The 57671-nt window shown below is 69.2% G+C and carries 28 protein-coding genes and 7 pseudogenes (1 of these 35 running past the window's edge); 24 read left to right on the forward strand and 11 right to left on the reverse strand.

Features of this window, described 5'->3' with window-relative positions:
• The 7 genes and pseudogenes from BN1555_RS35540 to BN1555_RS35565 form a co-directional block, all read left to right on the forward strand.
• A pseudogene (locus BN1555_RS35540) lies at window positions 1-15840 on the forward strand (type I polyketide synthase); the annotation flags it as partial.
• 379 nt (window positions 15841-16219) lie between these two features.
• Complete coding sequence (locus BN1555_RS35545; protein WP_093804096.1) at window positions 16220-16975, forward strand: thioesterase II family protein; 756 nt, start codon at window positions 16220-16222, stop codon at window positions 16973-16975.
• A 525-nt stretch (window positions 16976-17500) separates the two neighbouring features.
• Entirely contained in the window at window positions 17501-19900 is a 2400-nt protein-coding gene (locus BN1555_RS35550; RefSeq protein ID WP_255306521.1) for an ATP-binding protein, read from the forward strand.
• On the forward strand, window positions 19819-20403 hold the full coding sequence (locus tag BN1555_RS41085) for a helix-turn-helix transcriptional regulator (RefSeq protein WP_255306522.1): 585 nt from the start codon (window positions 19819-19821) through the stop codon (window positions 20401-20403). The genes BN1555_RS35550 and BN1555_RS41085 overlap by 82 nt, the downstream gene beginning before the upstream one ends.
• A gap of 585 nt (window positions 20404-20988) precedes the next feature.
• Entirely contained in the window at window positions 20989-23772 is a 2784-nt protein-coding gene (locus BN1555_RS35555; protein WP_093804097.1) for a helix-turn-helix transcriptional regulator, read from the forward strand.
• Window positions 23773-24159: 387 nt separating this feature from the next.
• A complete protein-coding gene (locus BN1555_RS35560; RefSeq protein ID WP_093804098.1) occupies window positions 24160-24843 on the forward strand; it encodes a PAS domain-containing protein in 684 nt (227 codons plus the stop codon).
• A gap of 880 nt (window positions 24844-25723) precedes the next feature.
• The gene (locus tag BN1555_RS35565) at window positions 25724-26515 is read left to right on the forward strand and encodes a transposase family protein (protein ID WP_093804099.1); all 792 of its coding nucleotides are present in this window, start codon (window positions 25724-25726) and stop codon (window positions 26513-26515) included.
• A 25-nt stretch (window positions 26516-26540) separates the two neighbouring features.
• On the opposite strand, the gene BN1555_RS35570 is transcribed toward BN1555_RS35565, so the two are convergent.
• A complete protein-coding gene (locus BN1555_RS35570; protein WP_093804100.1) occupies window positions 26541-26936 on the reverse strand; it encodes a VOC family protein in 396 nt (131 codons plus the stop codon).
• A 180-nt stretch (window positions 26937-27116) separates the two neighbouring features.
• Here BN1555_RS35570 and BN1555_RS35575 point away from each other — a divergent pair.
• From BN1555_RS35575 to BN1555_RS35605, 5 genes and pseudogenes are all read left to right on the forward strand, one after another.
• Window positions 27117-27941: pseudogene (locus tag BN1555_RS35575) on the forward strand (transposase family protein).
• Between the two features lie 609 nt (window positions 27942-28550).
• Window positions 28551-28711: pseudogene (locus BN1555_RS41090) on the forward strand (IS256 family transposase); the annotation flags it as partial.
• 605 nt (window positions 28712-29316) lie between these two features.
• Entirely contained in the window at window positions 29317-30015 is a 699-nt protein-coding gene (locus tag BN1555_RS35590) for a tectonin domain-containing protein (protein WP_093804102.1), read from the forward strand.
• A gap of 337 nt (window positions 30016-30352) precedes the next feature.
• Window positions 30353-31038 (forward strand): annotated as a pseudogene (locus tag BN1555_RS35600) (DUF1524 domain-containing protein).
• 116 nt (window positions 31039-31154) lie between these two features.
• Window positions 31155-31748, forward strand: a pseudogene (locus BN1555_RS35605) (isochorismatase family protein).
• Between the two features lie 642 nt (window positions 31749-32390).
• Here the strand turns inward: BN1555_RS35605 and BN1555_RS35610 are convergent.
• Together BN1555_RS35610 and BN1555_RS35615 are read right to left on the reverse strand one after the other, a co-directional pair.
• Window positions 32391-32786, reverse strand: a complete 396-nt coding sequence (locus BN1555_RS35610; RefSeq protein ID WP_093804104.1) for a PIN domain-containing protein — start codon at window positions 32784-32786, stop codon at window positions 32391-32393.
• Window positions 32783-33067: a hypothetical protein gene (locus BN1555_RS35615; RefSeq protein ID WP_093804105.1), complete on the reverse strand. Its 285-nt coding sequence runs from the start codon at window positions 33065-33067 to the stop codon at window positions 32783-32785. Before BN1555_RS35615 ends, BN1555_RS35610 begins: the two co-directional genes overlap by 4 nt.
• Window positions 33068-33797: 730 nt before the next feature.
• On the opposite strand from BN1555_RS35615, the gene BN1555_RS39435 reads away from it, so the two are divergent.
• The 5 genes from BN1555_RS39435 to BN1555_RS35635 all read left to right on the forward strand — a co-directional run bounded on the left by BN1555_RS39435 (window position 33798) and on the right by BN1555_RS35635 (window position 38940).
• Entirely contained in the window at window positions 33798-33950 is a 153-nt protein-coding gene (locus BN1555_RS39435) for a hypothetical protein (protein ID WP_176710352.1), read from the forward strand.
• A gap of 94 nt (window positions 33951-34044) precedes the next feature.
• A complete protein-coding gene (locus BN1555_RS35620) occupies window positions 34045-35271 on the forward strand; it encodes a hypothetical protein (RefSeq protein WP_093804106.1) in 1227 nt (408 codons plus the stop codon).
• Window positions 35272-35344: 73 nt separating this feature from the next.
• The gene (locus tag BN1555_RS35625) at window positions 35345-35923 is read left to right on the forward strand and encodes a glycine-rich domain-containing protein (protein WP_093804107.1); all 579 of its coding nucleotides are present in this window, start codon (window positions 35345-35347) and stop codon (window positions 35921-35923) included.
• Window positions 35920-37170, forward strand: a complete 1251-nt coding sequence (locus tag BN1555_RS35630) for an MFS transporter (protein WP_255306523.1) — start codon at window positions 35920-35922, stop codon at window positions 37168-37170. The genes BN1555_RS35625 and BN1555_RS35630 overlap by 4 nt, the downstream gene beginning before the upstream one ends.
• Window positions 37171-37305: 135 nt before the next feature.
• Entirely contained in the window at window positions 37306-38940 is a 1635-nt protein-coding gene (locus BN1555_RS35635) for a flavin-containing monooxygenase (protein WP_093804108.1), read from the forward strand.
• Window positions 38941-39496: 556 nt separating this feature from the next.
• Here BN1555_RS35635 and BN1555_RS35640 read toward each other — a convergent pair.
• The 6 genes and pseudogenes from BN1555_RS35640 to BN1555_RS35665 form a co-directional block, all read right to left on the reverse strand.
• A complete protein-coding gene (locus BN1555_RS35640) occupies window positions 39497-41059 on the reverse strand; it encodes a SulP family inorganic anion transporter (RefSeq protein WP_093804194.1) in 1563 nt (520 codons plus the stop codon).
• A gap of 17 nt (window positions 41060-41076) precedes the next feature.
• The gene (locus tag BN1555_RS35645) at window positions 41077-41658 is read right to left on the reverse strand and encodes a carbonic anhydrase (RefSeq protein WP_093804109.1); all 582 of its coding nucleotides are present in this window, start codon (window positions 41656-41658) and stop codon (window positions 41077-41079) included.
• 1277 nt (window positions 41659-42935) lie between these two features.
• Window positions 42936-43322 (reverse strand): transposase, encoded by a 387-nt coding sequence (locus tag BN1555_RS41835; protein WP_369689047.1) that lies wholly within the window; start codon window positions 43320-43322, stop codon window positions 42936-42938.
• Window positions 43323-43457: 135 nt separating this feature from the next.
• Window positions 43458-48202 (reverse strand): annotated as a pseudogene (locus BN1555_RS35655) (DNA repair ATPase).
• A gap of 81 nt (window positions 48203-48283) precedes the next feature.
• Entirely contained in the window at window positions 48284-50365 is a 2082-nt protein-coding gene (locus BN1555_RS35660) for a flotillin family protein (RefSeq protein ID WP_093804111.1), read from the reverse strand.
• A gap of 49 nt (window positions 50366-50414) precedes the next feature.
• Window positions 50415-51020 (reverse strand): DUF1449 family protein, encoded by a 606-nt coding sequence (locus tag BN1555_RS35665; RefSeq protein WP_093804112.1) that lies wholly within the window; start codon window positions 51018-51020, stop codon window positions 50415-50417.
• 236 nt (window positions 51021-51256) lie between these two features.
• Between BN1555_RS35665 and BN1555_RS35670 the strand changes: the two genes are divergently transcribed.
• Complete coding sequence (locus tag BN1555_RS35670) at window positions 51257-52318, forward strand: PucR family transcriptional regulator (RefSeq protein WP_093804113.1); 1062 nt, start codon at window positions 51257-51259, stop codon at window positions 52316-52318.
• Window positions 52319-52355: 37 nt separating this feature from the next.
• Here the strand turns inward: BN1555_RS35670 and BN1555_RS41095 are convergent, their stop codons facing one another.
• On the reverse strand, window positions 52356-52826 hold the full coding sequence (locus BN1555_RS41095; protein ID WP_255306528.1) for a hypothetical protein: 471 nt from the start codon (window positions 52824-52826) through the stop codon (window positions 52356-52358).
• Window positions 52827-52844: 18 nt separating this feature from the next.
• The gene (locus tag BN1555_RS41100) at window positions 52845-53231 is read right to left on the reverse strand and encodes a hypothetical protein (RefSeq protein ID WP_255306529.1); all 387 of its coding nucleotides are present in this window, start codon (window positions 53229-53231) and stop codon (window positions 52845-52847) included.
• 292 nt (window positions 53232-53523) lie between these two features.
• Between BN1555_RS41100 and BN1555_RS35680 the strand changes: the two genes are divergently transcribed.
• From BN1555_RS35680 to BN1555_RS35705, 6 genes and pseudogenes are all read left to right on the forward strand, one after another.
• Window positions 53524-53901, forward strand: a complete 378-nt coding sequence (locus tag BN1555_RS35680; RefSeq protein WP_255306530.1) for a winged helix-turn-helix domain-containing protein — start codon at window positions 53524-53526, stop codon at window positions 53899-53901.
• Window positions 53898-54476 carry a transposase gene (locus tag BN1555_RS35685; RefSeq protein ID WP_093804115.1) on the forward strand — a complete coding sequence of 193 codons (579 nt, stop codon included), beginning with the start codon at window positions 53898-53900 and terminating at the stop codon, window positions 54474-54476. Before BN1555_RS35680 ends, BN1555_RS35685 begins: the two co-directional genes overlap by 4 nt.
• 572 nt (window positions 54477-55048) lie before the next feature.
• Window positions 55049-55198, forward strand: a pseudogene (locus tag BN1555_RS41105) (stage II sporulation protein E); the annotation flags it as partial.
• A gap of 284 nt (window positions 55199-55482) precedes the next feature.
• Entirely contained in the window at window positions 55483-55785 is a 303-nt protein-coding gene (locus tag BN1555_RS35695) for a hypothetical protein (protein ID WP_093804116.1), read from the forward strand.
• A gap of 138 nt (window positions 55786-55923) precedes the next feature.
• The gene (locus BN1555_RS35700) at window positions 55924-57435 is read left to right on the forward strand and encodes a mannitol dehydrogenase family protein (protein ID WP_093804117.1); all 1512 of its coding nucleotides are present in this window, start codon (window positions 55924-55926) and stop codon (window positions 57433-57435) included.
• Window positions 57392-57671: the beginning of an HAD family hydrolase gene (locus tag BN1555_RS35705; RefSeq protein WP_093804118.1), read on the forward strand. Its footprint extends 470 nt past the window's final position; only the first 280 of its 750 coding nucleotides appear in the window; the start codon lies at window positions 57392-57394; its stop codon lies beyond the right edge, outside the window. Before BN1555_RS35700 ends, BN1555_RS35705 begins: the two co-directional genes overlap by 44 nt.

Below are 57671 nucleotides of genomic sequence, written 5' to 3' on the forward strand. Positions count from 1 at the left end.
CGGCGATGAGTTCGATCCCGCGTTCTTCGGGATGAGCCCGCGCGAGGCGCTGGCGACCGGACTCGCAGCAGCGGCTGCTGCTCGAAGCGTCGTGGGAGGCGATCGAGCGGGCCGGGATCGACCCGGTGACGCTCAAGGCAGTGCGACCGGCGTATTCGCGGCGTGATGTACAGCGACTACACCTTCTGCTGGGGGCCCGGAGGAGTTCGAGGGCTTTCAGGGAGGCGGAAGTACGAGTCTGGCGTCGGGCCGGGTGTCGTACACCTTGGGCCTGGAGGGTCCGGCGGTGACGGTGGACACGGCGTGTTCGTCGTCGCTGGTGGCGATGCACTGGGCGATGCAGGCCCTGCGCAGTGGTGAGTGCTCGCTGGCGCTGGCCGGCGGCGTGACCGTGATGTCGACGCCGGCGGTGTTCGTGGACTTCTCCCGGCAGCGCGGCCTCGCTCCTGATGGCCGGTGCAAGGCGTTCTCCGAGTCGGCCGACGGTGTCGGCTGGTCCGAGGGCGTGGGCATGCTGGTGCTGGAGCGGCGGTCGGACGCGTTGCGCAACGGTCACGAGATCCTGGCTGTGGTGCGGGGCTCCGCGGTCAACCAGGACGGTGCGTCCAACGGTCTGACGGCGCCCAACGGCCCGTCGCAGCAGCGGGTGATCCGCCAGGCGCTGGCCAGTGGCGGCCTGTCGATGGATGACGTTGATGTCGTGGAGGCGCACGGCACCGGTACCACGCTCGGTGACCCGATCGAGGCGCAGGCGCTGCTGGCGACGTATGGGCGCGACCGCGATCCGGAGCGTCCGCTGCTGCTGGGTTCGGTGAAGTCGAACATCGGCCACACGCAGGCGGCCGCGGGTGTGGCGGGTGTCATCAAGATGGTCATGGCGATGCGCCACGGTGTGCTGCCGCAGACGCTGCACGTCGACGCCCCGTCCTCGCACGTGGACTGGTCGGCGGGCGCGGTCGAGCTGCTGACCGAGTCGACGCCGTGGCCCGAGACCGGCCGCTTGCGCCGAGCCGGCGTCTCGTCGTTCGGGATCAGCGGTACGAACGCGCACGTGATCCTGGAGCAGCCGGCGAACGTCATCCAGGGAACGGTGGTGACGGGGTCCGAGGCTCCTGCGGTGGAGCTGGGTGTGGTGCCGTGGGTGCTGTCCGGCAGGACGCCGGAGGCGCTGCGCGGCCAGGCCGCCAAGCTGCTGGCCTCGATGGAGGGCCGGCCGGAGCTGCGGCCGGTGGATGTCGGGTACTCGCTGGCGACGGGCCGGTCGCTGTTCGAGCACCGCGCGGTGGTACCGACCGGCGAGCGTGCCGAGACGATGCGCGCGCTGGCAGCACTGGCGGTCGGCGAGCCTGATGCGTCGGTGGTGTCGGGTGTGGTGGTCGGTGGCCGTTCGGTGGTGTTGTTCTCGGGTCAGGGTTCGCAGCGGTTGGGGATGGGCCGGGAGTTGTACGGCCGGTTCCCGGTGTTCGCGGAGGCGCTGGATTCGGTACTCGCTTTGCTGGACGGTGAGTTGGGCCGTTCGTTGCGTGAGGTGATGTGGGGCGGGGACGTCGACCTGCTGAACGAGACGGGCTTCACCCAGCCGGCGTTGTTCGCCATCGAGGTGGCGTTGTTCCGTCTGGTGGAGTCGTGGGGTGTGTCCCCGGACTTCGTGGCGGGTCATTCGATCGGTGAGATCGCCGCGGCGCATGTGGCGGGGGTGTTCTCGCTGGAGGACGCGGTCCGTCTGGTGGTGGCGCGGGCGCGGTTGATGCAGGCGCTGCCGTCCGGTGGAGCGATGGTCGCGGTGCAGGCGACGGAGGTCGAGGTTCTGCCGCTGCTGGTCGACGGTGTGTCGATCGCGGCGGTCAACGGGCCGTCGTCGGTGGTGGTTTCCGGTGACGAGCAGGCGGTCCTGGAGGTCGCGGTGCGGCTGGCGGAGCTGGGCCGTAAGACGACGCGTCTGCGGGTGTCGCACGCTTTCCATTCGCCGTTGATGGATCCGATGCTGGAGGAGTTCCGGGCGGTCGCGGAGGGCCTGTCGTACGAGGCTCCGCGTATCGCGGTGGTCTCCAACCTGACCGGTGGTGTGGCGTCGGCCGAGGAGCTGTGCTCGGCCGGGTACTGGGTGCGTCACGTCCGCGAGGCCGTGCGCTTCTCCGACGGTGTGCAGACCCTCGCCGACCGGGGCGTGACCACGTTCCTGGAGCTGGGCCCGACGGCGTCCTCGCCGCCATGGCCCAGGAGACGGCACCGGAGAGCGCGACGCTCATACCGATACTCCGTAAGAATCGGCCTGAGGAGTTGTCGGTTGTCGCGGCTGTGTCCCAGTTGCATGTGTGTGGTGCGGTGGTGGACTGGGGGCGGTTCTTCGCGGGGACGGGGGCGTCGCGGGTGGATGTTCCGACGTACGCCTTCGAGCGTCAGGTGTTCTGGCCTCGGAGTCTGCGGGGCGGTGCTGATGATGCGGTGGCGGTCGGGCTGGTGTCGGCCGGTCATCCTCTGCTGAATGGTGTGGTGGAGCTGGCTGAGGACGACGGTGTGCTGTTCACCAGTCGTCTGGGGGTGCAGTCGCATCCGTGGCTGGCCGATCATGCGGTGATGGGCCGGGTCCTGGTGCCGGGCACGGCTTTGCTGGAGCTGGCGATCCGGGCCGGTGACGAGGTCGGCTGCGATCACGTCGAGGAGCTGACGCTGGCTGCGCCGCTCGCTCTTCCGGAACACGGCGCGGTCCAGGTCCAGGTCGCAGTCGGTACTCCCGACGAGTCGGGTCGGCGTTCCGTGGGGATTCACTCTCGTCCGGAGAGCACGGAGTCGCCTTGGACGCAGCACGCCTCGGGCGTGCTGGCGGCCGGTAGCCGGGGCACGGTCGAAGGCTTCGATGCGGCGGTGTGGCCGCCGGCGGGTGCGGAGCCGGTGGATCTGGACGGTTTCTACGAGGCCCGAGAGGCCGGAGGCTTTGTCTATGGTCCGGTGTTCCGGGGTCTGCGGGCCGTGTGGGTCCGGGATGGCGAGGTTTTCGCCGAGGTGGGTCTGCCGGAGGGTGAGCGGGGGGATGCGGCCGCGTTCGGTCTGCATCCTGCTCTGTTGGATTCGGTGTTGCACGCGGGGTGGTTCCTGGGCTCGTCGGTTGAGGCGGGTGGTGTGCCGTTCTCGTGGAGTGGGGTGTCGCTGCTGGCGTCGGGTGCTTCCGCGGTTCGGGTGAGGCTGGCGCGTGGGGTTGATGGTGCGTTGTCGATCGTGGTGGCGGATCTGTCGGGTGTGCTGGTCGCGTCGGTGGAGTCGTTGGCGATGCGTGCGCTGTCGGCGGAGGGTGTGAGTGGTGATGCCGGGCTGACGAGGGATGCGTTGTTCGGGCTGGACTGGGTGACCATGCCGGCGTCTGGGTCTGCGCCTGCGTCTGGGGCGCGTGTGGAGGAGCCGCGGAGGTTCGCGGTGGCGGGCGAGGACGTGTTCGGCCTGGCCGAGGCCCTTCGGGAGGCGGGTGCTGAGAGCGAACTCGTCTCAAGTCCGAGCGCGCTGGCGGCTGACGCGGTATCGGTGCCGGGTGTGGTTTTGATCCCGGTGGCTGGGGGTTCGGCTGTTGATGTGGTTGGTGGTGTGCATGCGCTGGCGCATCGGGTTCTGGAGCGGATTCAGGAGCGGTTGTCGGACGAGAGGTTCGCGGAGTCCCGTTTTGTCTTTGTGACGCGGGGTGCGGTGGGTGGTCAGGATTTGGCGGCCGCGGCGGCGCGGGGTCTGGTGCGGTCGGCGCAGTCGGAGAATCCGGGTTGCTTCGGTCTGGTGGATCTGGATCCGGCGGGGCCGGTTGACCTGCCTTTGTCGGTGTTGGGTGCGGATGAGCCGCAGTTGATGGTGCGGGACGGGAGCGTTCTGGCCGGGCGGTTGGTGCGCCGGTCGTCTGCGGATGAGGGCATGGGGCCGGAGTGGGGTGGCGGTGAGGGCAGTGTTCTGATCACGGGTGGTACGGGTGGTCTGGGCGCGGTGGTGGCCCGCCACCTGGTGGCGGAGCACGGTGTGCGCCGTCTGCTGCTGGTGAGCCGCCGGGGCCTGGGTGCGAACGGGGCCGAAGCGCTGGTGGGCGAGCTGGAGCTGCAAGGCGTGGAAGTGCGGGTCGCCGCGTGTGATGTCTCGGACCGGAGTGCGCTCTCGGACCTGCTTGCCGAGCACAGGGTGTCCGCTGTGGTGCATGCGGCTGGTGTGCTGGATGACGCTGTGGTGGGTTCGTTGACGCCGGAGCGGTTGGACGGGGTGTTGCGTCCGAAGGTGGATGCGGCGTGGTATCTGCATGAGTTGACGCGTGATTTGGATCTGTCGGCGTTTGTGGTGTTCTCGTCGGTGGCGGCGATGTTCGGCAGTGCGGGGCAGGGTAATTACGCGGCGGGTAATGCCTTCCTGGATGCGCTGATGGAGCGTCGTCGGGTTGAGGGGTTGCCGGGTGTGTCGCTGGCGTGGGGTCCGTGGGAGCAGTCCGGTGGGATGACGGGTGCTTTGGCGGAGGCTGATGCGCAGCGGATGGCGCGTGCGGGTGTGCCGGCGTTGTCGGTGGAGCTGGGGGTTGCGCTGTTCGATGCGGCGTTGGCTGCGGGTGATGCTGTGGTGGCGCCGGTGCGGCTGGATCTTGCGGTGTTGCGTGCGCTGGGTGATGTGCCGGTGTTGTTGCGGTCGTTGGTCCGGGTGCGGTCGCGTCGTGCGGCTGCCGCGGTGGGCGGTGCGGCTGCGGGGCTGGTGGAGCGGTTGTCGGTGCTGACGGTCGTTGAGCGTCAGGAGGTGTTGCTGGATCTGGTACGTGGGCAGGTCGCTCTGGTGCTGGGGCATGCCGATGCCAACGCGGTCGACCCCGGGCGTGCCTTCCGCGAGCTGGGCTTCGACTCGCTCACCGCGGTCGAACTCCGCAACCGGCTCAACACAGCGACCGGACTACGGCTGTCGGCCACGCTCGTCTTCGACTACCCCACGGTGGAGACACTGGTCTCCCACCTGCTCGAGGAATTGCTCGGTGCGGATGCGGCCGTGGCACTCCCCATCGCGGCGCCTGCGCAGTCGGTGGCGGACGACCCGATCGTGGTCGTGGGGATGAGCTGCAGGTACCCGGGCGGTGTGACCACGCCCGAGGATCTGTGGCGACTGGCAACCGAAGGCAGCGATGTCATCTCGGCCTTCCCGGCCAACCGTGGCTGGGATGTGGACGGCCTCTTCGACCCGGACCCCGATCACAAGGGAACGTCCTACACCCGCTCCGGAGGCTTCCTGCACGACGCGGGTGAGTTCGATCCCGCGTTCTTCGGGATGAGCCCGCGTGAGGCGCTGGCGACCGACTCGCAGCAGCGGTTGCTGCTGGAGACGTCGTGGGAGGCGATCGAGCGGGCCGGGATCGACCCGGTGACGCTCAAGGGCAGTGCGACCGGCGTATTCGCCGGTGTGATGTACAACGACTACAGCGCGGTTCTGGCAGGCCCTGAGTTCGAGGGCTTCCAGGGCAGTGGCAGCTCGCCCAGCCTGGCGTCGGGCCGGGTGTCGTACACCCTGGGCCTGGAGGGTCCGGCGGTGACGGTGGACACGGCGTGTTCGTCGTCGCTGGTGGCGATGCACTGGGCGATGCAGGCCCTGCGCAGTGGTGAGTGCTCGCTGGCGCTGGCCGGCGGCGTGACCGTGATGTCGACGCCGGCGGTGTTCGTGGACTTCTCCCGGCAGCGCGGCCTCGCTCCTGATGGCCGGTGCAAGGCGTTCTCCGAGTCGGCCGACGGTGTCGGCTGGTCCGAGGGCGTGGGCATGCTGGTGCTGGAGCGGCGGTCGGACGCGTTGCGCAACGGTCACGAGATCCTGGCTGTGGTGCGGGGCAGTGCGGTCAACCAGGACGGTGCGTCCAATGGTCTGACGGCGCCCAACGGCCCGTCGCAGCAGCGGGTGATCCGCCAGGCGCTGGCCAGTGGCGGGCTGTCGATGGATGACGTTGATGTCGTGGAGGCGCACGGCACCGGTACCACGCTGGGTGATCCGATCGAGGCGCAGGCGCTGTTGGCGACGTATGGGCGCGATCGCGATCCGGAGCGTCCGTTGCTGCTGGGTTCGGTGAAGTCGAACATCGGCCACACGCAGGCGGCCGCGGGTGTGGCGGGTGTCATCAAGATGGTCATGGCGATGCGCCACGGTGTGCTGCCGCAGACGCTGCACGTCGACGCCCCGTCCTCGCACGTGGACTGGTCGGCGGGCGCGGTCGAGCTGCTGACCGAGTCGACGCCGTGGCCCGAGACCGGCCGCTTGCGCCGAGCCGGCGTCTCGTCGTTCGGGATCAGCGGTACGAACGCGCACGTGATCCTGGAGCAGCCGGCGAACGTCATCCAGGGAACTGTCCTTGACAGTACGGATGCCTCCACGGCCGAGCTCGATGCAACCCCGTTGATGCTGTCCGGCAGGACGCCGGAGGCGCTGCGCGGCCAGGCCGCCAAGCTGCTGGCCTCGATGGAGGGTCGGCCGGAGCTGCGGCCGGTGGATGTCGGGTACTCGCTGGCGACGGGCCGGTCGAAGTTCGAGCACCGCGCGGTGGTGCTGCCGGACGGCTCCGGTGATGCGGTACGAGCCCTCGCAGCCTTGGCGTCCGGTGTTCCGGATGCGTCGGTGGTGTCGGGTGTGGTGGTCGGTGGCCGTTCGGTGGTGTTGTTCTCGGGTCAGGGTTCGCAGCGGTTGGGGATGGGCCGGGAGTTGTACGGCCGGTTCCCGGTGTTCGCGGAGGCGCTGGATTCGGTGCTCGCTGTACTGGATCCGCTGCTGGGGCGCCCGTTGCGTGAGGTGATGTGGGGCGGGGACGCGGAGCTGCTGAACGAGACGGGTTTCACTCAGCCGGCGTTGTTCGCCATCGAGGTGGCGTTGTTCCGTCTGGTGGAGTCGTGGGGTGTGTCCCCGGACTTCGTGGCGGGTCATTCGATCGGTGAGATCGCGGCGGCGCATGTGGCGGGGGTGTTCTCGCTGGAGGACGCGGTCCGTCTGGTGGTGGCGCGGGCGCGGTTGATGCAGGCGCTGCCGTCCGGTGGAGCGATGGTCGCGGTGCAGGCGACGGAGGACGAGGTCCTGCCGCTGCTGGTCGACGGTGTGTCGATCGCGGCGGTCAACGGGCCGTCGTCGGTGGTGGTTTCCGGTGACGAGCAGGCGGTCCTGGAGGTTGCTGCCCAACTCGTGGAGCTGGGCCGTAAGACGACGCGTCTGCGCGTGTCGCACGCCTTCCATTCACCGTTGATGGATCCGATGCTGGAGGAGTTCCGCACGGTCGCGGAGGGCCTGTCGTACGCCGAGCCGGTCATTCCGGTGGTGTCGAACCTGACCGGTGGTGTGGCGTCGGCCGAGGAGCTGTGCTCGGCCGGGTACTGGGTGCGCCACGTCCGCGAGACCGTGCGCTTCGCCGACGGCATCCGCACCCTCGCGGAACAGGGCGTGACGACGTTCCTGGAGCTGGGCCCGGACGGGGTGCTCTCCGCCATGGCGCAGGAGTCCGTGTCCGAGGGAGCCGTGACCGTACCAGCACTGCGCAAGGACCGGGCTGAAGGTTCGACGGTGCTCGCCGCCCTGGCTCAACTGCATGTGCGGGGTGTTCCGACAGAGTGGACGACGTTGTTCACCGGAGCACGACGGGTCGATGTACCTACCTACGCCTTCCAACGCCAATGGTTCTGGCCGGCCGGACCGCTCGGCGGCTCTGGGGACGTACGCGCCGCCGGACTGGAATCCGCCGAACACCCGCTCCTGGGTGCCACGGTCGAACTCGCCGGGATCGAAAGCGCGTTGGTAACTGGCCGACTGTCCGTTCAGTCGCATCCGTGGCTGGCCGACCATGCGGTGATGGGCCAGGTGCTCCTTCCGGGGACGGCTCTGCTGGAGCTGGCGATCCGGGCCGGTGACGAGGTCGGCTGCGATCACGTCGAGGAACTGACGCTCGCTGCGCCGCTCGTCCTTCCCGAACACGGCGCCATTCAGGTGCAGGTGGCGGTCGGCACCCCCGACGAGTCGGGCCGGCGTTCCGTGGAGATCCACTCTCGCCCCGAGGACGCGGAGTCGTCGTGGACGCAGCATGCCTCGGGTGTGCTGACGGCCGGTGGCCGGGCGTCCGTTGATGACTTCGATGCGACGGTGTGGCCGCCTGCGGGCGCGGAGGCGCTGGAGGTCGAGGGCTGCTACGAGCGGTTCGCGGAGCTGGGCTTTGCTTATGGTCCGGTGTTCCAGGGTCTGCGGGCCGTCTGGCGGCGCGACGGCGAGGTCTTCGCCGAGGTGGGTCTGCCGGAGAGTGCGCAGGGGGATGCGGCCGCGTTCGGTCTGCACCCGGCCCTGCTGGACTCGGCACTGCACGCTTCTCTGCTCGCCGGTGAGGCAAGCGGCGAAAGCGGTGGTGGTCTGCCGTTCTCGTGGGAGGGCGTGTCGCTCGTCGCGTCGGGTGCTGCCGCGCTGCGGGTGCGGATCGCTCCGGTCGACGGCCGGGACGCGGTGTCGATCTCTGTGGCCGACCTGTCCGGGGCACCGGTTGCCTCGGTCGACTCCCTGCTCGTACGCGCGGTGTCGAACGAAGAGCTGAACGGCTCTGCCGATGAGAGCGCGGACTCGCTGTTCGGCCTGCGGTGGATGCCCGTGACGGCAGCGTCCGATGCGGACGCTCCGGGCTCGGTCGTCGTCCTCGGTCCGGATGAGTTCGGACTCGCCGACACCCTGGCCGAGTCCGGTACGGATGTGCAGATGTACGCCGACCAGGCGTCGCTGGCAGCGGGCGAATCCCCCGTCCCGGGCACTGTTCTGGTAAGCATCGCCGGTGAGGACAAGGGCGAGGTCGACGTCGTGGAGTCGGTCCACGCGCTCACTGCCGAGGTGCTGGCCCTGGTGCAGGGCTGGTTGGCCGAGGAGCGGTTCGCCGGCTCGCGGCTGGTGTTCGTCACCCGGGGTGCCGTGGCCGTGGACGGTGGCACGGTCGCCGACCTGGCGGCGGCCTCCGTATGGGGTCTGGTGCGGTCCGCGCACTCGGAGAACCCGGGCAGTTTCGGACTGCTGGACCTCGCCGCCGGCGCGCCGTCCTCGTCCGCGCTGCGAAAGGCGCTCGGTTCCGATGAACCGCAGTTGATCGTCAGCGACGACGTCGTCCGCGCTGGACGACTGACCCGCGTCTCCCTCTCCGAATTCGCGGACAGGAGCGAGAACGCGAGTGAGACGGCTCTGACCGGGGACGGCACGGGCACGGTCCTGATTACCGGTGGTACGGGTGGTCTGGGCGCTGTACTGGCCAGGCATCTGGTCACGGAACGCGGCGTGCGCCGTCTGTTGCTGCTCAGCCGCCGGGGCCTTGGTGCCGACGGTGCGCGAGCACTCGTCGAGGAGTTGGAGTCACTCGGTGCCGATGTCACGGCTGCGGCCTGTGACGTCGCGGACCGGGGTGCGCTGGCCGAGGTACTGGCCGGTGTGTCTGTGGAGCATCCGTTGTCTGCTGTGGTGCATGCGGCTGGTGTGCTGGATGACGGAGTGGTGGGTTCGTTGACGCCGGAGCGGCTGGATGGGGTGTTGCGTCCGAAGGTGGACGCGGTGTGGCATCTGCATGAGTTGACGCGTGATCTGGATCTGTCGGCTTTTGTGGTGTTCTCGTCGGTGGCTGGTGTGTTCGGTGGTGCGGGGCAGGGGAATTACGCGGCGGCGAATACGTTCCTGGATGCGTTGATGGCGCGGCGGCGGGCCGAGGGGCTGGCTGGTGTGTCGTTGGCGTGGGGTCCGTGGGATCAGGCGGGCGGGATGACGGGGAGTGTGTCCGAGGCGGACATGCAGCGGCTGGCCCGTTCGGGAATGCCGCCGCTCTCCGTCGAGCAGGGCCTCGCCCTGTTCGACACGGCACTCGCCACGGGCGAGACTGTGGCGGTGCCGGTGCGGCTGGACCTCGCCACCCTGCGTTCGCGCGGCGAAGTGCCCCCGCTCTTGCGGGCATTGATTCGCACCCGTTCTCACTCCCGACGGAGTGCGGTCGCGGGACCGGTCACCGTCAGTGGGCTGCTGACCCAGCTGACCGGACTGACCGCGGCTGCCCGCCGCGAAGCGCTGCTGGATCTCGTACGCAAGCAGGTCGCCCTGGTGCTCGGTCATGTCGGCGTGGCAGCCGTGAACCCCACGGCTCAGTTCAGGGAGCTCGGCTTCGACTCGCTGATGGCTGTGGAACTGCGGAACCAGCTGAGTGCGGTGACGGGCCTGCGGCTGACCGCCACGCTGATCTTCGACTACCCGACCGCGACAGTGCTGGCCGACCACCTGAGGGACGAGCTGTTCGGTACCGACGTCCGGACAGCGATCCCGGCTCGGATGCTTCCGCCCGTGGCCGACGACCCGATCGTGGTCGTGGGCATGAGCTGCCGGTATCCCGGTGAGGTCGCCTCGCCGGAGGATCTGTGGCGACTGGTCACGGAGGGGACGGACGCCGTGACCGGCTTCCCGACCAACCGCGGCTGGGACGTCGACGGGCTCTTCAACCCCGACCCGGCTCATGCGGGCACGTCGTACACCCGATCGGGCGGTTTCCTCCAGAGCGCGGGCGAGTTCGACCCGGAGTTCTTCGGGATGTCGCCGCGTGAGGCGATGGCGACGGACTCGCAGCAGCGGTTGCTGCTCGAAGCGTCGTGGGAGGCGATCGAGCGGGCGGGCATCGACCCGGTGTCGCTGCGCGAGAGCCAGACCGGTGTATACGCCGGTGTAATGTACAACGACTACGGCACCACCCTGAACGGCAAGCAGTTCGAGGGACACCAGGGCCAGGGCAGTGCCGGAAGTGTCGCCTCGGGCCGGGTGTCGTACACCCTGGGCCTGGAGGGGCCGGCGGTGACGGTGGACACGGCGTGTTCGTCGTCGCTGGTGGCCATGCACCTGGCCGCGCAGGCCCTGCGCAGTGGTGAGTGCTCGCTGGCCCTGGCCGGCGGTGTGACGGTCATGTCGACCCCCGGCACGTTCGTGGAGTTCTCCCGGCAGCGCGGTCTGTCGCCTGATGGCCGGTGCAAGGCGTTCTCCGAGTCGGCCGACGGTGTCGGCTGGTCCGAGGGCGTGGGCATGCTGGTGCTGGAGCGGCGGTCGGACGCGTTGCGCAACGGACACGAGATTCTCGCCGTGATCCGGGGCTCCGCGGTCAACCAGGACGGCGCCTCCAACGGTCTGACGGCGCCCAACGGCCCGTCGCAGCAGCGGGTGATCCGCCAGGCGCTGGCCAGTGGCGGCCTGTCGATGGATGACGTTGATGTCGTGGAGGCGCACGGCACCGGTACCACGCTCGGTGACCCGATCGAGGCGCAGGCGCTGCTGGCGACGTATGGGCGCGACCGCGATCCGGAGCGTCCGCTGCTGCTGGGTTCGGTGAAGTCGAACATCGGCCACACGCAGGCGGCCGCGGGTGTGGCGGGTGTCATCAAGATGGTCATGGCGATGCGCCACGGTGTGCTGCCGCAGACGCTGCACGTCGACGCCCCGTCCTCGCATGTGGACTGGTCGGCGGGCGCGGTGGAGCTGCTGACCGAGTCGACGCCGTGGCCGGAGGCCGGTCGTGTCCGGCGTGCGGGTGTGTCGTCGTTCGGGATCAGCGGTACGAACGCGCACGTCATCCTGGAGCAGCCCCAGCCCGAGCCGGTCGCCGAGATCGTGCACGAACCGGCCGCTCTGGCAACCGCGTCATCAGCCGTGGTGCCGTGGATCCTCTCGGGCAGGACGTCGGAGGCGCTGGCGGCCCAGGCGGCGCGGCTGCTGTCGGTGGTGGACGGGGAGACGGCGCCCCGCCCGGTGGATGTCGGGTATTCGCTGGTGACGAGCCGGTCGCTGTTCGACCACCGTGCGGTGGTCCTGGCGGGTGACTCCGCCGGCACTGTGCGCGCACTGACGGCCTTGGCGTCCGGTGTTCCGGATGCGTCGGTGGTGTCGGGTGTGGTGGCCGGTGGCCGTTCGGCGGTGTTGTTCTCGGGTCAGGGTTCGCAGCGGTTGGGGATGGGCCGGGAGTTGTACGGCCGGTTCCCGGTGTTCGCGGAGGCGCTGGATTCGGTGCTCGCTTTGCTGGACGGTGAGTTGGGCCGTTCGTTGCGTGAGGTGATGTGGGGCGGGGACGTCGACCTGCTGAACGAGACGGGTTTCACTCAGCCGGCGTTGTTCGCCATCGAGGTGGCGTTGTTCCGTCTGGTGGAGTCGTGGGGTGTGTCCCCGGACTTCGTGGCGGGTCATTCGATCGGTGAGATCGCCGCCGCGCATGTGGCGGGGGTGTTCTCGCTGGAGGATGCGGTCCGTCTGGTGGTGGCGCGGGCGCGGTTGATGCAGGCGTTGCCGTCCGGTGGAGCGATGGTCGCGGTGCAGGCGACGGAGGTCGAGGTTCTGCCGCTGCTGGTCGACGGTGTGTCGATCGCGGCGGTCAACGGGCCGTCGTCGGTGGTGGTTTCCGGTGACGAGCAGGCGGTCTTGAAGGTTGCTGCCCAACTCGTGGAGCTGGGCCGTAAGACGACGCGTCTGCGCGTGTCGCACGCGTTCCATTCGCCGTTGATGGATCCGATGCTGGAGGAGTTCCGGGCGGTCGCGGAGGGCCTGTCGTACGAGGCTCCGCGTATCGCGGTGGTCTCCAACCTGACCGGTGGTGTGGCGTCGGCCGAGGAGCTGTGCTCGGCCGGGTACTGGGTGCGTCACGTCCGCGAGGCCGTGCGCTTCGCCGACGGTGTGCAGACCCTCGCCGACCGGGGCGTGACCACGTTCCTGGAGCTGGGCCCCGACGGCGTCCTCTCCGCCATGGCCCAGGAATTCGCACCGGAGAGCGCGGCGTTCATCCCGATGCTCCGCAAGGAGCGGGACGAGGAGCTGACCGCGCTCACCGCGCTGGCTCGCGTTCACGTGCGCGGTACGATGCCCGACTGGGCCGGGATGTTCGCCGGAAGCGGTGCGCGTCGCGTCGAGTTGCCGACGTACGCCTTCCAGCACCAGTGGTTCTGGCCGACCGGTTCGCAGTCCAGTGAGGCCAAGAACGTACGGGCCGCGGGGCTCGGTTCGGCCGAGCATCCGCTGCTGGGCGCGGCCGTCGAACTCGCCGCGGGCCAGGGCGTGCTGTTCACCGGCAGGTTGTCGGTGCAGACGCATCCGTGGCTGGCCGACCATGCGGTGATGGGCCAGGTGCTCCTTCCGGGGACGGCTCTGCTGGAGCTGGCGATCCGGGCCGGTGACGAGGTCGGCTGCGATCACGTCGAGGAACTGACGCTCGCTGCGCCGCTCGTCCTTCCCGAACACGGCGCCATTCAGGTGCAGGTGGCGGTCGGCACCCCCGACGAGTCGGGCCGGCGTTCGGTCGGTGTCTACTCCCGTCCGGAAGACGCGGGAGGCGCGCCTTGGACGCAGCACGCCACGGGCGAACTGACCACCCGTTCCGAGGCAGCGGAGACCGGCTTCGATGCGACGGTGTGGCCGCCTGCGGGCGCGGAGGCGCTGGAGGTCGAGGGCTGCTACGAGCGGTTCGCGGAGCTGGGCTTTGCTTATGGTCCGGTGTTCCAGGGTCTGCGGGCCGTCTGGCGGCGCGACGGCGAGGTCTTCGCCGAGGTGGGTCTGCCGGAGAGTGCGCAGGGGGATGCGGCCGCGTTCGGTCTGCACCCGGCCCTGCTGGACTCGGCACTGCACGCTTCTCTGCTCGCCGGTGAGGCAAGCGGCGAAAGCGGTGGTGGTCTGCCGTTCTCGTGGGAGGGCGTGTCGCTGCACGCCACCGGCGCCTCAACTCTGCGGGTGCGGCTCGCGCCGCTCGGCAAGGACGCGGTCTCTGTGGCCGCGGTCGACACCTCCGGTGCACCGGTCGCCTCAGTCGACTCGCTCCTCGTACGGACGGTGTCCAGCGAGCAGCTGAACGGTCCTGCCGGAGTCGGCAGGGATTCCCTGTTCGGCGTGGAGTGGACGCCGGTCGCGGCCGGGTCCTGGCCGGCTGATCAGCAGCTGGCCCTCCTGGGTGCGGATCCCTTCGGAATCGCCGACGCCCTGGCCAAGTCCGTCGCAGGAGTGGAGACGTACGCCGATCCGCAGTCGCTGGCGGCGGGGGAGTCCCCGGTGCCGGGCACTGTTCTGGTGAGCGTCGCCGGTACGTCCGGCAGCGGGATCCCGGAGTCGGCGCACGCGCTGACCGCCGAGGTGCTGGCCCTGGTGCAGGACTGGTTGGCCGAGGAGCGGTTCGCCGGCTCGCGGCTGGTGTTCGTCACCCGGGGCGCCGTGGCCGTGGACGGTGGCACGGTCGCCGACCTGGCGGCGGCCTCCGTATGGGGTCTGGTGCGGTCCGCGCACTCGGAGAACCCGGGCAGTTTCGGACTGCTGGACCTTGACCCGGCGGATGACGCCGGCGCCTCGGTGTCGGTGCTCGGGGCTCTCGGCTCCGACGAACCGCAGCTGGTCCTCAGGGAAGCCGAGGTCAGGGTCGCCAGGCTGGGCCGAGTGCCGCTCCCGGAGCCTGTCGCTCCGGTCGGCGAGGAGGCCGGAGCGACTGGAGAGTCCGGAGAGCCTGCCAAGGCAGAAGGGGCGGAACGGGCCGAAGGGACAGTGGAGGGCTGGGAGCGGGACGGCACGGTCCTGATTACCGGTGGTACGGGTGGTCTGGGCGCTGTACTGGCCAGGCATCTGGTCACGGAACGCGGCGTGCGCCGTCTGTTGCTGCTCAGCCGCCGGGGCCTTGGTGCCGACGGTGCGCGAGCACTCGTCGGGAAGTTGGAGTCACTCGGTGCCGATGTCACGGCTGCGGCCTGTGACGTCGCGGACCGGGGTGCGCTGGCCGAGGTACTGGCCGGTGTGTCTGTGGAGCATCCGTTGTCTGCTGTGGTGCATGCGGCTGGTGTGCTGGATGACGGAGTGGTGGGTTCGTTGACGCCGGAGCGGCTGGATGGGGTGTTGCGTCCGAAGGTGGACGCGGTGTGGCATCTGCATGAGTTGACGCGTGATCTGGATCTGTCGGCTTTTGTGGTGTTCTCGTCGGTGGCTGGTGTGTTCGGTGGTGCGGGGCAGGGGAATTACGCGGCGGCGAATACGTTCCTGGATGCGTTGATGGCGCGGCGGCGGGCCGAGGGGCTGGCTGGTGTGTCGTTGGCGTGGGGTCCGTGGGATCAGGCGGGCGGGATGACGGGGAGTGTGTCCGAGGCGGACATGCAGCGGCTGGCCCGTTCGGGAATGCCGCCGCTCTCCGTCGAGCAGGGCCTCGCCCTGTTCGACACGGCACTCGCCGGACCGCGGGCGCTGGTGCTGCCCGTACGGCTGGACCTGGCCGCCCTCAGAGCGCAGGGTGAGGTACCGGCTCTGCTTCGCGGTCTGATCCGTACGCCCTCCCGGCGCACGGCGACCGCCGCTCCGCAGTCGGCCGAGTCGCTCGGGCAGCGGCTGGCAGGAATGCCGGAGGAGGAACGCCGTGACGTTCTTCTGGCGCTGGTCCGTGATCAGGCCGCCGCAGTCCTCGGACACACCGACGGGTCGGCGGTAGGGACCACGCGGCGGTTCCAGGAACTGGGCTTCGACTCCCTGACGGCGGTGGAATTCAGGAACCGTCTGAACGCGGCCACCGGGCTGCGCCTGCCGGCCACCCTGCTGTTCGACTACCCCACCCCCACCGCTGTCGTGGATCATCTGCGGTCCCGACTGGTGACGGAGGAGGTCGGCGGCGCCGGATCGGTGCTTGCCGTCCTGGACCGTCTGGAGAAGGCGATCACGGAGATGACGGTCGACGCGCAGGAGTTCAAGCACGTCGCCGGACGCATCGAGGTGTTGCGGACGAAGTGGGCCGACCTGCGGCAGGAGCCTGCGAAGGACTCCGGCGAGCTCGACCTGGAGGCAGCGTCGGACGACGACGTGTTCGCCCTCCTCGACGACGAGCTCGGACTGTCCTGAACGACGGGGGGGCACCGGAAGGGGGAGGACACCTCTCCCGGAGCCCCCCGCCGGGCGGGATCTCGCAGGCGATTCGTGCACTGACGAGTGGGTTCCTCACCGATGTCCGCGCAGAGACTAGGGAATTTCCCACTGTCCTGCCTAGTGGAATGGAGGACGTCGGCCATCGGGCCGGCAGTAGCGGTCGGTGAGACGGGCGACGTCAGTCCTCCGTCCACTCTGTTCGGCAGGAGTACCGCATGGGACGTTCGGTCGCGTCGGCGAGGGCAAGGCGCTCGCGGTGGCCCACGTTCCGGCATGCTCACGTGACATCGGCCCGGCCATTCGGACCGCTGTGCGGTTCAGTGCGCCCGGCCCACTCCTAGGAGGATGCAAGTCGATGACGATGTCCACCGAGGAGAGCCTCTGGGCACGGTGCTTCCATCCAGCACCGGACAGCTCGGAACAGCTCTTCTGTTTCCCCCACGCGGGTGGCTCGGCGTCTTTCTACTTCCCGGTCTCCGCGCAGCTGGCCTCCGTGGCCGAGGTGTTCGCGGTCCAGTACCCCGGCCGTCAGGACCGGCGCAAAGAGACCAGCCCCGGCGATCTGGGAGTCCTGGCGGATCAGGTCTACGAGGCGTTGCGCAAGCAGCTCCGGGCCCGGCCCACCACGTTCTTCGGGCACAGCATGGGCGCGACGATCGCATTCGAGGTCGCGCGGCGATTCGAGGCCGACGGCGGTGAACTCTCCCATCTGTTCGCCTCGGGACGGCGTGCGCCGTCCCGCCACCGCGACGAGAACGTGCACACGCTCAGCGACGACGGCATCGTCGCGGAGCTGAAGCTGCTGTCCGGCACGAACACCGCGCTGCTCGGTGACGAGGAGATTTTGCGGATGATCCTCCCCGCGATCCGCAGCGACTACCAGGCCATCGAGACCTACCGCTGCAATCCGGACAGTACGGTGCGCGTTCCGATCTCGGCGCTGACCGGCGACAACGATCCCAAAACCACGCTGGATGAGGCGCAGGACTGGAGCCGCCACACCACGGGCGCCTTCGACCTGCAGGTCTTCCCCGGCGGGCACTTCTACCTGAGTGCGCAGGCTCCGGCGGTGATCGCGCTGTTGCGCAAGCACCTGTCCGCCGGGACGTGAGTGGCGCGTGAGCGGCCGGTCCTCGGACTGACCGGGGCGTGGTGTGACGGGTGTCGCCGGTGACCGGTTCCCCCTGGGTGACCGTCACCGCGAGACAGACGTGACGTCCGTCGTGCCCGTGACCAGGTGCGGGACCATGCCCACGCCCGTTGTGCCCATCGAGCTCCGTGCGGACTCCCTCTCGCCCGGCCACCCCGTTGCGCCTGGTCGTCCCGTGGCTCTCTCGCCGGGTCGGCCGGGTGCCGTGTCCGCGGCCCGGGAAGCGCCGCGCGCACCGGTGGCGGCACTCCGGCGCGCCCGAAGACGGCGCCTTCACGGCGCGACGACGATCGGCGGACAGCGGGCTTGATCAAGTTTGCGCCAGGTGACCGCCGCATTCCGGGCACGCTCGTGCGCTTTATGGTGCGGGTTTTTGTGATCATGTAATCTCACGCCCGTTAATCGTTTCAACTGCTTTTGCGGGATGGCGGAATGCGTCGACGAGTCACCGGACCGTTGCGTTCCCCGAAATGCGAGGAGACCTCGATGCCGGATCAGGCCGATCTCTCCGGTTTGTCCAGCACCCTGGTCGGCCGCAGTCATGAGCTGCGGGTGCTGGCCCGGCAGGCCGAGGCCGCGCGCTCCGGGCGCGCGGGGCTGGTCATCCTGTCCGGTCCCGCGGGCATCGGGAAAACCAGCCTGCTCCAGGCGTTCCTCAAGAGCGAAGCCTGCCGTGACATGACCGTGCTGCAAGGCTCCTGCGGCGAAGTCGTAGGGGAGGCCGGATACGGCGGCGTGCGTGAGCTGTTCGGTTCGCTGGGACTGAACGGTGCGGAAGCTGGACACTCCCCTCTGCTGCGCGGACCCGCCCGTCGCGCTCTGCCCGCGCTCATGTCCGGACAGTTCGACCGGGAGAACCCGAGCGCTTCCGCCGCCTACCCGGTGCTGCACGGGCTGTACTGGCTCGCGGCCAACCTGATGGTGGACCGCCCGCTCGTACTCGTGCTCGACGACGTGCACTGGTGCGACGAACGTTCCCTGGGCTGGGTGGACTTCCTGCTGCGGCGCGCGGAGGAACTTCCGCTGCTGGTGGTGCTCGCCCACCGCAGTGACGCCGAACCGGTCGCCCCCTCCGCGCTGGCCGACATCGCGGCACAGCGCCGTCCCACCGTGATGAGGCTGGCGCCGCTCAGCCGGTCCGCCGTCGGGGAGATGGCCCGGCAGCTCTTCCGGACGCCGGTCGATCCGGTTTTCGTCGAGCGCGCCGCCGCCGTCTCGGGCGGCAACCCCCTCACGCTCAGCCGGCTCCTGGGCGAGCTGCGCGCCGAGGGCGTGCAGCCGGACAGGGAAGGCGTGCGCAGGGTCGCCGAGGTGGGCGGCTCCGTGATCGCGTCCTCCGTGATCGCGTTGCTGGACAGCCAGCCCCTGTGGGTGCGTGAGGTGGCCAGGGCGATCGCGGTCCTGGGCGAGGAGACCCCCGAACTGGTCGGCATGCTCGCCGAGGTGCCCCCCGCGCTCGTCGCGGAAGGCATCGTCGCGCTGCGGCGCGCCGAGGTGCTGGCCGCGGACCGCGCGGACCTGGTGCACGACGTGGTCCGCTCGGCCGTGCTCGAACCCGTCGGCGCCGAGGCGCTGGCCGCGCTGCGCACCAGAGCCGCCCTGCTCTTGAGCGACGTGGGCCGGCCCGCCGAGGAAGTGGCGGGCCGGCTGATGCTGCTTCCCGCCGTGACGAAGCCCTGGATGCCGGCGGTGCTGCGTGAGGCTGCCACCCAGGCCGAGGGGCGCGGCGCTCCCGAGTCCGCGGTGCGCTATCTGCGCCGGGCGCTGGAGGCGGAACCGGACAGTGTGCCGCTGCGCATCCAGATGGCGGCGTCGCTCGCGGAGACCAATCCGGCGGACGCCATCCTGGTGCTGGAAGAGGCGCTGGGACTGGCCGCCGACGTACGGACCAGGGCCATGGCCGCCGTGCGGTACGGCATGGTCTGCCTGGCCGTCCAGCGGTCGCCCGAAGGTGTACGGGTCCTCGAGGCGGTCCTGGCGGAGCTGGAGGCCGAACTGGGGCCCCGGTCGGACCTGTCCGACCGTGAGCTGCACACACTCGTCGAGTCGACTCTGCTGATCGTCGGGTCGGACGAGAAGTCGACGGTCGCGGCGACTCTGGACCGGGCCGCGCTGCTGACCGCGCCCCCCGGAGACACGCCTGCCCAGCGCCAGATGCTCGCGATGATGACGGTGCTGTCCGCGATGGACGGCCGCTCGGCGGAGCAGACGGTCGAACAGGCCCGTTGCGCGCTCACTTCGCCCGGGGGCGAGCTGGAGACCTGGTCGTCGCTGGCCTCCTCCTTCGCCCTCAGCCTCGCCGACGAGGTCACCGGGGCGCTGTGCGCGCTGGACCGCACGCTGAAGCGCAGCCAGGACAACGCCGCCGTCTGGACCTTCGTACTCACCCTGTCCACCCGCGCTCTGGTGCTGCACGGCGCGGGCGCGTTCCCGGACGCGCTGGCCGACGCGCAGACCGCGGTCGAGATCATCGGGGCGGAGCCGTGGGGGAGCGGCAGCGCGCTGCCGCAGATCACCTTTGCGTCCCTGCTGGTCGAGCGCGGTGAGGCCGAACAGGCCGAGGCGGTGTTCCGCGGCATCAAACGCGCCGGTCTGGAGCAGTACGTCCTTCAGTACCACCTGAGTCTCATGGCGCAGGCCCGTGCCCGATGGGCGCTCGGTGACTGGGAGGCGTCCCTCGGCCTGTATCTCGAGTGCGGCCGGTCCCTCGAGGAATCCCGGTTCAGCAATCCGGTCTTCGTACCCTGGTGGTCCGAGGCGGCCTGCCTGCTTGCGGTGATGAACCGGGGGACGAAGCCAGGGACATGGTCGCGCACGGCACCGAGCTGGCCCAGCGCTGGGGTACCCCCCGCGCGCTCGGCCTCGCCGCGCTCGCCCGCGGGGTGATCGCTCCCGGTGGTACGGGCATCGAGACCCTCACCGAAGCGGTCGCCGCCCTGGCGGACTCGCCTGCCAGGGTGGAGCACGCCAAGGCCGAGTTCATACTCGGCCGCGCCCTGCTGAAGACGGGCGACCAGCGCGGCGCCCGAGAGCATCTGCGCACCGCCACCGACCTCGCACAGCGCTGCGGGGCACTGGCGCTCGGCGGGTCCGCCCGCAGGTTACTGGTCACCGCGGGCGGCAGGATGCGGAAGATGAGCGCCTCGCCCCTCGACATGCTGACCGGTATGGAACGCAGGGTGGCGGGCCTCGCCGCGGCCGGGGCCAGCAATCGTGCGATCGCGGAGGCCCTGTTCGTCACGGTACGTACCATCGAAACTCATCTGACTGGCGTATACCGCAAGCTGGGGGTCAGCGGGCGGACCGAACTCGGTTCCGTTCTGCGCACACCGGACATCCCCGACGGGCAGCGCCCCGGCCGGACATCCGAATCACGTTGGCGACGCTGAAACGAACAGGCGGGGCGGTACGTGTGACTGGCCGGACAAACGAGTATCCGACGGTGCGATCCCTGGAGCCCGCATACGGACCGGACAACCGCCGGGACGGCGTGAACGCGCCCGACCGGCGGCGTGTGCGGCCATGCCGTGCGCGGGACGCCCTGCTTCTCATGACCGTCCGGTACGCCCGCCCCGCCGGGCCGCGTCCGCTCTGCGCCCAGCCTCGCGAGGCCGCGAGTGGACGGGCCGGCCGCCTGGTCGGTCGACTCATGACATCGTTGCCTAAGCGGACGAGAGAGGTCTGTGAAGGCTGCCCGCACACCGCGCGGACGTCCCGGTTCCGGCCACTGACGCCGACCTGCCCACGGCCGGCGGACGCCACCGCGCCTCCGCGGGGAAGCACGCTCCCGGCCGCCGGACAGCACACCGCGGTCCGCACGGGGCGAGGACCCGGGAACCGCGAGGTCGCCGATCCGCTCTTCGAGGGCGGCCGCACCCTGCGGCCGCCACGGGGCGCTGCCCGCCGAAAGCTCCGTACCGCCGGGCGCCGGGAACTGCGCCTCGCGGTGGGGAAGATGAGAGATCGGCCGAGAGATGCTTCTTGAGCGGGAGAGGGAACTGGGCCGACTGGCGGCCGCGTTGAGTGCCGCCCGAGAGGGCGACTCCTCCGTGATCCTGTTGTCGGGACCACTCGGCATCGGCAGAACCGCACTGTTGCGTGAACTGCCCCGTGCCGTCTGCACCGCGGACGTGCGCGTACTGCGGGCGAATGCCGCGCCGATGGAGCGGGACTTCGTCTTCGGCGTGGTGCGACAGCTGCTCGACAGCCTGCTGTCCGGCGCGACGGAGACCGAACGCAACCGGTGGGCGCAGCGGTCCGACCGCGCGGGCCGGCTGATGTTCGGCGCCGTCGACCCGCCGACGGTTCACCCGCCGTCCGAGGCCGTGTTCGAGGAATGTCTGCACGGCCTGCGCTCCCTGCTGGCCGACGCCAGCGAGAACGCCCCGCTGCTGATCCTCGTCGACGACCTCCAGTGGGTGGACCTCCCCTCCTTGCGCTGGCTCGCCGACGTGGCCGGACGGCTGCGGGGACTTCGGGTGGTGCTCGTCTGTACGCTGCGGGACGGCGACGGGGAAACCGGTCACGTCCTGGTACCGCGGATCGCCTCCGCCGCCACGGAGACACTGCGCCTCGCGCCGCTGTCGCCCGACGCGACGCAGGCCATGATCCGCGAACGGTGCGACGCCGCCGGACACGAGGAGTACGTACGCGCCTGTCATGAAGTGAGCCGCGGCAACCCGCTGTTCCTGACATCACTTCTGCTGGACATGGAGGCACGGGGCCACCCCCCGACCGCCGAACACGCCGACCGCGTGCGGACGTTGCGGCCCGCGGGGCTCCGGGAGCGGCTGGCGAGCCATCTGCGGACCCGGCCACGGGCGGTACGCGACGTGGCGGTGGCGATCGCGGCCTTCGGTGGCCACGGAGATCCCGCGCTCATCAGGAAGCTCGCCGGACTGGACGCGCCCGGGTTCGGCGCTGCGCTGCGCGCGCTGCGCGAGGCGGGGCTGCTCGCCGACGCATTCCAGCCCCGCTTCATCCACCGCGTCGTGCAGGACGCCGTGGAATCCACCCTGTCAGTGGCCGAACGCGAGCGCAGGCACGCCGCCGCCGCGGACCTGCTGTACACCAACGGCCGCCCCGCGGAGCAGGTCGCCGACCACCTGATGGCCGTCACCGGCACCGTCCGCCCCTGGGCGGCGACGGTGCTGCGGGCCGCGGCGGAACACGCGATACGGCAGGGTGAGCCGGAGCGCGCCGCCTGCTATCTGCGCCGCGTGCTGCTCAGCCACCATGACCAGGGCGAGGCCCGGGCCGGGCTGCTGGTCGAACTGGCCATCGCGGAGAGCCGCTTCGACCACGAGGCATGCCGACGCCACATCGTGCAGGCCGTACCGCTGCTGACGACGCCGGAAGACCGGGCCGCCGCCGTCCTGCGGATACCGCCGCCCCTGCTCGGTGCGGTGCACTCCTCCTGCCCCGAACTGCTGCTCAGTGCCTCGGAAGGGCTGGGCCCGGCCGCCGAACGGGACGGCCCCGCGCGTGAGCTGGGACTGCGCCTGGAGGCCAGGCTGCGGCACTACGGGCACGAGAACCCGGGCGAGCTGGCCTCGGCCATAGAGCGGCTGCGCGGTCTGGGGGACGAGCCCGCGCTGGATTCCGCGGCCGAACGTGAACTGCTGGCCGTGCTGCTCTTCTCCGGAACGCTCACCGGCCGTCTGCCCGCGGCCGACGCGGCCCGCGCGGCCGGCCGGATCCTGGAGCGCGAGCCGGTCGTACCGGGCCGCGCGCACACGGTGCTTCCCCTGGTGGTGGCCACCTTGTTCGCCGCCGAGGCGGTGGACGTCGTGTCCTCCTGGCTGTCGTCCGAACACCAGAACCGGCGGCAGAACACGGCCGGCGCCGACGCGGTGCTCCTCTTCGCGGAGCGGGCGTTCGTCCTGGTCTCCCAGAGCAAACCCACCCTTGCCCGTGAGTACGTCGAGCGTGCCCTGGCGATGGCCGACGCGGACTGGCGCGAGGTGTCCACGATGATCCTGTCCTCCGTGGTGCTCGAACTGCGGGACCCGGCGCTCAGCGAGCAGGTGCTGGCCAGGGCAGGGCGGCGCAGGCTGGCAGGTCTGGCCCTGACCGCCTCGTTGCGGATCCTGCAGGCGTCGGTGGACGCCCAGCGGGGACTTCGGGCGCAGGCCCTGGAGAGCCTGCTGACGTGCGGCCGGCAACTGGGCGCATCGGGGTGGCAGAACTCGGCGCTCTTCCCGTGGCGTCCGCAGGCCATCGGTCTCTACCAGCGCCTCGGTGACTCCTCTTCCGCCCTGCGGCTCGCCGATGAGGAGCTCGTCTGGGCCAGGGCGTGGGGAGCGCCCGCGGCGCTGGGGCGCGCTCTGCGGCTGAAGGGCTGGCTCCAGGGCGCACAAGGCGTCCCCCTGCTGCGTGAAGCGGTCACCGTACTGCGCGATTCGTCCTTCGAGCTGGAACTCGCCAGGACCCTGGTGCTGCTGGGCCGGCAACTGGGCAGTGGCGCCGAGGCGGAGGCCGTACTGCGCGAGGCCGGCACCCTCGCGGCGGCCTGCGGCGCGCCATGGCTGGTCGAGCGGGCCGAGCACGGCCTGGGCGCGCCCGCGGAGCCGAGGACGGCGATCCTCACCCGCAGCGAGCGCAAGGTGATCACGCTGGTGAGCCGCGGGTTTACCAACCAGGAAATTGCGGATGAATTCGGAGTGAGTTCACGGGCCGTTGAGAAACATCTGACGAATTCCTATCGGAAGCTCGGCATCTCGGGCCGCCACGAGCTGGCGGACGCCCTTCCCGCGTAGGCTTCGACCCTTAACTGTTAACGGCGTGCTACAGAACGTCGCGGTAACTGTTTCGATCGATCACGCCCGCTGCATCGCTGTTAACCTCAAGGGAACCTCAAGTCGGACGGAATTGAGTGGAAGCCGTCAATCCGCCCCGGTCGGCGCCTCGGAACTTGCGGTGTCGGCGCGTTCACGGAGGACCGAACCATCCATGGTTCGGACCACAGCTTTAGCCGTGTGAACAAGGGTCTTGTTGACGTGTAACCATGCCACTACCTACTCTCCATTTAGTAATGGATAACCGTCGATGAGGGTGCATGAGGCTCGACCGGCGGCCTTATCCCACTCGCGCGAAAATGCTCAATATTCTCAATGAATCGGGGGACCTGAAAGGATGGCGGCCTCATGGCGATTGCTGTACCCACAGATTCGGCACAGAGCATCATAAGTGAACTCGAATCCGGCCAGAACGGATACGCGCACGCCCAGCGGTTCGACCAGTCGGGGCTGTGCATGGCCTCGCTCGACCCGACGTTAACCGTCCAGCAGGCGAACGAGGAGTTCTTCCGGTGGTTCGGCGACTCCTCGGCCGACGTCTGCGGCCGGAACTTCCGGGACCTGGTGCACCCCAGCGTCCAGCAGCCGCTGATGCGTCAGTTCTCCCGACTGGTAGAGGGCAAGCGCCAGCGGTTCGCCTCGCACGTGGTGGCCGTGGGACAGGAGGACTCCGCCTTCGCCGGAACGCTCACTGCCGCGGCCGTGAGCGGGGACACCCCCGATGTGGCAGCGATTCTGGTGCTCATGCGCTCCTCGGACGACTCGCAGGACGCAGGCGTAGTGACCCATCGCAAGAAGATCCTCTCCGAGATCGACGCGCGCATCCTCGAAGGCATAGCCGCAGGTCAATCCACCATCCCGCTGGCTTCCAGGCTCTACCTGAGCCGACAGGGCGTCGAGTACCACGTGACCGGTCTGCTCCGGAAGCTGCGGGTGCCGAACCGGGCAGCCCTGGTCTCCCGCGCCTACTCCATGGGCGTCCTCAACGTCGGTACCTGGCCGCCGAAGGTCGTCGAGGACTTCGTCAAGTAGCACCGCGGGCAGAGCCGGCCGCCAACGGCCCCGCTCGCCGCGGATCGCCACCGCAGGAACCCGCCGGACCGTGGGGAAGGACACCACGCCCCGGCGAGTTTCTGCGTTCTGTCCGCCACACCGACCTCTTCCCCGGGTGCGGCCTTTCGTCGGTATCCCTTGCGGGAACAGTTGGACGTTCAACGGCATCGCTTCCTTGTGGGACCGTTTACGCGTCTGCAGGCGCCTGCTTGCTGTGGAATTCGAAAGAACGCGCTCGGCGCATAAGGATGCGGTGAGGGGCAGGGGAAGGCAGCCATCCGTGTGCCTGTTGTTCCGTGTCGCTGGACTGCGGTAAAAGATTTCGCTTCGTCTGTTCACGCGCGCGTGTGATGGAGTGGGGGGTGAGGGCTCCCCGGTAACCTCGGCAATTGTGCCGGATGGCCAATTCTGGATGGCTGATGTCCGTATGGAATGGCCATCGAGTGGGTTTGGGCTTCCCCGCTTGTGGTTTTTCTGCCTGGTTCGACCGGTGCTTGCCGGAGGGGCGACGGAGGGTCCCGGCAGGTGATATTTCGCCCTGGATGGTGGTTGAACAGGGCGATGCAGAGAGATGTCCCGGCCTCTCGCGACGCGGGCCGCACTTTCTGTCGCGTCGCCCGGGGAACACGCGCGGATTTTTTCGCCGGAGCGCGGCTGAGTGCGCGCAGAGGTCCAGGTCGCCCTGTGCCTGTTCCACGATCTCCTCGACTCGACCGCGTTCTTCTGGGCCGCAGTCATGGCGGACAAGTAGTGAGCCCTTCCGATCGTGACCGGATCGGGTGATGGGTGCGGCCGTAACGGCGCGAAGCTCCCTGTCGTCGCGCGGAGTGCCAACTACCGTACATAACAGGGAGTTTCGATGGTCACTTATCGTGCCACGCCGAACGTGCCCTCCGACCTGGCTTCCTGGCTGGAGAACCTGATCACCGCCCGAAGGGATGAAGCCGAGGGCTCCTGGCGGATACTCACCCCCTGGGACCAGACGGTCCCGGCGCTGGTCCGGATGACCAAGGGCGACACCTTTGAGCAGCCCGGAAAGCACTTCGGCACCTCCACCGACACCGCCTGGCGCTACGTCGACGAAGCGGTTGAGGCCCTGGCCGCGCTCACCCCGACCCTGGAGCAGGTCCTCGCCGCCTCCGGCGAGCGGCGCCGTCCGCTGCTGGACGGCACCCTGATCCCGGCCTGGCGCCGCACCACTGTGGCCACCGGGCAGAACCCGGACCCGCTCTACAGCGGCAAGCACCGCGACCACGGCGTGAACGTCCAGGCCCTGGCGGCACCCGAGGGCGAGCTGGTCCTCCTGGGCGGGGCCCGGCCCGGCTCCACCCACGACCTGACCGCCGCCCGCGCCGACGGCATCGTCGAAGCGGTCACCGCAGCCGACGTGGAGACCACCGCCGATTCCGGCTACCAGGGAGCCGGCGGCACCGTCCGCACTCCGATCAAGCACCCCAGGGGAAAGGGACACAACGGCTGGGAACGGCAGGCCGACTCCGCGCTCGCCAAGCCGCGGGCGGCAGCCGAGCACCCCCTCGCCCAGCTCAAGCGGTGGCGCGTCCTCGACCGTCTCCGCATCAGCCCGAACAAAGCCACGGGAATCACGCACGCAGTGAGGTCTTCTCGGCAACGTGACGGTTGCGGTGTGTGACGGGGCGCGGGTGCCCGCTCGCGGCCTAGTTCTGCGGTGCCAGGGTGCGTAGGACGCAGAACTCGTTGCCCTCGGGGTCTGCCATGACCATCCAGTTTCGGTCTGAGCCCTGGCCTACATCCGTCTTGGTGGCGCCGAGGCCCAGCAATCTGGTCACCTCGTCCTCGGTGCTGCCGTCGATCGGGCTGACGTCGAGGTGAAGCCGGTTCTTCACGTTCTTGCCCCCGGGCACCTGGATGAACAGCAGGGTGGGCGGCATCTGTCGGGCCCGAACACCCTCGACGGTCGGTACCCAGGAGCCGATCTCGACCTTGCCCTCACTCCGGTCGATCACCTTGAAGTCCAGGACCTCACACCAGAAGGCCGCGAGCCTCTCCGGCTCGTGGCAGTCAACGGCCAACTCGGTGAACCTACTTGTCACGGCTCTCCCAGATAGTGCGGACGGGGCTCAGAGTATTGGCTATGCCGCCCGTCCGACGCATCCGAGATCTTCCTGACTAGAGACATCAAACAGGATTGACCCAGCATCAGATGCACGAGAAGCCCCTGGTAGGAACAGGACTGCGAAGAACAGGTTCCGGGTACCGAAAAGCTTTACGCGTTGACCAGTATCACCTACACCGGCGTGCTCGATGCCAGCCGGGCCACTGCCGAGGCCTTCACGAAGCTGCTGCTCGAACACCGCGAGCGTCTCAGGACCCGCAAGGGCACCCGCGCCCTGGGGCCGTTCAAACAAAGCGCGTTGATCCTGCGCCGGTTCCTGGACGGTAACCGGCTGACTCAACTCACCCGCGACAACCGGGTCTCCGTCCCGACGGCCTACCGCTACCTCCACGAAGGGCTGACCGTGCTCGCCGACCACGCCCCGGACCTGTCCACCGCACCGGAGCGCGCAGCCGCGGCCGGCTTTACACACCTCAACCTCGACGGCACCGTCATCCGTACCGATCGCGTCACCGCTCCCGGCCCGAACAAGGCCGACCTGTGGTTGGTCGGGCAAGCACAAGCACCACGGCGGCAACGTCCAGGTCATTTCCGCACCCGACGGTTGGCCGCTCTGGGTCTCGCCGGTCCGGCCGGCCGCGAGCACGACACCACCTGCGCCCGCACCCACGGCCTGATCGCCGCCCTGAACCGGCTCGCCGACACCCTCAACATCCCCACCCTGACCGACCTCGGCTACCAGAACGCCGGGGCCGGCCTCCGCTACCCGGTCAAAAGACCCAAGGGCGGCGAACTCACCGACGACGCCAAGGCGCTCAACTCCGTCAACCGAGGCGTCCACGGCGTGGCCGAACGTGCCAACGCCCTGCTCAAGGTGACCTTCAAGGCTCTGCGCAGGGTCAGCCTTGATCCCAAGGCGATCACCCGGATCACCCGTGCCGCCCTCGTCCTGCTCCAGATGGAACACGGCCGCACCACCTGAACGAAGATCACGAACCGTCACGAGACGTTACCGAGAAGGGCCCAGTCTTCGTTGTCAACCGCCAACAATCTTCACTCGCCCGACGGTAGATCGGAAATGCTCAGTAATCCTGCTTCAGGCTCACCAACTGGGCGCCGGACGCGTTCGTGTCCTCGCACAGCTCCGGGAACAGCTCCCCAGGGCCACGGAGAACCAGCCTTAGCAATACACGGCCGTAGCCGAGAGAGCAAAGATCAGGGCGAGAACCGCACAGATCCTGGACCACGAACGGGGCGGGTTCCTCAGCATGGGAACGATCGCCAGGATGCACGTCGGCACAGCCGCCACACTGATAAGCAGGAGCAGGCTCATCAAAGGTGTCGGCATTGCGTCCCCTCCTCCTGATACGGTTTCGCGGACATGCCAAGCCGCGTGGTTCTTCCCGTCTCCCGCGCCATGTGTTTCCCCATGGCTGGGCAAGTCACCTGGTGCCGTGGGGCTGACACGAAGATGATCGGGACTGTAAATCGTTCGGTGTAACTCCCGATCATGGAGGATGCACCGATGACCAGCGTCAACGTGACCGAGGCCGAGACCGTCGAGCCATCTGAGGCGGTGCCGTCGAAATCTATGGACGACCGGCTGATCGACGAACTCGTGGCCGGGCTCAGGCCGAGGACCTGCAGCTGACTGGCGAGGGCGGACTGCTCCAGCAGCTGACCAGACGGCTCCTGGAGTCCGCTCTCGAGGGCGAGATCACCGACCACTTCGGCCATGACAGACACGATCCCGCCGGGAAGAACAGCGGCAATGCCCATTCGGCATCCGGCAGTTCATGGCGACGAATCACGACACCATGCTCCACCAACGAACGATTACTTGAAGACGGACCCCAGCCCGAATGGGGTATCGCCGCGGTGAGCCCCGGGCGCGGCAGGATCACGACAGGACATTGATCTTGCCTGGGGTGATTGGGCCGCTGGTTTCTTACGGGCGTGAGATACACGGCAGAACCGTGTCGACAGCGAGCGCCAGGAGCAGGTGCTCGAGCAGAACGGCGGTGGTTGGCTCTCGCGCTTGCGCACCCGAGTCGGGCAAGTCTCCCGCCGGCGGCGCGGGCCTGCCCAAGGCGATCTTGGACAGGCCCGCGTTGATGACGCTGACTGTGGGTTGCATACTGCGGTCCGTACGTCGATCCCCCTCAGGGGGTACGGCCGTTCCGGCCAACGGTGTCGCTGCCTGACGGCCCATCGGCCGTGCCGGGCGGAGGAGGTGGTGAGCTAAACATCGCTTTTCAGATCATCTGGGTCGATGATCCGAATATTCAGCCGTTTAGTCTCTCTTGTCACCCGCCAAACACTCTCTTGCAACGTCCGGCAAGAGGAACGGGTTCGACATGGCTGAGTGGAAGCAGATCTCCGGGTCACTGAAAGCGATCGACGCCGGGTCCAGGACCAGCGTGTGGGGTGTCAATTCCAACGACGCGATCTACAGCTACACCAACAACGACACCAAGGCGTGGGTGTCTGTTCCCGGGGGCCTGAGCGACATCGGTGTCGGGATCGACGGCACGGTATGGGGAGTCAACTCCGGCGGGAACATCTACCGGTACACCGGGGACCAGAGTTCCACACACTGGGTGCAGATCAGTGGTTCGCTGTCCCGGATCTCCGCAGGCTCCCGGACCAACGTGTGGGGCGTGAACTCCGGCGGCGGGATCTACCGCTACACCAACAACGACACCAGCCCCTGGGTGAACATCCCCGGCTCCCTCAGCGACATCAGCGCCGCGGCAGACGGCACCGTGTGGGGCGTCAACCGCAACGGCGACATCTACCGCTACACCGGAGACCAGAGCTCCACGAACTGGCTCAAGATCAGCGGCTCGCTGACTCGGATCGCTGTCGGCTCCCGGACCAACGTGTGGGGCGTGAACTCCGGCGGCGGGATCTACCGCTACACCAACAACGACACCAGCCCCTGGGTGAGCATCCCCGGCTCCCTCAGCGACATCGGTGCCGCGGCCGACGGTACCGTCTGGGGCGTCAACTCCGGCGGCAACATCTACCGCTACACCGGGGACCAGCCCAGCTGACCCGGCATCCTCCTCCACGCAAGCGGCGGGGCCCCGGCAACAGTGATGCTGCCGGAGCCCCGCCTCCCTGCCCCGTCCAGCAGGTGCACAAGCAGCCCGCCACCGCGCGTCGGCATGACGGCCTGGGCGGTGCGCATCACCATTCTGATCGGCATGGCCCGGAGTGGGTTCCTCAAGGGGTAGGTACTGGTGACCTTCAGGGCTGGTCCGCCAACGGCCTTCTGGTAGTTCGACGCCTTGCCTTGCGAATCGTTCCTGCGGTGGATGTCCGCGTCCATGCGGGTGAGCCACGGCTGTTGGGCGCCTGCGGTGGCAAGCGGGCCGGCAGAACGCGGGGGTGATCAAGAACCTGCTACGCGGCTTCGGTGCACTCTCCCTCACCCTCGTCCCGCTCCTGGGATCCACACCCGCCCAGGCCGCCCAGGCCGCTCACAGGCTGCGGATTGCCGAGGTGACCACGCTCGCCGACGCCGTCGCCCTGGTGCAGCTCAACGAAGAGGACCGCACCGGCTACACCCGCTCGTCCTTCCGGCACTGGAACTCCGGCGACCTCGCCGACGGGTGCAACACCCGCAACGAGGTTCTGCCGGCCGAAGCGACCGCGGCCCCACCGTGGGATCCGGGCGCAAGCTGACCGGCGGCAGGTGGCTGTCCTACTACGACAACCAGGAGGTCACCGACCCCGGCGCCCTGGACATCGACCACATGGTTCCCCTGGCCGAAGCCTGGGACTCCGGTGCCTACGCCTGGACGGCCGTCGGGCGAGAGGCATACGCGAACGGCCAGGGCGCGGCCGCCTCGCTGGTCGCGGTGACCGCCCGCACGAACCGGCAGAAAGCCGACCGGGATCCGGCCCAGTGGATGCGGCCGGCCCCAGATGCCCACTGCCGGTACGTGGGCGAGTGGGTGGACACCAGGCTCCGCTGGTAGCTCACCGCCGACACCACGGAAATGGACGCGATGAAGGTCCTTGCCGAAGGCCCCTGCGAAGACACCGTGGTCCAGTACACCCCGGTCGCGTAACAGCGCCCGCCGGCTGTTGGGCGCCGCCGCGGTCGCACCGCGCTTCCCGCCCGGGCCACCAAGTTCCCCGGCAGTTCTCGACCGCTGTTCCAACATCACTGAGAAGGACGTTCCCCATGAGCCGAGGCTGGATCGTCGTAGACGGGCGGAACGACTTCTGTGAAGGAGGCAGCGTTCCCGTGGCGGGCGGCGCACAGATCGCGATGAAAATCGCCGAACTGGTGGAGCGGACCGCGGGCCGCGACTACCAGTACGTCGTCGCCACCCGTGGCCATCACATCGACCCGGGAAGCCACTTCTCCGAGAGCCCGGACTTCAAGGACAGCTTTCCCGTCCACCGCGTCGTCGGAGACGAAGGTGGCGAGTTCCACGCTCACTTCGCGCCCGCCGTAGCCGGTGGCAAGGTCGGCGCCGTCTTCTTCAAATGAGCCCACAGCTCCTCCAAGAGCGGTTTCGAAGGCGCCGACGCGGAAGGGGCCTCTCTCGCGGACTGGCTGCGCGCCCGTGGGGTGGAGGACGTCGACGTGGTGGGTATCGCCACGAACCACTGCGTACGTGCCACCGCGCTGGACGCCGTGAAGGCCGGCTTCCGCGCACACGTACGCCTGGATTACTCGGTCGGTGTTGCCCCGGACACGACCACCGCAGCCGTGGACGACTTCCACCAGGCGGGCATCGCAGTATCCGGTGAGGCCCCCGTACCGCAGTAGCCGCCGCATCAGCCCGGAGCGAAACCAGGGCCGAATGACGGAAACTCGTGTTGTCGAGAACCGACACCACGACGCACCCCTGTGGGCCCGGGGCCCTTCAGCCAGCCGAGCTGGCGGGGAGCGGAAAAGCCAGCCGCCTTGAGGACACCGGCCCCAGGCAGCCGGGGGCCGGGCCACCTGACTGAGCATGGCCGGTGGTCCGGTTGGACAGGGAGGGGGCTGCCGGGTACATCCGGGTGACGGTGGAGGAAGCCTCGTGGTGCGTGTCACCTTGTTGATCGGTTCGCTCGGCACTCCGGAACCGGCCGGCGATGCGTCGGCATCACGCACCCAGGACCGTAAAATCTCGGGGTTGGCATTCAGATCGGCCGCGACGTCCCGAAACGTCCGCCTGCCGGCCTAGGCCCGCCACAACGCGATCGCGTCAGACCGAAACTCCGCACTGTACTTCGAGGGCCTCGCCACGTGGATCCACACCTTCCAGGATCAACAAGATCCATTGCCAGGCGTGTCCACACCACAGGGATCACCTCACTGCCGGAGGTGCCCCCCGGTGCGGCACCGCTTCCATCGCCGCACGATCGCGTCGGCGGCCGCGGGGCGCGGACGAGGCCGCTGCCGCGCTCGCCCGGGAACCGATGGTCAGTGGAAGCCGAGCATGCCGGGGGTGTCGATGCCGATGGCAAGGATGCCGGGCGGGTAGCGGTTCTCGTCGTCGGTCAGGAGGATCGGCATGCCGCCGGTACCCGTGCGGCGCAGTGCGGTGTAGAGGGCGTGGCAGGTGTCCATGCCGCCGTAGCCGTCGCGGAACATTGTGCCCACGGCCGGTGCGTCGATCTGCCCGAGCGGCTCGACCTCGGTGCACGGGTATCCGAGGACGGCGCGGGAGGCTCCGGAGTGGTCGGCCTCGGCCTGCGCCAGGCACAGTGCCGGTACGAGGAGCCGGTCTCCGCTCGCGGTGACGTTGACCGCGAGCGCGTTGAGCGCCTTGTGCCCCGAGGCGAGGGCGGTCACGGCACTGGTGTCCAGAATGATCACGCGGCGTTCCTGCCCGGCATGGCCAGCACCTTCTCCGCCGCGATCCGCCGCAAGTTGCCGAGCACATCGAGTGCGGCGAACTCCTCGTCGCTGACGTCGACGCCGATCACCTCACGTGCATGCGCCCGGGCTGCCGCCACCTGCTCGGCCCGCTGCGCGGCGGTGGGCTCCGCGGCCGCGAGTGCGTCGACGAGCTGGCCGATGCTCAGCCCGCGCTCCCCGGCGAGCTCAGCGAGGTGGTCACGCGTCTGCTTCGTCACCTGGATCGTCGTATTGGCCATAGCTAGACCATAGCAGCCCTATAGTTGTGCTGGTGGTTATCGACGGGGATATCCCTGATTCCTTGCTGCGGCCGGCCCCGGCCGGACAGCCCCTCACCGAGATCTTCATCGACCTTCCAGGGCTGGTTCGGCGGTCGTTGCGCGACTCGGCATGCCGTTCCTGATCCGGAGGGACACCGACCGGGCCCTCCTGCGCCACAGCGCCGTAACGGAAGGGCCGCCTGCGATGGCGGACGGGACCGGCGTGCCGAGTCGGCGTTCGGCGGCCCGGCGTGTGCCGCACTCTGCGCCGGGTGGGCAGCCCGCCACTGCCCGGCCGGTGCGGTACCGCCCTGAAGGCACGCTCTCGGGGGCGTCTCGCGGGCTGCCGACGGCTGCGGCCTTTCCGTCCGGTCGACGACGCGGACCATGACCAGTCCGTCACCGAGCCGCTGTCGAACGGTCGCGGAAGCGCCCGTCGTCATGGGGTGGATTCGGACGCTTCCCGGATGTCGGTCCCATGGCCGCGGTCCTGGGGAGCGGCGGTCGCAGGGCTTGGAGTACGAACGGCACACGCGGTCGCGGTCCCCGGTCGGCCGATGCGCGCGAGAGGTGTGGTTCAGGCCAATCGGCAGAGGATCTATTGACGATTGATTGACCGTCTCTTTACTTTCGGTGTTGATGGTTGATCGCCACAAAACCATTTCCTCATGAGAAATGATGCATTCCTGCCACTCCGGGAGGTTTCACCATGGAACAGCTCATCAAGCGCATGACTGAGGAGTCCGTGTGGCGCAAGTGGGTCGCTGTCAACTCCGCCCAGGCCGCGAAGGACGGGTGCATCAGCGCTACGCCCAAGAGCGGCTGCATCAGCGCCGCCCCCAAGAGCGGCTGCATCTCCTGACCCGCTGATGCTCCGCGCTGCCGGCGCGGCTGTCGCCGCGCCGGCAGGTCCCGCTCGCTCCTCCCCGCAGTCGACCCGTCCCCGGAGAGCTCCCTTGAACCGCCTGCCTAGCGCCGATGTCCTGGAAAAGGTGCGCGACATCCCGATCTACCGTTCTTCCGTCGAGCTCGGCCACTTCCCGATCCTGGAGAAGCCGGAGATCGCCCGGGGCTTCCCCGACAACTGGATGACCCCGGAGCTGGCCCGCGCACTGGAGGCCGGAGAAGCCGAGTTCGTACTGTCCACCGGTACCAACCACGCTCGCATGCAGCTCATCCGGCCGCCCTACTTCCTGCTCCGCTCCTACTACCGCCTGTGGAGCGAACACCCCGATCTCGGCGCCTCGTGGCACGCGGGCGCCCGGCGGGTCTCACTGACCACCGTTCTCGCCACCGAACACGTGGCGCGGGTGAACGCCCGCAAGCCCGGGGCGACTCCCGGTGAACGCTGGCTCGACGACCGTACGCTGTATCTCAACCTCCGGCTGGACCCCGCCGATTGGGACCGTGACGAGGTCGAGCGCATGCTCGCCGAAATCCGCGAGGCCGCTACCGCCCACTCCGGCGCAGGCTATCTGCTGGACTGCTCCGGCTACCACTTGGCGCACCTGATCCGGAAGGTCTCGGCATGGGGCCTCTGGGACGCGTTCCCCCGCCCGGTCGGCATCGTCCACGCCTATGAGTACACGCCGCTGAACATCCGTGCCTGTCTGAGTGCCCACTTCGACTGCCCGGTGGTCGACCTCTTCGGCAGCACCGAACTCGGCTACCTGTTCTACAGCGACACCGAAGGCGGTTACCAGCCCTACCTGCAGGACATGAGCGTCGAGCTGATCCCGGTGGAACCGGACAGCGGCATCCACAGCCTCATCGTCACCAGCGTCCGCAACCCGTACATGCCGTTGGTCCGCTACCGGTCCGGCGACTGTGTGCGCACCCGTGACGGCAGCACCGACCCGGAGCGGATCGTCTCCTTCTGCGGGCGGGAGAAGGAACTGCTGCCCACTCCCGGAGGCCCCGTCTCCCAGGCCGACCTCGACGCCCGTATCGCCGACATCTGCACTCGCGTCTTCCTGTACCAGTTGCACCTGACCGGCGAAGTCGGATCCCACCTGTCGTACGCGACCTTCGACGACGCGCCGCTGTCACCCGCCGAGACGGCCGAGCTGTCGGTGTCCGTCACCGCCTTGACCGGGCGCGCCTGCCAGGTGGAACACCGCACCGGAATCCCCATCGGGCGATCCGGCAAGTACGCCTGGCTGACCAGGTCCGACCCGTCCTGAACCCGTCCGTACCGGCTCTGCCTGTGCGCGGGGCGTCCGACACGCCCGGCGACGGCTTCCTGACAGGAGTCCCATGCTCACATCCGCAGCACCCGCCGCCCTCTCGGGCACCCCCGCCCAAGAAGTGCCCGACGTCGAGACATTGCTCGGCCAGGATCTGCACGATGAGGTGGTGCGGCACTTCACGGCCAAGCCCGACGCTCCGTCCTCGTCCGTCGTACGGCACCAGGTCCGCGAGTGCCTGCGCTACCTCTACCTCCTCTCCCGCCACCCCGACCGGCTCGGCGGCCTCTTCCTCCCCGTCGAGCAGGACATCGACGAGATATGGCACTACCTGATCCTGCAGACACGTGAGTACCGCGACCTGTGCGAGCACCGGCTGCCCGGCGGTCACTTCATCCACCACCGGAGCATCTCCTACGACGCCTACCAGGAAGCCCCCGGACGGGAAACCGCCGTAGAGGAGGCCCTGCGCTGGATTCCCCTCTACACGGTCGCGTTCGGTCCCTTCGACGCCGACGCCCTGCCGCACTGGACGATCGTGCGTTTCCTGCACGACGAACTCGGCATGTCCTTGGAGGCAATAGCCGCCCTGGCCGACGACGCACGGACGCCCGACGGCACCACGGCCCCGGTGGAGACCCACGCGTGACCCGGACGGCCCCACCGGTCCCTGTGCCGGACCTCTCCCGGCAACGCCGCCGCGCTCTGACGGTGCTCGTCGCCTCGCAGATCCTCGGCGGTGCCGGTATGGCGGCAGGCATCACGGTCGGCGCGCTGCTCGCCCAGGACCTGCTCGGCTCGACCAGCCTGGCCGGACTGCCGGCCGCACTGTTCGCCGTCGGAGCGGCCCTCGGAGCGGCCGTCCTCGGGCGTGTCTGTCAGCGCTTCGGGCGCCGCCTGGGGTTGCTGCTCGGCAATGGAGTCGCCGCGCTGGGCAGCGCGGGCGTGGTCGCCGGAGCTGCGGCGCGCTGGCCCGTTCTGCTCCTGGCCGCACTCTTCGTGTACGGGGCGGGTACGGTCACAGGGCTGCTCGCGCGTTACGCGGGGGCCGACCTCGCCCCGCCCGAGGGACGCGGCCGGGCCGCCGGAACCGTGTTGTTCGCCCTGACACTGGGCGCGGTCGCGGGGCCGAACCTGATCGGCCCCACCGGCACCCTCGCCCACGCCTGGGGCGTTCCGCGACTGGCGGGGCCCTTCCTGCTGGCGGCGGCGGCCTACACGGCAGCAGCGCTGGTGCTGCTGCCGTGGCTGCACCCGGACCCGTTGGGCCCGGCACAGCCCCAGCAACCCGGCGGTACTGTGGCCGAGCCCGGCGCCGGACCCCACGGCTCCGTGCGCAGTGCCCCTGGTGTCGTCATCGGCGCCACTGTGATGATCACTGCCCAGCTGGTGATGATCGCCGTGATGACCATGACGCCCGTCCACATGACCGGCCACGGCCATGCGACGCAGGCGGTGGGTCTGGTCATCGCCCTGCACGTGGGCGCGATGTTCCTGCCGTCACCCCTGAGCGGTCTGCTCGTGGACCGGATCGGCGGGCGGCGGGTCGCCGCCACGGCCGGCGTCGTCCTGCTGGGCGCAGGCCTGTCCGCGGGCCTTGCCCCACCGACCTCCGTCACGCTGCTGGCCTGCGCGCTCGTACTGCTCGGCGTCGGCTGGAACCTGGCCCTGCTCGGCGGCACGGCCCTGATCACGGACGCCACCTCCGCCGAGAACCGCGCCGCGGTACAGGGCCTGGCGGACGTGGGGATGTCCGCGGCGGGCGCGACGGGCGGCATGGTCTCGGGCCCGGTGGCCGGCGGCAGCGGCTACCCGGTCCTGGCGATGGCGGCGGGCGCCCTCGCCCTCGCGGTGATTCCGGCGGTGGCGCTGAGCAAGAGAGGCCGAAGTCCGTGAGAGGGGCCGGAACCACGCAGCGGCGCGGTCCGGCCATCCGTCACGGCGAGACCACCACCGTCCACGCCGCCTCCTTCGCACCGCAGGACTCCACACGTGGTCCGCGAGGTGACGCGGAAGAACAGGAGAACCCCGATGGTGACCACCCCCGGCCCGCCCTCCGCCCCGCACTCGGTCGATGCCGTCGTGGTCGGGGCCGGACTCTCCGGTCTCTACCAGCTGCACCGGCTGCGTGAGCTCGGCCTGACGGCGGTGGTCTTCGAGGCCGGTGACGACATCGGCGGAACCTGGTACTGGAACCGGTACCCCGGGGCCCGCTGCGACATAGAGAGCATGTCCTACTCCTACTCCTTCTCCCCGGAACTGGACCAGGAGTGGGAATGGGGCGAACGGTACGCCTCCCAACCGGAGATCCTGCGGTACATCCACCACGTGGCGGACCGGTTCGACCTGCGCGGGGACGTCGTACTGGGCACCCGGGTCACCCGCGCCGTGTACGACGAGGACAGACACTTCTGGCGGGTCTCCACGAACACCGCACGGGTGGTCACCGCCCAGTTCGTCATCCTGGCGACGGGCTGCATGTCCGCCCCCAAAGCCCCGGAGACACCGGGCGCCGACAGCTTCACGGGCCAGATCCACCACACCGCCCAGTGGCCGCACGAGGGCGTCTCCTTCACCGGCCGGCGGGTCGCCGTGATCGGCACCGGGTGCTCCGGTGTCCAGGCCATCCCCGTCATCGCCGCCGAGGCGGCCGCCCTCACCGTCTTCCAGCGCACCCCGGCCTACGTGCTCCCGGCCCACAATCGCCCGCTGCGCGCCATGGAGGTCGAGGAACTCAAGGCCCACTACCCGCAGTTCAGGCAAGCCCAGCGGTCGTCCAGGGGAGGAACCGTCTTCGAGCCACCGACCCGGTCGGCCCTGGAGGCGGACGAGGCGGAGCGCACGGCGTCCTACGAGGCAGCCTGGGACTCAGGCCTGCTGAACGGACTGCTGCGCACCTACACCGACATCCTGACCGACGAGACGGCCAACGAGACCGCGGCCGAGTTCATCCGGTCCAAGATCCGGTCGATCGTCACCGATCCGGCGACAGCCGAACTGCTCTCCCCGCGCACGTTCCCCTTCGCGACCAAGCGGCCGTGCCTGGGCACCGGCTATTACGCCACCTACAACCTGCCGCATGTGACGCTGGTGGACCTCCGCACGACACCGATCGAGACCATCACGCCCCGGGGCATCCGGACCTCGGACGGGGAGCACATCGTCGACACGATCGTCCTCGCCACCGGCTTCGACGCCCTGACCGGCTCCCAGCTCGCCATCGACATCGTGGGCAAGGGCGGGGTGAGCCTCCGTACGAAGTGGGCGGACGGCCCCCGGAACTATCTAGGACTCGTCTCGTCCGGCTTCCCCAACCTCTTCACCGTCCTGGGACCGCTCAGCCCGTCCGTGCTCACCAACATCGCGGTGTCCCTGGAACAGCAGGTCGAGTGGATCACCGACTGCATCGCCCACCTTCGGGAGCGTGGGCTCACGGAGATCGACGCCACCCCGAGAGCCGAGGTGGACTGGGGCACGCGGGTGGCAGAGCTCGCCGCCCGAACGCTCTACCCGGCGGTGGACTCCTGGTACACAGGAGCGAACGTTCCGGGCAAACCCCGGGTGTTCCTGGCCTATGCCGGCGGACTGGACCGGTACCGGGAGGAGTGCGACGCCGTGAGCCGGGGCGGCTACACCGGCTTCGTCCTCTCCGCCGCACCCTCCTGAGCGCGGGCGGGTGCGGCGTCGACCCCAGTTGCGTGACGGGCTCCACCGGGTTCCGCCGGGCGCGGCGCGCCGGAACGGGGAACACCGTGACTTGGGCCGGGGCCGGCCGCGCGGTCCCCGGTGACCGTCATCGCTGGTCCGGGGGCCCGGATCCTGCTGACTCAACCGGTGGGAGACACGCTGACGACAGGTCGGCACTCCACGGAAACGCTGCTCCGGCTGAGACTACGAGGGCGGTGACGCGAGGCGGCGGAGTACCGGATGCGGGTGCCGACCCGATCCGGCTGTGCGGGCCCGCCGGGTCGCGGGAGTGCGACGCACCCCCGCGGGCACGCGCGGGTGCAACGCGCCCGGCCGCGAGTCGCACACGGTCGGATCCGCGAAAGAGGGGCGCGGCCGGCGAACCCGCCGTCCAGGCCATCGGCCGGCCCCGGGGCGGGCCGACAACCCACTCCACCTCGTTACCGACCACGTGCCTTCGTGCTGACGGCCGGACCGGCCGCAACCGCGCCCCTCTCGTGAAGCGCCCGCCGTACAGCGACGGCTCCCACTCCGCTCAGCCCCTGGGACCCCCGTTGTACACGGGAGGTTTCCCACCTGCGGCCTTCTGCAACTCACTTGGGGTCGCGGTGACCTTCACGGCTGCCGGGGCCAGGTCAGGTTCGGTGACCTTCACGGGTTCCGTACCGGCCTCGCTGTGCCGCTCGGCCCAGTTCTCCAGCGCCGTGCGGCAGGCGTGGTCCAAGTGGTGCAGCCCGGTGAGGTCCAGCTCGATCGGACGGTCTTGCGGCAGAGCCTCCAGCCTGTCGAGAATTTTCGGCAGCCGCAGGAAGGTCGCGTTGCCCGACAGGTACACCTGGACGGGACCGGCGCCCTTGTCGATGACCTCCAGCTTGGTGTGCGAGGCGTCCCAGGCGGTTTTGACCACGGACAGCGCCAGTCCGATCAGCACGCCCTCGAACATGTTCACCGCGACGATGGAGACGGCCGTGACCGCCAGGATCAAAGCCTCGCCCCGGTGGGAACGCCACAGCGCCGCGGCCTGGCGGAAGGGGATCAGCTTCCAGCCCGCGTGGATCAGAATGCCGGCCAGTGCGGGAATCGGTATCAGCGCCAGGGCGGACGGCAGCGCGGCGGCGAACAGCAGGAGCCATACGCCGTGCAGCACCCGGGACGCCTTGGTCTTCGCGCCCGCGCTGACGTTGGCAGAGCTGCGCACGATCACCGCGGTCATCGGCAGCGCGCCGAGCGCACCGCAGATCGTGTTGCCCGCGCCTTGGGCGATCATCTCCTTGTCGTACTGGGTGCGCGGGCCGTCGTGCAGCCGGTCCACCGCGGCGGCGCTGAACAGGCTCTCCGCGGAGGCGATCAGGGCGAAGGCGACGATGGTGCCCCAGATGGCTGGGGAAGCCAGCTCGCCGAAGGCCCCGGAGCCAGGCGGCTGGATCACGCCGAGCAGCCCCTCCACTTCGACCGTGGCGACCGGCAGGCTGAAGACGAGCGCGGTCACCGTGGCCAACAGCACCGCCGCGAGGGCGCCGGGAACAGCCTGCGCTCCTTTCGGCATCCTCTTCCACAGCACGATGACGGCGATGGTTCCCGTACCGATCGCGAGCGAGGTGAGGGCCGCGGTGCTGCTCAGGGTGTCGGTGACCGCTCCTGGCAGCCCTGCGATCTTGCCGAGGCCGGTGTCGGGCGCCTTCAGGCCGGCCGCCGCGTAGATCTGACCGGCGATGATCACCAGGCCGATGCCGCAGAGCATGCCCTCGACGACGGAGACGGATATCGCGCGGAACCAACGGCCCACCTTCGAAAAGCCCATGACGAGCTGGAGCAGTCCGGCGACCAGCACGATGACGCCGAGCGCGGACACCCCGAACTCGCTGACGGCCTCGAAGACCAGCACGGTCAGGCCGGCGGCGGGCCCGGACACCTGGAGGCTGCTGCCGGGCATGAGCCCGGTGATGATGCCCCCTACGATACCGGTGACCAGGCCCAGTTCGGCCGGGACCCCGGAGGCGACCGCCACACCGACGCACAGTGGCACGGCGACCAGGAAGACGACGAGGGAGGCGGTGAAGTCCTGCCGCCAGTAGGGGAACTTCGACAGTACGTTCATGGCGGTCACCGGTCCCCTCAGAGCCTCTCGAAAGTGTCGGACCCCGCCTGGTGCGCGTGCACGGTTCCGGTGTGCACCTCGTAGTACCAGGCGTGCAGTCCCAGCAGGCCGTCCGCCAAGCGCTTGTCGACGCGCGGGTACGAGCGCAGCCGCAGCACCTGGGTCAGGACGTGGTTCTGCACCGCCTCGGCCACCGTCGGGTCGCCGCTGTCGGCGCACCGGGGTTCGTCGGCGGCGTACGTGAGCCACTCGCGCACAGCCGGTACGGGGGTCAGGTCGTCACCGCGCACCAGCGCGCCGACGGCCCCGCAGTGGGAGTGGCCGCAGACCACGATGTCCCTCACCCCGAGCACCTCCACCGCGTACTCGATGGTGGCCGCCTCGCTGGTGGGGTGCGCGGAGGCGTACGGCGGGACGATGTTGCCCGCGGTCCGCAGCTCGAACAGCTCGCCGGGCCGGGCACCCGTGATCAGAGCCGGAACGACCCGGGAGTCGGAGCAGGTGATGAACAGGACGTCGGGGGACTGCCCTTCGGCGAGGCGGGCGAACTCCTCAGGGCGCTGTCCGAACGTGCGGGCATTGTCGATGAGGGACTGCATGGTGTGGTAACTCCTCCTGGCGCGCAGCAGGGGCGCGTCGGGCCTGCATGACGGGGACGGGGCGGAGTCTCTGTTGCTCAGCAGCGGAAGACCTGGAGCGCGGCCGGGGTGCGGGCCGGCGGCGGTCTCGGAGCGCGGTGGTGGCGGCGCCGGACCGGACTGTTTCCTGTATCGCCGACAGACTCGGTGTCAGCAGCGGACGGGCGGGCGCTCCCGGGACGGCGTCCGCGATGCGGAGCCGGTCGCGGGTGCGCCGGAGGCCCGCCGAGGCCGTGGGAACGGCCGATGGCGCGGCAGAGGGCGACCTCGTCGCGCAGCGCCTTCCCGGTAGAGGGTGTTCCGGGGCGTCACGCCTTCGCGGCAGGATCACTTTCGGCCTGACTCCGGGCCTCTGGGGAGCGGACGGTGTGCGCGGATGCGAAGGACGTGAGGGGTGCGAGGAACCGGAGGCGAACGGGGCGGACGTCAGGTCCCCGGTCGTCGTCCGGGGTGTCACAGCACGGAACATGTGCCCCCCTCCGGTAGTTCGCACCCGAGCACGTGTCAATATCTGGTCAACGGCTGGTCAAGAAATACTTTATCCGGCAAAGTCGTTTGCAGGGTTAACTCAACGTTTCGAGGGCTAAGAGAGCCTGAAAACCGCAAATGGTTGGCGCGAATCGACCCTTGGCGGACACGGTCGGACCGGGCGGACACGGTTGGACGCGGTCTGTCCGGGCCGGGACACGGGTGCGGGCGCAGACGCCCGCACGGCGTGCCGACGATTCAGTGGACGTCGCGGGGCAGGGCGGTGGGGGAGATGGGTGGGACTTCGTGTGGAAGCCGCTGCCCACCTTCCCCGCACCGAACAAGCGACCTTGCGAGAAGAAGTTGGAGTTGCGCAAGCAGTGGCGGCGGTTCCGGGACACCGGACGGTGCCGCTTGGCCGCCGGACAGTCGCGCCGGCCCGGCCTGGGCGGAACCGGATCGGTAACGCGGCCGTGCGCCGCGACGCGCGTGCTCTGTCCCGGGTGTGGCACTCAGGCGCCTGGTTGTGGTGACGATGCCGGGGCATCGTCCACCGAGTGGAACACACGATGTTCTGCATCCAGTGGCGATGCACGACATCGGGTGGCGTCCACTCAGTGAGTGACTCTGAAGCTTCTATAGATCGTCAAGCTGTAGGAGAAGGTCCGATCGGGCCGCTGGAACCGCTGGTGAGACGGCGGTAGACCTCTCGCGCGACGAAGCGCTTGAGGCACCTGAAGATGTCCTTCGGGGATCTTGGGTTTCGAGGGTCACCGTCTTTGGCGCCACCAGCGGGGCCGGGGTAGTCCGCGGGTGTCGAGGTACTGCTGGAACACGGTCGGAGGGCGGGGCCGGCAGCTGGTGTCGGTGGGTTCCTGAGTACTGAGGCGTTCGATGTTGACGGCGATGGCTGTCAGGACGTGCTGGAGGTGAGTTTTGGCTGTGCCTCGGTAACGGCAACGGCGCATCCGGTGGCCGTTGACGATCTCGTTCATGGTGACCCACACACCCGAGCGGGAGGCATGGAGCCGACGCCACGTCGGATCGTGCTGGTCGGCACGGTTCCGTGCCTGCAGTTCGTGCAGGTGACGGGGAGGAAGTTCACTGTCCGGGCGGTGCCTCGGGTGCACGGGGGCCGCTCGGTGCAGAGGTCGCACTGCCGTTTGTCGAACCGAACCACGGTAAAGGGCGCCATCGGGGGAAGCTCGTTCCAGTTGCCGCTGACCTGTCCGTTGGGGCAGGTGACCTCGCGGCGCTCGAAGTCGATGATGAAGTTTTCCCGGGCGAACCCGTCAGCATCGCAGACCGAGCGCGGCCACCGCACGTCCGAAGCCGTTGTCTCCTGTACCACCGAGTGCTTGTACGCGGGCGTGCACCGCCGTGATATCGGTCCAGCGAGCAGCCTGCTCCTCGGTGAGCCTGCCGCGCAGAGTTGCGAGCTTGAGCAGGTTGAACTCGGCTCCAGTGGTGAGAGTTTGGGCCTCGCCCGTGTAGTGGTCGTCGATCACAGCGGCCAGCTCGTCGTCATTCATGACAGGGGAAATACGGGCCGCGATCTTGCTCATGTTGCGGTACGAGCCCTGGAGCTGGAAAGGCGGTTCGGTGCGGGTGGCATCGGACTGGGCAGCGGAGGCTATGTACGCCTCGTTGACCGCGAGGACCGTCTCGCGGGCGGTGAGCAGGTGGCGCAGGACCGCGAGAACGGCGTCGAGCTCGGCCGGCGGGTACGGGTGGATGAGCCGTTCACGGCTGGCGCTGACGTCCCCGGCAGCCAGGCGCACCAGCAAGTCGAGGTCGGCGTGCTCACGCCCGGCGAGGGGAGCGAGGAGCGGGTGGGAAGTGAGGGAGTTGTCGACGAAGCTGAGCGCGAAGACGTCCTCCTTACCGGTCATGACGTCGCCGAGATTCCAGACGTCGGCGCGGTTGGCGAGCATGTCGGGAATGCGGAAGCGCCCGCCTGACCCGGTGTAGGGGTTGCCGGCCATGCAGACCGCGAAGCGCTTACCTCGCAGATTGTGGCCGTTCAGCGTACGGGTGGCGTCGCACAGCGGGATGAAATTCTGCAGCAACTCCGGTGAGGTGTGCTGGATGTCGTCCAGGTAGAGCAGGACGTTGTTGCCTGCCGACAGCGCGAAGTTGACCTTCTCCAACTCCTTGCGGGCGGTGGCGTTCGGTGCTTCCGCCGGGTCGAGCGAGGTGACGCTGTGGCCAAGGGCCGGTCCGTCGACCTTCACCAGGAGCAGCCCGAGGCGGTCGGCGACGTACTCCATGAGGGTCGTCTTGCCGTAGCCGGGCGGCGAGACGAGCAGCAACAGTCCGCTGTTGTCGGTCCGCTTGCGCTCACCGGCGTCACCGAGCTGCTTGGCGAGGTTGTCACCGATGAGAGGCAGGTACACCTCGTCGACGAGGCGGTTGCGTACGAAGGAGGGCATGACGCGCGGCCGGTAATCGTCCAGGCGCAGCCGGGTCCTCTCGGCAGCCACCAGGGCGGTCCTGCGCTGCTGGTAGGCGCGGAAGCCGGGCACCACCCGCTGGGCGAAGTCGGCGGTCCTGGCCAGGAACTCGTCCAGACGTAGGACCAGGGTGCGGTTCCGGCCGATCCTCCGGTGACTACCCAGCAAGCCCTCCGCCCTGGCGGTCAGGGAGCCTGCCACGTCGTAGCGCGCCAGGTCCGGGCAGACCTCGATGGCCACGGCTTCGGCGAGGTCGCCGGTGTCGACGTCCTCGCCGCAGGAGGCGGCATACGAGACTAGCCAGCCCTCCACCAGCCGTCGCGCGGCGCCCGGGTTCCCGTCGGCGAGCCGGTCGCGCACGTCCTCGGCGTACGGCGACGAGCCGACGGCCCGGCGGAACTTTTCGAGGAGCGTGCGGGCCTGCGGACCAGTCGCGAACGACTCGCCGGTCGGCAACTCCTCCACGAGATACTCGGTGGCGAGGCCGGAGAGCGCTCCCGCCTCGGCGAGGTCGGCACGCAGCAGGTCCAGTGCCGGGGCCGTCCCGAACGTCTCCCGCGCCCGCACCAGGGATGCCGCTTCGCGCGTCCATGCCTTGCGCGCCTGCGCCGTCGTCCCGTGGGCCCAGAACAGCTGGGCGGCGGCGCGGTCGGCGGCGGGGTAACGCAGCAGCTCGGCCTGCTCGTACAGTTCCAGCAGCGCGGAGACGATGACCGCCGCGTCGTGGTCATGGACGCCGCGTTCGTATCCCTCGTCGTACGACGACTCCGCGGCCTCGCGGACCAGCTCCGCCAAGTCTGCTGCGGCCAGGCCCGCGATGCCGTGCTCTGCCAGCAGTCGCGCCGCCAGGTACTCCGCCCGGTAGACGTCCGTGCTCTCGGACGGCAGGAGCTGGTCCCAGTAGGCGCGGGTGTCCGCGAACTCCGGGTCGGTGTCGGTGACCGGGCGCCGGTAGTCCGTACCGGTCAGCGCGAAGGCCATACCTCCGTCCGCGTGCGGTACGAGCGTGAGTTCGGGGGGCTGCGTGTTGACAGCGAACTGGTGCGTGCCCAGGCGGATGGTGTCGCCACCGTCCGCGTACAGCTCGGTACGGTCCCGCAGCGCGCGGCCCGCTTCCTGGCGGGCGGCCTTCAGCCTGCTCTCCAGCTCCTCCGCCCGCACCTGGTCTCCGAGCTCGCGCAACTCCTCGACGGTGCGGCGGACCTTCGCCGCCATGGGATCGGAGGCGAAATACGTGTTGACCGCGTCGAGGCTGTCCAGGGCAGCCGCCCGGCGGCCGATCGTCTCCAGGACGCGGCCGGCCGACCCGGCGAGGCGCTCCCCGCGCCGGGCGCGGGCGTCCTGCAGTGTCTGTCTGCGGCCGGAGAACGCGTCGTGGACCTCACCGCGCTTGTCCGCGATCTCGGCGAGGAAGCCGTCGTGGTCGGCGAAGCGCGACTCCAGGGTGTCCAGTTGGAGCAACAGCCGTGCGAGCTGCGCGTCGCAGGTTGCCGGGGTTTCCGCTGCGGCCAGTGCGCCGGTGACCGACTGGCCGAGCAGGGCGAACTCCGCCGCGAACGCCGCCCGGCCCTCCCCGTCGAGGAGTTCCCGGCGCCTGGCCGCGAGGGTGGCGCGGGCGCGGTTCAGGCCGCCCAGCACCTCGGCGATCCGCTCCAGGATGGTGGTGCGTACGGTGGCGTCACCGATGTCCAGTCCGGCGACCACCTCGGTGAGAGTCTGGAGGCCGAAGACCTGCTCGTCCAGACGCTCGGTGACGGGAACGGCCTCGGCGACCGTGGCGATGGCCTCCGCGCCGGCGCACAGGCTTTCCACCTCCGCGTGCTGGGCGGCGAAGGTGTCGTCGCGCTGGAGGAAGGCCACCGCCCGTTGCGCGGTGGAGACGATGTGGGCCTCGGCTTCCTCGGCGAGCGCCTCGATGGCTTCGGTGTCCGCGTGACGCATCTCCTTCAGAGTCACCAGGCGGCCCTGGGCCCGGCGCAGCTCCGAGATGCGCTCGATCCACTCCTCGGCGGTGGCGGGAGCCTCGCTTCGGATCCGCCTGACCAGACGCTGAAGGCTTTCCGACAATTCGGTGAGTGCCGTGATGGCCTGCCGGGTCAGGGACTGTACGGACTCGAACTCCGTCAGCACCTGCTCGGCCGTGGCCCGCACCCCTTCCAACGGGGTGCGCAGATCCCCGGCGTCCGCGTCGCCCAGCCAGTGGAACCGGTCGGCGGCTCGCGCGCAGGCGGCGACCAGAGCCTCGTACAGCTCACTGGTGGCGGTGGTCTCGGCGGCCTGCCGGGCGATGGCGAGGCAGCCGGAGATCCCGCGGACGAGGTCGGCGTTGCCGATGCGCGCGAGGGGCCCGTCGGCCACGGGTGCCGGGTAGGTGTCGCAGACGTAGGGTGTCCGCCACACCTGGACCGGGTGCACGCGTGCGGGCTCGCTGGATTCGGCGCGCAGCACGGTGAGGCCGCCGTCGTCGAAGAGGGCGTAGCCGTGGCAGGACAGCGGGGCCGCGACCTCCTTGCGGATCAGGTTGTACGGGAGCAGGAGGGTGTGACCCTCGGCGCGGTGGTGGAAGGCGAACAGCACGTCCTCGCCGTTGGGTGAGCGGACAGCGCGCTCGAACTCCAGGCCGGAGGTGTCCGCCGTGTCGAAAGTCTTCACCACCCCCGTGGCGAGGCAGTAGCCGCCGGGGAAGACGATGCCCTGGTCGTCGGGCAGCCGGCGACAGGACTGTCCGATGCCGTCCAGCCGGACCACGGACTTCGTGAGGGTGTTGAAGACCAGGTAGCGTCGGATCTGCTCCTTGTACGGCCGGACACGCAGCAGTATCAGGGCTCCGACGACCGCGTACGCCACCTCGGCGTCAGCGAGTGACTGCAGGGGTTCGTCGACGGGCTCGCTGTGTACGCCCTCGCCGGTCTCCGTGTCGTCCTCGGTCTTCACGGTGAGGGAGCCGCCCACCGTCGCGACGAAGAGTGCGCTGTTGGCGATGGAGATGTGCGGGTGGCGCCCCAGGACGTGATCGTCCCGGCTCGTCTCGGACCAGGGGAAGTCGTGCGACGGAGGGAAGACGTGGTCACGCTCCCCCGCGCGTCCAGGAACCGCACTTCACCGGACGGGGGGAGCGACCAGCGCAGGACGCGGATGTCGTCGGCCTGCTCGCCGGTCCGGAACACGGCCAGCAGCTTGCCGTCGACATGGCGGAGCTGGAGGAGTCGCGCTCCCTGGAAGTAACGGTGCAGTGCGTCGAATTCGTGTACGAAGGCGGGGTCGTCGAGCAGACCGGGCACCGTCTCGTCCGGGAGACGGTTCAGGTCGCGGTCGTAGAGGGCCAGGACGTCGGAGGCAGGGGCCTCATAGCCAACGAGCAGCGCGTCGCCGACGGCGATGATGTCGCGGGCAACGACATTCCGCTCCGTACGGATGTGCTCGGCGCCGGCGAGTGCCAGCTCGGTGGAACCGAAGGCCGTGATGCGGGCGTTGTTGAGCGCTCCGGCACGCCGGGCCAGCTCGTCGGCCCGGTCACCGAGGCGGTCGCGCAGCACCTCGTACGTACCGGCGTCCAGGCCGCTTCCCGTCCCGGTCCCAGTCACTGTCCAGCTCCCTCGTGTCGGTGGATGAATTCCGGGGCTGCCGCCCCCGTGCGGCAGCCCCGGAAGCTGTTGAACCGGGCGTCAGCCCTTGACTGTTCCGTTCAGCCCTGCGGTGTCCCTCAGCCCGGTGGTGTCCTTCAGCCCGGCGAGTCCGGCCACCGGCATGTCGGCCAGCCCCAGTCGCCGCGCCTTGCCGATCAGTTCGTCCAGCTGCCCGGAGCCGGCCGGCATGAGCTTCATCAGGAGGGTGGACACGGTCAGGTTCTGCACGTCGGCGGTGGACACCGAGCCCAATACCTTCGTCAGGTCCTCGGTGAAGGACGCGGAGCCGTCCAGCCACGGCCCGGCGAGCGCCTGGGCGGTCTGGGAGTGCTGCAGGAAGCCGTCGACGCTCTTGCCGAGCGACATGGCGCCGACGATCCGGTCGAAGAAGGCGGACTCGCCGCCGACGATGTTGATCTCGGCGTTCTCCAGGCCGGTGGCGAGAACCGTGGCCTGCGCCTCGGCGACCTGGCGCTGTACGTCGAGCCCCGCGAGCCGGACGTCCTTCTCCGCCTCCAGCCGCAGCCGGAACTCCTCGTGCGAACGGGACGCCTCGTCCAGCGCGGCCATCGCGGCGGCCTTCTCGGTGAGACCGGCGGCCTCGGCCTTGAGCTTCTCGCCGATGGCAGTGGCCTCGGCCAGCGCCTTCTCGCGCGTGCCGACCGCCTCGGCGCGCAGCCGGGCCTCGGTCGCCCCGGCCTCGGCATGCCCCGCCTTCTCGATGGCGTCTGCCTCCTTCTCCCGTACCTGGACGGCCGCCAGGCCCTCGGCCGCGGCTTCGGCCTGGATGCCCTCGGCGAAACGCACCTTGGCTCGGGCGTCCATGTCAGCGGCTTTGCTGCGGGCCTCCGCCAGCGTCAGCTCCTCAGCCGCCCGGTGGACGGCGGCCTGCTCGGCGGCCTCGGCGGCCTTGATGTCCTTGACCAGCCGCTCCTGCGCCTCGGCCTCGGCGGCGATGACCACGGTCTGGCGGTGGCGTTCGGCCTCCTCGACCGCGCGGAGCTTCTTGATGGACTCCTCCTGCTCGGCGACCGTACGGTCCACCGCGACGCGCTCCCGGATGACCTCGGCGATCTCACGGCGCTCCGCCTCGACCTCCTTCTCGGCCGAGATCCGGTTCAGCTCCGTCTCCCTGTCCCGGGCGATCACTTCGAGCAGACGGTCCTTCTCGATGCGCTCGTTCTCGATGGCGATGACACGCTCGCGGTTCTTCTGCGCGACGGCAACCTCGCGGGCCTGGTTCTCGCGCTGGATGCCGAGCTGCTCCTCGGTCTTCAGGAAGGCGCTCTGCGCACGCAGCCGCTCCTCCTCCACCACGCGGGCGGTCTCCGCCTCCTCCCGGGCTCGCACGGTCTCGATCTCCCGCTTCTGCTTGATCTCGGCGTCCGCCCGGCGGCGCTCCAGCTCCAGGATCGCCTCGCGGGCGTCGACGTTCTGCCGGGTGAGCTCCTTCTCCTCGTGCTGGCGGAACTCATTGGTCCGGACATGCTCGACGGCCGTCAGCTCGGTGATCTTCCGGATGCCCTGGGCGTCCAGGATGTTGTTCGAGTCCAGCTGCGACAGCGGCGTCTGCTCCAGGTAGTCGATCGCCGCGTCCTCCAGGCTGTAGCCGTTCAGATCGGTGCCGATGACCTCGATGATCCGGTCCCGCAGCTCCTCGCGCTTGGTGTAGAGGTCGGTGAAGTCGAGTTGCTTGCCGACCGTCTTCAGGGCCTCCGAGAACTTCGCGTTGAACAGCTCCTGCAGCGTGGCCTTGTCACTGGCGCGCGCCGTGCCGATGGCCTGGGCGACCTTGATGACGTCCTCGGAGGTCTTGTTGACACGTACGAAGAACGAGATGCGGATGTCGGCACGGATGTTGTCGCGGCAGATCAGCCCGTCCCGGCCGGTGCGGGAGATCTCGATGGTCTTCACCGAGATGTCCATGACCTCGGCCTTGTGCAGCACCGGCAGGACGACCTGCCCGGTGAAGGTGACGTCGACCTTGCGCATCTTCGACACGATCAGCGCCTTGCCCTGCTCCACCTTGCGGAACAGTCGGCTGATCACGAACAGCATGGCGATTGCGATGAGCAGGACAACGGCCGCGAGCACGCCGATGCCCCAGGTGATGGCATCCATGAACAATCCCCGAATCAGAGGTGGGAGCGGAAGTGAGAAGGGGCGGCGGTCAGCCGCGGGGGTCGAGCGCCGCGTCGAAGGGCGCGACCCAGAAGAACTCGCCGGCGTCGTCGTACGCGTACAGCAGCCCTGTGCTGCCGAGCGCCAGGGGGCCGGTGTCGTTCTGGCGGACCTGCACGACGGCGGTGGAACCGTCCCGGGCGGCGACCTCCGCCTGGCCGAAGTCCGCGTCCACCCGCCGCGTGCGGATGGTGCAGGTGAGGCCGACGAAGTCCTGCACGGACGGCCCGGGTTCGTCGGGGAAGAGCTTGGCGAGCGGGCGCACGAGTGCGCGCGTCAGGCGCCAGGACCCGATCACGGAGGCGAACAGCAGCACAGCTCCGAGGAGATGGAGCAGGGCATCGGACCAGCCCGTACGAGCGAGAAGGATGGAGCCGGTGACGCTGGAGAACCAGGACAGGGCGATCAGCAGCGAGGCCGACACCGAGACGGGGACTCCACCGAGGCTGAGGGCGTCGGTGTCCACGTCCGCGTCGAAGCTGTCGTGGTCGGCGGCGCCGAGCAGCACCAGCAGCCAGAATCCGACGACGACCACGAGGGCCGCGGAGAACAGCACGGCGGGAAAGGTGGCCGTGGCATGCAGGAACTCGTCCATTGCTCTTCCCTCTTGTTCCATGCTGCGGCGTGCTGCTTTCCGGGCTCCGGCATTGACCTCGGGCGCCCGGCTCCGATGGCCTCATGCTGGCAGGACGGTCGGCGAGTTCGCATTGCCGTCCACCGGCAATCTTTACGGCCCCTTGATGCCGGTGGCCGCCCCTCGGCACAGGCGTGCCACTCTTGACGTCCACGCGTCAGGAAGGCGTCATCGGCGCGTCAAGAACGGGGGACGGAATGGCGGAGTTGGACACAGCCGGGACATATCTGGAGGGGTACGCCCAGATCCTGGCCGGCGCCTGCGCCACCGGCAGAAGACTGACACGGGACGAACTGGCGACACTGCGGGCACAGGGGGAACGGGCTGCCGAGGCCGGCCTCGGACTGCGCTTCCTGGTGCGAGCCCACCTGTCCGCCGCCCAGGACGTACGGGCGTGCCTACGGGGCGCGAGCGCCGATCACCTCCTCACGGCAGTGGAACAGGCCGTGGATGCCTTCGCCGAGGGACACGAGCGGGCGCAACGGCTCGCGATCCGCCAGCAGGAGGCCGCCCGACGGGAGTTCATCGACGATCTGCTCCACGGGCGCAGCGATGCGGGGCATCTGGCCGAACGAGCTGAGCGTTTCGGGCTGTTGCTGTCCCACTCCCATGCGGTCTCCGTAGCCCAGGGGCCCGAGCCGTACGAAGACGGCTACGCGGTCACCCGCGGCATCGAGGCATCGCTCGCGGCCCGCTTCGGGAACCGTCGCATACTGCTCACCACGAAGAACGGCCTGCTCATCTGCATCGCGCCAGGTGACGAGGGTGAAGTCCTCAACTTCTTCGCCAAGCAGGCGTACGCAGCGACCGACGGCGGCCGGGTGGCCATCGGCCGCCCACACCCGGGTGTCGGCGGAGTCGTCCACTCCTACGAGGAGGCACTCAACGCCCTTGGCCTGGCCGCGCGCATGCATTTGAAGGACCCGGTCCTGTACGCCGCGGACCTCTTGGTCTACCCGGTCCTCACCCGTGACCGGCAGGCCATGGCCGACCTCGTACGCACCGTACTCGGACCGCTCCAGCAGGCTCGCGGCGGAGCTCAGCCGCTCATCGACACCCTCGACGCGTATTTCCGCACCGGGTGTGTGGCCGCCGAGGCCGCCCGGCAACTCTCCCTGAGCGCCAGGGCGATGACGTACCGGCTGGAGAGGATCCACCAGCTGACAGGCGCCGATCCCGGCGACCCCGTCGATCGGTACACCCTGCAGACGGCGGTGGTCGGAGCCCGCCTGCTGGACTGGCCGGACCAGGCGCTCTGACGGCAGGGCCTCGTGCAGTGACGGGTCCTCACACCGGTCACCCTTTCGCGGCGCGCCCGTAGCCCTGTGCGTAGCGGGTGAGCACCTGCCACGTGCTTCCACCGGTGTGGAGGAACCGCTCATCAAGCGTGACCGCGAGGTCGTGCAGGGGCACACCCGGGAGCTCCCGGACAAGCGAGGTGTCCGGCCCCGCAGCGTCGGGCAGCCGCTCTGCGAGGGAGGCGAGGTACATGATGTCCGCCGCCAGGGAGGTGTTCTCGTCGCCGTCGCGGAAGGAGTGCGACTCGGCGTACTGCCGGAAGTCCACGCAAACGTGCGCCAGATCGGAGATGAGGCCCTGCAGCATGGTGGCGGCGTGCGACGTGGACAGCGCCCGCTCGGACACTTCGGCGCGCCGGAGTTGGGAGATGCGCAGGGCGACGGCTCGCCGACGGGCGTGAGCAGGAAAGATGCCCAGGACCCAGGTCACGGTGGCCGTGAGCAGGGCGAAGCCGACGACGGCCTCCAAGGGGCCGAGGATGCGCAGTCAACCGTCGGCCGGCGCGATGTCGCGGAGCCCCAGAGTGGCCATGGTGACGACGGAGACGTAGACGGCGTCGAGGAACCCCGCGTGATCCGTCGGTGTCAGCCCCTCGGCGAACGAGAACCCGGCCGGCAGGTGCGGCCAGTACATCAGGGCCCAGCCGACGATGACGGTGACCGCCCACAGGACCACGACTGTGACCATGCCGAGGGGGCCTGCCAGTCCGACTGCGCGCCGCCGGCCGAAACCGGCCGAGAGGTGCCACGCGATGGTCATGACGCGGCGGCTGGGTCCTCCGTGGCGGGTGGGATGCCACAGTGTGTGGAAGACGTCCCGGAGGGCGAGCAGCGCCAGTGCGGCGCCGCGGAGCGTCACCAGCCAGTTCGTCACTTGCAGTCCCTCGGCGTGGTCACATCGAGCAGGTGAAGAGGTGAGCCTCGGCCGACAGGTGCGACGATCAGGAAAGGCGCGCCGCACCAGCCTACTGCTGATCTTTTCGTAAGTCCGGTGGGTGTGGTGGCCGTGTGGGTGGGAGGCTGTCGGGGTGACTTATCAACCTTCCGCTTCGGTTGCCGGTTCTTCCCTTCCTCCTCTGTCGGGGCCTCAGTTGGCGCGGGCGTGTCGCGTTCGGGCAGTCGAGTTGTTCGAGGACGGTGTCTCGAATGCGGGGACCGCGAGGGCGGTGGGGGTGTGTGCCGAGAGTGTGCGGCGTTGGCGGCGGGTGTGGGAGCAGGGCGGTGCTTCGGCTCTGCGGCGACGGGCAGCCACCGGACGCCCGCCCAAGCTGGACGACGCCCAGGTCGAGACGGTCCGGGCCGCGTTGGAGCAAGGCGCCCGGGCTCATGGTTTCGAGGCCGGCCTGTGGACCCTGGAACGAGTCGGCGCGGTCGTCACCCGGGTGACAGGGGTGGTGTTGTCCAGGGCGTCGGTGTGGCGGCTGCTGACCGGCCGGCTCGGATGGAGCCTGCAACGGCCAGAGCGCCGGGCGGTCGAGCGGAGCGAGTCAAAGATCGCCCGCTGGATCGCGCACGAGTGGCCGCGCATCAAAAAGAGGCCGTGAACACACGTGCCTGGATCGTTTTCCTCGACGCATCAGGCGCCTCCCTGCTCCCTCAGATCCGCCGCTCCTACGCGCCCCGAGGACGGACTCCGCGTCTGCGGCACCGGCTGAACTGGAAGCGCGCGTCGATGGCCGGGGCCCTGGGATTCCACTCCACCGACCCCGGTCGCGGGGCCCGCCTGTGCTTCCACCTCAAGCCCGGCAGCTACGACACCGCCGGACTCATCGAGGTCCTGGAGCAGATGAAGGTGTTCTACCGCGGCGAGCGGGTGGTCCTGGTCCGGGACGGCCTGTCCGCCCACTGGAGCCGGGCGATGCGGGCCTGGGTCGCCGAACAGGACTGGCTCACCCCGGAACGATTACCCGCCTGCGCACCCGAGCTCAACCCGGTGGAACTGCTGTGGCCCCCGCTCAGGAAGCGTGAACTCGCCAACCTCGCCGGCGACCACCTCGCCGATGTCGCCGACGCCACCGAACAAGGCATCCACCGGATCAACACCAACCCCCGACCGCCATGGTCCTTCCTCGCCCACACCGGACTCACCATCCACCCACCAACCCCACAGAACCAATGAAAAGATCAGTAGTGACGGTTCTGGTGAAGTTTTGAGTCGGCCCCGGCGTTTGAAGCCCTGGGTCGGCCCCGGTGCTGATCGCGGATGCCTCGCCGGCCTGAACACAGTTGAGAAGGGCGACGTCCAGCAGCGTGCCGGGTGGAGCGTCTGTCTCGCAGATGTATACCTGACGGGCGCACTGGCCACCCCCACTCCTGAACGAGGCAGCCCAGGACGCCGGAACAGTAGACCTGCCTCGAAGTGGCGGCCTGGGCCGAAGCCGAGGCGGCTGAAAGCAGTGCTGTAGTCAACGCGGCGAGGGTGAGGAGACGTGTTCGTTTCATAGCTCAAGAACACAGCCGGGGACGCCGGGCTCAGCCGAATGCGTCCGGACGTCTGAGCGGTGGGAGGGAGCAGGCTCGTGTCTGGGTAGGTGCGTGATCGTTGGGCTTCTCATGCCCCGGCCCCGGCCGTGCACTGCCGGTACATCGGCGAATGGGTGGCCACCAAGCACCGGTGGTCGCTGGCGGTGGACCAGGCCGAGCGCGAGGTGCTGCTGCGGTACGCGGCCCACTGTCCGAACACGACGCTGGATCCTGGCCAGCAAGCGCGGACACAGCGACTCCTTCGCGTGTCTGGCGCGTACGGAGCCGATGAACATCGCCGCCGAGATGCAGTGGCAGCTGACGCCGCCGCGTAGCTACGCCGACGGGCGGGTGGTGATCCACGCAGCGATGGAGCCCGTCAAGAGGGGCATGCCCTGGGCCAACGACGCGGTGCCGCCTCGGAAAGCGGCCATTTGGGTGCCTGTGTGCGGGGCACGCCGCACAAAGCCGCCTACGCGTACGAGGCCAGGATTTGCTCCTGCGGGGACAGGGAATCGGGGACACGAAGCGGGCCCGGCAGCCGCCGCTGCAGGCCCCCGAGGAACCCTCACTCGGCCTTTCTCATGCTCGGCGGGCGGGCGGGCCTGGGGCCGCGGCCTTCCTCGCGGCGGGGAGAAAGCACCTCATCCGGCACTTCCGCAGTGGCCCGCGCCCAGCGCCAGGAGGCCCTCGGCCGTACCTGGTCCTTCCAGCTGGACAGCGAGACCTACACCCTCCCCACCGAGCTCATGCGCGCCACCGCCAAGGGGCTGCGCAAGCTCGACGACAATCCGGCACTTCCGCAGTGGTTGCCCTTGCGGCTTGTGGCTCCTTCGGTGGTGCGGGCACGGTCCCCGGTCGAGCACGTCCGCGGGCGGCATCGCGGCTGCGAGCGGGCGGAAACCCATGAGCCGTGCACAGGCAGGAGCAAATCGCGTGTTTACGCCTATCTCATGCCAAAGTAGGGTTCAGCGTCACTCGGATCACTGCTCAGTGATCTGTAGCACTCGCAGCCGGATGGATGTCCACCTGGCGGGCGGATGCCGCCTCTGCGATCGGCCTGGCATGTCACGACGGTCTGCCATTACCACCGAGGGGTGGCCATGCGAGATCCTGTTACCCCTGCTTTGAACAACCGCAGTCTCGACAGGACCAGCGGTCACCTTGAGCTCCCCGGATACGACCGAGCACGGCTGAGGCCCGCCATCGTCCATTTCGGGGTCGGTGGCTTCCACCGTGCTCACCAGGCTGTTTACTTCGACCAACTGGCCGAACTGGGCTTCTTCCACTGGGGTGTGATCGGCGTCGGGATCCACCGTCCCGAGATGGGCGAAGTCCTCGGCGCACAGGACAACCTGTTCACGGTCATCGAACGAGGAATCGACACCTACGCCGCCAAGGTGGTCGGCAGTATGGTCGAGTACCTCCTGCTGGCCGAGGATCCGGACGCGGTGCGCACGCGACTGACCGATCCCCGTATCCGGCTGGTCACGCTGACGATCACCGCTGACGGCTACACGGTGCCCGACGGCCCCGAGCAGGCGCGGAACTCCATCTTCGGCCTAATCGTCGACGCTCTTCAAGCGCGGCGCCGCGCCAACGAGGCCCCCTTCACGGTCCTGTCGTGCGACAACCTGCCTGACAGCGCCGCGGTCACGCGGGAGGCGGTGACGACCCTGGCCCGTAGGCGCGAGCCCGAGCTGGCCCAGTGGATCGGGGACAGGGTCAGCTTCCCCGGCAGCATGGTGGACCGCATCACCCCGGCGACCTCTCCGGAAGACTGTGATCTGGTGGCACTCGACTTCCGTGTGGGTGACCGTTGGCCTGTGATCACCGAGCCTTTCAGCCAGTGGGTGATCGAGGACGACTTCTGCAATGACCGGCCTCCTCTGGATCGGGTGGGTGTGCGCTTTGTCGACGATGTCGCGCCGTACAAACTTATCAAGAGTCGGCTGCTCAACGGCACCCACTGCGCGCTTGGGTATGTGGGGTACCTGGCAGGTCACCGCAGCACGGATGAGGCGATGGGTGACCCGGTCGTTGCCGAATTCGTCGAAGGGCTCATGCGTGAGGAGATCGCTCCTCTGCTTCCCTCGGATGTCGCGGGCATGCAACTCGACGAGTACTGCGACACCGTGCTGGAGCGTCTGCGCAACCCCGGCATAGGTGATGAGCTGGCCCGACTGTGCCGCCGGGGCTCGACCAAGATGCCCGACTACCTGTTGCCTTCGCTGCAGGCTGCACGCGCCGAGGGATCCCCGCGTACTCGACTGGCCTTCACTGTCGCCGCGTGGATGCGCTATCTGCGCGGAGTCGACCTCGACGGCAGGCCGATCGACGTGCAGGACGCCCGTGCGGACGAGCTGCGGGAGGCGGCGTTGCGGGGCGGTGACGACCCCGGGGCCCTGCTGGCCATTGACGACATCTTCGGTGACCTCGCGCGGGACAGCCGCACAGTGGCGGACATCCAGCGTTCCCTGACCGCGCTCTCCCGCACGGGCATCACGTCCGCTGCTGCATCGCTTCCAGCGACCGCCGTCCGACAGGCGGACCCTCGAACCCAGGAGACCCATGGACAAGCCGGATCTGACCCGAATCACGACACTGCTGCTTGATGCCGACGGGACGCTGTTCCCCTCGGAAGAACCGGCGTTCGGCGCGTCGGCAGCCGTCACGCAGGCTTTCGCCGACCGGTTCGGGCTCACGGGTGACTTCTCAGCCGAGCACTTGCGTCGCACCACGACCGGGAAGAACTTCCGCACCACGGCCCAGGACCTGCTCAGTCGGCGCGGTATCAGTGTGGACAGTGCTGAGCTGGAGATGTGGGTGGCGCGCGAGAAGGAGGAGGTCA

It is taken from the genome of Streptomyces sp. Wb2n-11 (assembly GCF_001049855.1).
Taxonomy (GTDB): domain Bacteria; phylum Actinomycetota; class Actinomycetes; order Streptomycetales; family Streptomycetaceae; genus Streptomyces; species Streptomyces altiplanensis.

What these genes read in the sequence shown, in the direction of transcription:
- BN1555_RS41085 (WP_255306522.1), top strand. Translation starts at nt 19,819, where the DNA reads ATGGTCGCGCACGGCACCGAGCTGGCCCAGCGCTGGGGTACCCCCCGC.
- BN1555_RS35700 (WP_093804117.1), top strand. Translation starts at nt 55,924, where the DNA reads ATGCGAGATCCTGTTACCCCTGCTTTGAACAACCGCAGTCTCGACAGG.
- BN1555_RS35665 (WP_093804112.1), bottom strand. Translation starts at nt 51,020, where the DNA reads ATGGACGAGTTCCTGCATGCCACGGCCACCTTTCCCGCCGTGCTGTTC.
- BN1555_RS35640 (WP_093804194.1), bottom strand. Translation starts at nt 41,059, where the DNA reads ATGAACGTACTGTCGAAGTTCCCCTACTGGCGGCAGGACTTCACCGCC.
- BN1555_RS35670 (WP_093804113.1), top strand. Translation starts at nt 51,257, where the DNA reads ATGGCGGAGTTGGACACAGCCGGGACATATCTGGAGGGGTACGCCCAG.
- BN1555_RS35545 (WP_093804096.1), top strand. Translation starts at nt 16,220, where the DNA reads ATGACGATGTCCACCGAGGAGAGCCTCTGGGCACGGTGCTTCCATCCA.
- BN1555_RS35555 (WP_093804097.1), top strand. Translation starts at nt 20,989, where the DNA reads ATGCTTCTTGAGCGGGAGAGGGAACTGGGCCGACTGGCGGCCGCGTTG.
- BN1555_RS35590 (WP_093804102.1), top strand. Translation starts at nt 29,317, where the DNA reads ATGGCTGAGTGGAAGCAGATCTCCGGGTCACTGAAAGCGATCGACGCC.
- BN1555_RS35660 (WP_093804111.1), bottom strand. Translation starts at nt 50,365, where the DNA reads ATGGATGCCATCACCTGGGGCATCGGCGTGCTCGCGGCCGTTGTCCTG.
- BN1555_RS35560 (WP_093804098.1), top strand. Translation starts at nt 24,160, where the DNA reads ATGGCGATTGCTGTACCCACAGATTCGGCACAGAGCATCATAAGTGAA.
- BN1555_RS35645 (WP_093804109.1), bottom strand. Translation starts at nt 41,658, where the DNA reads ATGCAGTCCCTCATCGACAATGCCCGCACGTTCGGACAGCGCCCTGAG.
- BN1555_RS35635 (WP_093804108.1), top strand. Translation starts at nt 37,306, where the DNA reads ATGGTGACCACCCCCGGCCCGCCCTCCGCCCCGCACTCGGTCGATGCC.
- BN1555_RS35550 (WP_255306521.1), top strand. Translation starts at nt 17,501, where the DNA reads ATGCCGGATCAGGCCGATCTCTCCGGTTTGTCCAGCACCCTGGTCGGC.
- BN1555_RS35615 (WP_093804105.1), bottom strand. Translation starts at nt 33,067, where the DNA reads ATGGCCAATACGACGATCCAGGTGACGAAGCAGACGCGTGACCACCTC.
- BN1555_RS39435 (WP_176710352.1), top strand. Translation starts at nt 33,798, where the DNA reads ATGGAACAGCTCATCAAGCGCATGACTGAGGAGTCCGTGTGGCGCAAG.
- BN1555_RS35625 (WP_093804107.1), top strand. Translation starts at nt 35,345, where the DNA reads ATGCTCACATCCGCAGCACCCGCCGCCCTCTCGGGCACCCCCGCCCAA.
- BN1555_RS35565 (WP_093804099.1), top strand. Translation starts at nt 25,724, where the DNA reads ATGGTCACTTATCGTGCCACGCCGAACGTGCCCTCCGACCTGGCTTCC.